Source organism: uncultured Treponema sp., from assembly GCF_945873775.1.
Classification (GTDB): domain Bacteria; phylum Spirochaetota; class Spirochaetia; order Treponematales; family Treponemataceae; genus Treponema_D.
The window spans coordinates 1-52,741 of record NZ_CAMCEC010000016.1; the positions used below are offsets into that span (position 1 = coordinate 1).

General features: G+C 38.9%; 43 protein-coding genes, 2 tRNA genes and 1 pseudogene. 12 read left to right on the forward strand and 34 right to left on the reverse strand.

Annotated features, from left to right (window positions below; all coding sequences use genetic code 11):
* Positions 1 to 48: 48 nt before the first annotated feature.
* From Q0N70_RS08405 to Q0N70_RS08460, 12 genes and pseudogenes are all read right to left on the reverse strand, one after another.
* Positions 49 to 474: a glycosyltransferase gene (locus Q0N70_RS08405; protein ID WP_294015787.1), complete on the reverse strand. Its 426-nt coding sequence runs from the start codon at positions 472 to 474 to the stop codon at positions 49 to 51.
* A complete protein-coding gene (locus Q0N70_RS08410; protein WP_294015789.1) occupies positions 471 to 1,352 on the reverse strand; it encodes a glycosyltransferase in 882 nt (293 codons plus the stop codon). The genes Q0N70_RS08405 and Q0N70_RS08410 overlap by 4 nt, the downstream gene beginning before the upstream one ends.
* The gene (locus tag Q0N70_RS08415) at positions 1,349 to 2,368 is read right to left on the reverse strand and encodes an EpsG family protein (RefSeq protein WP_294015791.1); all 1,020 of its coding nucleotides are present in this window, start codon (positions 2,366 to 2,368) and stop codon (positions 1,349 to 1,351) included. Before Q0N70_RS08415 ends, Q0N70_RS08410 begins: the two co-directional genes overlap by 4 nt.
* Positions 2,365 to 2,658: pseudogene (locus tag Q0N70_RS08420) on the reverse strand (glycosyltransferase); the annotation flags it as partial. The gene Q0N70_RS08415 and the pseudogene Q0N70_RS08420, both read right to left, overlap by 4 nt.
* A gap of 15 nt (positions 2,659 to 2,673) precedes the next feature.
* Positions 2,674 to 3,465 carry a hypothetical protein gene (locus tag Q0N70_RS08425; RefSeq protein ID WP_294015793.1) on the reverse strand — a complete coding sequence of 264 codons (792 nt, stop codon included), beginning with the start codon at positions 3,463 to 3,465 and terminating at the stop codon, positions 2,674 to 2,676.
* On the reverse strand, positions 3,458 to 4,264 hold the full coding sequence (locus tag Q0N70_RS08430) for a hypothetical protein (RefSeq protein ID WP_294015795.1): 807 nt from the start codon (positions 4,262 to 4,264) through the stop codon (positions 3,458 to 3,460). The genes Q0N70_RS08425 and Q0N70_RS08430 overlap by 8 nt, the downstream gene beginning before the upstream one ends.
* A complete protein-coding gene (locus Q0N70_RS08435; RefSeq protein ID WP_294015797.1) occupies positions 4,265 to 5,704 on the reverse strand; it encodes a hypothetical protein in 1,440 nt (479 codons plus the stop codon). It lies immediately after the preceding gene.
* Positions 5,701 to 6,717, reverse strand: coding sequence for a glycosyltransferase family 2 protein (locus Q0N70_RS08440; protein WP_294015799.1), 1,017 nt, complete (start codon positions 6,715 to 6,717; stop codon positions 5,701 to 5,703). Before Q0N70_RS08440 ends, Q0N70_RS08435 begins: the two co-directional genes overlap by 4 nt.
* Positions 6,718 to 6,720: 3 nt before the next feature.
* Positions 6,721 to 8,838, reverse strand: coding sequence for a polysaccharide pyruvyl transferase family protein (locus Q0N70_RS08445; RefSeq protein ID WP_294015801.1), 2,118 nt, complete (start codon positions 8,836 to 8,838; stop codon positions 6,721 to 6,723).
* An 18-nt stretch (positions 8,839 to 8,856) separates the two neighbouring features.
* Entirely contained in the window at positions 8,857 to 9,693 is an 837-nt protein-coding gene (locus tag Q0N70_RS08450; RefSeq protein WP_294015803.1) for a hypothetical protein, read from the reverse strand.
* Positions 9,690 to 11,201, reverse strand: a complete 1,512-nt coding sequence (locus Q0N70_RS08455) for an MATE family efflux transporter (RefSeq protein ID WP_294015805.1) — start codon at positions 11,199 to 11,201, stop codon at positions 9,690 to 9,692. The genes Q0N70_RS08450 and Q0N70_RS08455 overlap by 4 nt, the downstream gene beginning before the upstream one ends.
* 2 nt (positions 11,202 to 11,203) lie before the next feature.
* A complete protein-coding gene (locus Q0N70_RS08460; RefSeq protein WP_294015807.1) occupies positions 11,204 to 11,626 on the reverse strand; it encodes a hypothetical protein in 423 nt (140 codons plus the stop codon).
* Positions 11,627 to 11,715: 89 nt separating this feature from the next.
* Here Q0N70_RS08460 and Q0N70_RS08465 point away from each other — a divergent pair, with 89 nt between their 5' ends.
* From Q0N70_RS08465 to Q0N70_RS08480, 4 genes are all read left to right on the forward strand, one after another.
* Positions 11,716 to 12,030 carry a helix-turn-helix transcriptional regulator gene (locus Q0N70_RS08465; protein WP_294015809.1) on the forward strand — a complete coding sequence of 105 codons (315 nt, stop codon included), beginning with the start codon at positions 11,716 to 11,718 and terminating at the stop codon, positions 12,028 to 12,030.
* Positions 12,031 to 12,429: 399 nt separating this feature from the next.
* Positions 12,430 to 12,786, forward strand: coding sequence for a helix-turn-helix transcriptional regulator (locus Q0N70_RS08470; RefSeq protein ID WP_294015811.1), 357 nt, complete (start codon positions 12,430 to 12,432; stop codon positions 12,784 to 12,786).
* Positions 12,773 to 13,453, forward strand: a complete 681-nt coding sequence (locus Q0N70_RS08475) for an ImmA/IrrE family metallo-endopeptidase (protein WP_294015813.1) — start codon at positions 12,773 to 12,775, stop codon at positions 13,451 to 13,453. The genes Q0N70_RS08470 and Q0N70_RS08475 overlap by 14 nt, the downstream gene beginning before the upstream one ends.
* Positions 13,454 to 13,664: 211 nt before the next feature.
* Positions 13,665 to 14,441, forward strand: a complete 777-nt coding sequence (locus Q0N70_RS08480; protein WP_294015815.1) for a DUF4469 domain-containing protein — start codon at positions 13,665 to 13,667, stop codon at positions 14,439 to 14,441.
* Between the two features lie 174 nt (positions 14,442 to 14,615).
* On the opposite strand, the gene clpB is transcribed toward Q0N70_RS08480, so the two are convergent.
* The 5 genes from clpB to Q0N70_RS08505 form a co-directional block, all read right to left on the reverse strand.
* Positions 14,616 to 17,201, reverse strand: a complete 2,586-nt coding sequence (gene clpB / locus Q0N70_RS08485) for an ATP-dependent chaperone ClpB (protein ID WP_294015818.1) — start codon at positions 17,199 to 17,201, stop codon at positions 14,616 to 14,618.
* A 61-nt stretch (positions 17,202 to 17,262) separates the two neighbouring features.
* Positions 17,263 to 18,444: a hypothetical protein gene (locus Q0N70_RS08490; RefSeq protein WP_294015821.1), complete on the reverse strand. Its 1,182-nt coding sequence runs from the start codon at positions 18,442 to 18,444 to the stop codon at positions 17,263 to 17,265.
* 115 nt (positions 18,445 to 18,559) lie between these two features.
* Positions 18,560 to 18,781: a hypothetical protein gene (locus tag Q0N70_RS08495; protein WP_294015824.1), complete on the reverse strand. Its 222-nt coding sequence runs from the start codon at positions 18,779 to 18,781 to the stop codon at positions 18,560 to 18,562.
* A gap of 40 nt (positions 18,782 to 18,821) precedes the next feature.
* Positions 18,822 to 21,806: an insulinase family protein gene (locus Q0N70_RS08500; RefSeq protein WP_294015825.1), complete on the reverse strand. Its 2,985-nt coding sequence runs from the start codon at positions 21,804 to 21,806 to the stop codon at positions 18,822 to 18,824.
* The gene (locus tag Q0N70_RS08505; protein ID WP_294015827.1) at positions 21,803 to 23,077 is read right to left on the reverse strand and encodes a flagellar motor switch protein FliG; all 1,275 of its coding nucleotides are present in this window, start codon (positions 23,075 to 23,077) and stop codon (positions 21,803 to 21,805) included. Before Q0N70_RS08505 ends, Q0N70_RS08500 begins: the two co-directional genes overlap by 4 nt.
* 152 nt (positions 23,078 to 23,229) lie before the next feature.
* Here Q0N70_RS08505 and Q0N70_RS08510 point away from each other — a divergent pair, with 152 nt between their 5' ends.
* Together Q0N70_RS08510 and Q0N70_RS08515 are read left to right on the forward strand one after the other, a co-directional pair.
* Entirely contained in the window at positions 23,230 to 24,717 is a 1,488-nt protein-coding gene (locus Q0N70_RS08510; RefSeq protein ID WP_294015829.1) for a Do family serine endopeptidase, read from the forward strand.
* A 287-nt stretch (positions 24,718 to 25,004) separates the two neighbouring features.
* Positions 25,005 to 25,577: a manganese efflux pump MntP family protein gene (locus Q0N70_RS08515; protein WP_294015831.1), complete on the forward strand. Its 573-nt coding sequence runs from the start codon at positions 25,005 to 25,007 to the stop codon at positions 25,575 to 25,577.
* A gap of 12 nt (positions 25,578 to 25,589) precedes the next feature.
* Here Q0N70_RS08515 and Q0N70_RS08520 read toward each other — a convergent pair whose 3' ends face one another.
* From Q0N70_RS08520 to galT, 3 genes are all read right to left on the reverse strand, one after another.
* Positions 25,590 to 26,588, reverse strand: coding sequence for a hypothetical protein (locus Q0N70_RS08520; RefSeq protein WP_294015832.1), 999 nt, complete (start codon positions 26,586 to 26,588; stop codon positions 25,590 to 25,592).
* Entirely contained in the window at positions 26,575 to 27,612 is a 1,038-nt protein-coding gene (gene asnA, locus Q0N70_RS08525) for an aspartate--ammonia ligase (RefSeq protein WP_294015834.1), read from the reverse strand. Before asnA ends, Q0N70_RS08520 begins: the two co-directional genes overlap by 14 nt.
* Before the next feature lie 185 nt (positions 27,613 to 27,797).
* Positions 27,798 to 29,306 carry a UDP-glucose--hexose-1-phosphate uridylyltransferase gene (gene galT, locus Q0N70_RS08530; RefSeq protein ID WP_294015836.1) on the reverse strand — a complete coding sequence of 503 codons (1,509 nt, stop codon included), beginning with the start codon at positions 29,304 to 29,306 and terminating at the stop codon, positions 27,798 to 27,800.
* A 425-nt stretch (positions 29,307 to 29,731) separates the two neighbouring features.
* On the opposite strand from galT, the gene Q0N70_RS08535 reads away from it, so the two are divergent.
* The 4 genes from Q0N70_RS08535 (at position 29,732) to Q0N70_RS08550 (ending at position 35,693) form a co-directional block, all read left to right on the forward strand.
* Positions 29,732 to 30,574: a DNA/RNA non-specific endonuclease gene (locus Q0N70_RS08535; protein ID WP_294015838.1), complete on the forward strand. Its 843-nt coding sequence runs from the start codon at positions 29,732 to 29,734 to the stop codon at positions 30,572 to 30,574.
* A gap of 263 nt (positions 30,575 to 30,837) precedes the next feature.
* Positions 30,838 to 32,016, forward strand: coding sequence for a CapA family protein (locus Q0N70_RS08540; protein WP_294015841.1), 1,179 nt, complete (start codon positions 30,838 to 30,840; stop codon positions 32,014 to 32,016).
* Positions 32,007 to 34,589, forward strand: coding sequence for an ATP-dependent RNA helicase (locus Q0N70_RS08545; protein WP_294015843.1), 2,583 nt, complete (start codon positions 32,007 to 32,009; stop codon positions 34,587 to 34,589). Before Q0N70_RS08540 ends, Q0N70_RS08545 begins: the two co-directional genes overlap by 10 nt.
* Before the next feature lie 177 nt (positions 34,590 to 34,766).
* Entirely contained in the window at positions 34,767 to 35,693 is a 927-nt protein-coding gene (locus tag Q0N70_RS08550; RefSeq protein ID WP_294015845.1) for an Rpn family recombination-promoting nuclease/putative transposase, read from the forward strand.
* A 1-nt stretch (position 35,694) separates the two neighbouring features.
* Here the strand turns inward: Q0N70_RS08550 and Q0N70_RS08555 are convergent, their stop codons facing one another.
* The 4 genes from Q0N70_RS08555 to Q0N70_RS08570 form a co-directional block, all read right to left on the reverse strand.
* Positions 35,695 to 37,557 carry a hypothetical protein gene (locus Q0N70_RS08555; RefSeq protein ID WP_294015846.1) on the reverse strand — a complete coding sequence of 621 codons (1,863 nt, stop codon included), beginning with the start codon at positions 37,555 to 37,557 and terminating at the stop codon, positions 35,695 to 35,697.
* 42 nt (positions 37,558 to 37,599) lie between these two features.
* On the reverse strand, positions 37,600 to 38,418 hold the full coding sequence (locus tag Q0N70_RS08560) for a hypothetical protein (protein WP_294015848.1): 819 nt from the start codon (positions 38,416 to 38,418) through the stop codon (positions 37,600 to 37,602).
* A 60-nt stretch (positions 38,419 to 38,478) separates the two neighbouring features.
* Entirely contained in the window at positions 38,479 to 40,032 is a 1,554-nt protein-coding gene (locus tag Q0N70_RS08565; RefSeq protein ID WP_294015850.1) for a hypothetical protein, read from the reverse strand.
* Between the two features lie 322 nt (positions 40,033 to 40,354).
* Positions 40,355 to 41,659, reverse strand: a complete 1,305-nt coding sequence (locus tag Q0N70_RS08570; protein WP_294015852.1) for a hypothetical protein — start codon at positions 41,657 to 41,659, stop codon at positions 40,355 to 40,357.
* A gap of 347 nt (positions 41,660 to 42,006) precedes the next feature.
* Between Q0N70_RS08570 and Q0N70_RS08575 the strand changes: the two genes are divergently transcribed.
* Positions 42,007 to 42,660 carry a hypothetical protein gene (locus Q0N70_RS08575; protein ID WP_013701683.1) on the forward strand — a complete coding sequence of 218 codons (654 nt, stop codon included), beginning with the start codon at positions 42,007 to 42,009 and terminating at the stop codon, positions 42,658 to 42,660.
* On the opposite strand, the gene Q0N70_RS08580 is transcribed toward Q0N70_RS08575, so the two are convergent.
* The 5 genes from Q0N70_RS08580 to Q0N70_RS08600 form a co-directional block, all read right to left on the reverse strand.
* Entirely contained in the window at positions 42,657 to 44,144 is a 1,488-nt protein-coding gene (locus tag Q0N70_RS08580) for a pallilysin-related adhesin (RefSeq protein WP_294015855.1), read from the reverse strand. The two genes, Q0N70_RS08575 and Q0N70_RS08580, sit on opposite strands and share 4 nt — an antisense overlap.
* A gap of 115 nt (positions 44,145 to 44,259) precedes the next feature.
* On the reverse strand, positions 44,260 to 44,892 hold the full coding sequence (locus Q0N70_RS08585; protein WP_013701685.1) for an adenylate kinase: 633 nt from the start codon (positions 44,890 to 44,892) through the stop codon (positions 44,260 to 44,262).
* 77 nt (positions 44,893 to 44,969) lie between these two features.
* Positions 44,970 to 46,202, reverse strand: a complete 1,233-nt coding sequence (gene tyrS / locus Q0N70_RS08590) for a tyrosine--tRNA ligase (RefSeq protein WP_294015857.1) — start codon at positions 46,200 to 46,202, stop codon at positions 44,970 to 44,972.
* 117 nt (positions 46,203 to 46,319) lie between these two features.
* Positions 46,320 to 46,391, reverse strand: a tRNA-Glu gene (locus Q0N70_RS08595).
* Positions 46,392 to 46,427: 36 nt separating this feature from the next.
* Positions 46,428 to 46,498, reverse strand: a tRNA-Gln gene (locus tag Q0N70_RS08600).
* Between the two features lie 147 nt (positions 46,499 to 46,645).
* Between Q0N70_RS08600 and Q0N70_RS08605 the strand changes: the two genes are divergently transcribed.
* Positions 46,646 to 46,879 carry a CopG-like DNA-binding protein gene (locus Q0N70_RS08605; protein ID WP_013701687.1) on the forward strand — a complete coding sequence of 78 codons (234 nt, stop codon included), beginning with the start codon at positions 46,646 to 46,648 and terminating at the stop codon, positions 46,877 to 46,879.
* 30 nt (positions 46,880 to 46,909) lie between these two features.
* Here the strand turns inward: Q0N70_RS08605 and sufU are convergent, their stop codons facing one another.
* From sufU to sufC, 5 genes are read right to left on the reverse strand one after another with little or no spacing between them, the layout of a single operon-like run.
* Positions 46,910 to 47,383, reverse strand: coding sequence for a Fe-S cluster assembly sulfur transfer protein SufU (gene sufU, locus Q0N70_RS08610; RefSeq protein WP_273353599.1), 474 nt, complete (start codon positions 47,381 to 47,383; stop codon positions 46,910 to 46,912).
* A 26-nt stretch (positions 47,384 to 47,409) separates the two neighbouring features.
* Positions 47,410 to 48,654 carry a SufS family cysteine desulfurase gene (locus Q0N70_RS08615; protein WP_294015861.1) on the reverse strand — a complete coding sequence of 415 codons (1,245 nt, stop codon included), beginning with the start codon at positions 48,652 to 48,654 and terminating at the stop codon, positions 47,410 to 47,412.
* 10 nt (positions 48,655 to 48,664) lie between these two features.
* A complete protein-coding gene (locus tag Q0N70_RS08620; RefSeq protein WP_294015863.1) occupies positions 48,665 to 49,717 on the reverse strand; it encodes a SufD family Fe-S cluster assembly protein in 1,053 nt (350 codons plus the stop codon).
* An 11-nt stretch (positions 49,718 to 49,728) separates the two neighbouring features.
* Positions 49,729 to 51,144, reverse strand: a complete 1,416-nt coding sequence (sufB, locus tag Q0N70_RS08625) for a Fe-S cluster assembly protein SufB (protein ID WP_294015865.1) — start codon at positions 51,142 to 51,144, stop codon at positions 49,729 to 49,731.
* 15 nt (positions 51,145 to 51,159) lie between these two features.
* Positions 51,160 to 51,999, reverse strand: a complete 840-nt coding sequence (sufC, locus tag Q0N70_RS08630; RefSeq protein ID WP_294015867.1) for a Fe-S cluster assembly ATPase SufC — start codon at positions 51,997 to 51,999, stop codon at positions 51,160 to 51,162.
* Between the last annotated feature and the right edge of the window lie 742 nt (positions 52,000 to 52,741).

Here is a 52,741-nt window from a genome sequence, read left to right on the forward strand (position 1 = left end):
ATAAAATTCGTTATTTTTCAGACAAAATGTCTGGACAAAGGGCTTAGCTTAAACCTCATTTCCCGACGGAATAACAGATTTTGACATTGAAACAGAAACTGGCTCATTCTGTTTTTTTACTTCATTAAAAAAAGTCGGCGCATAGATTTTATTTTTGCCAAATATTTTTATTTTCTTTTCAAAATTGGAAACATAATTTTCTGGAAAAACTGTATCCTGATCAGAAAGCAAAACCCACTCCGCACCCTCGGCAATCGCTTTTTCAATTCCACGGTTCTGCGCATAAGCAATTCCGAAGTTTTTTTCAAGCTGAATCTGAATAATTTTTTCATTCTGAAATTCTGAAAAATCAAGTTTTTCTGAGCTGTTTTTTACAATTATAATTTTTTCAACCTGCGGCAAAAGTGAAGAAACGCATTTTTGTAGCTGAGAAAGATTCGGATTATAGGTTACGATTATGGCGGAAATGTTCATTTTTTTTCAGCCTCAAATGCGAATATTTTTTTTGAATCCAAAACCGCTTTTTTGTAAAGTCGTAAGTAAGAAACGATTTTTAAAGGATGCAAAAGAATAATCTTTAAAGTTAATTTTATGAGGTTGCATTTATATTTATATTTATATGTGTAAGCAGGATAAACACGGCACATATAAAGCAAATTTCTTATTTGATAGTAAAGCCTAAAATCCGAATGCGCTCCGTAATTTATAAACAAAACTTTTTTCTGTGCTCCAAGATTATGATTCAAAATTACATCGGACAAACAAAGATTCTTGAAACCTCTTTCGGAAAAGCGCGCGCAATAATCAAAATCAACTTCATCAATAAAAAGTTCAGTATTGAATTTTCCAAGTTCTTCCCAAACGTTCAGATTCAATACACTTCCGCTTGTAATCCAACGGTCAGAAAACTGAAAGTCAAAAAACTCTTTTTGTTTTGAGTGGAAAAGTAAATGTTTCAGATTTTCTGTAAAAGAATAAAGTGATGAATATTTCAGTACAGGTGAAAAATTTTGAAATTCATTTTTATTTTCCGAGATTTTTTCGATGTATTTTTTTAGTTCCGTTTCTTCCCAAACAGAGTCTTGATCCATTGTCATGCAAAATTCAAAACCGTCCTTTATTGCCAGTTCACAACCTACATTCAAGGCGTTTGCAATTCCTGTATTTTTTTTAAGCGGAATGTAAACTGCATTTTGAATTTCTTTTGCAATATTTGAATTGTCGCACTCAGAATTATCAACAATATATACCTTATGCAAAAACTTTGAATAGGAATTAACATTTGAAACAGGCTTTTCAAGCGATTGAGGATTGAACCAGACTACAACAGCGCAAAGATTCAGATTTTTCATGCAAACACCGCCTTTAAGTAAGTTTTTACAAAATATGCAACAACAAAAAGCACAAACGGCATAAGCAGAAATTTCTCTTTGAATTTCTTTACAATATTTGGAATCACAATAAAAAGAAATGGAATAAAAAATTCTGAAAATCTGAATGCAACAACAGAAAACCCAAAATTATAAAGCAGATAAAACATAACAGAAGAAAGCGAACTTAGTTGAAAAATTGTAAATTCAACTTTCTTTTCTGGGAAACCGTGATAAACAAAGTAATAAACTGTATTTATAAGCAAAATTATCAAATATCCAATGTTGAAAATCGAAAAACCGTTCATTGAAGAAGGTCCTAATTTTCTTGCAAAAAACATTTTGGCGAATATATTGCCTCCCAAAACTTCAATTAAGGTTCGACCACCAAATACTTTGTTTAAGAAAATACAGAGAAAAAACGAAAGCCATAAAATCTGTAAATAGCGTTTTTGCTTTTTGAAAAAATTGCAGTAAAAATAAACAAGAAACATTATCACGCTCGAATAATGGAAACACATTGCAATAAGAATTCTTGCGGCAAATTTCTTAAAATTTCTGTTTCTAATTTCATCAACAGATAGAAAGCAAATACCAAGCCCGATTGCAGCACGGATTTGTGTGTATTCGTGCAAAAAATAAATTGTTGGAAGATAAAGAAGAATTGAAAGTATAAATGAAGCAGAATATCTTTTGAAAAGCATTCCCTTTAAATACAATCCAGCAAAAGCACAGACAAAATACACAAAAGCAAAAGTTACAGTTCCGCTGTTCACAAAATTATTTATGACTTTTAAAAGCCGGAATGCAGGCTCTGTCGGCTCATCTCCATAAAATATTGCCAAATATCCGTTGTAGTCCGCACCTGTTCCAAAAAATCTTGACGAGGAAAAATATGCGAATAGCAATGAAATTATTCCAAAGTAGACTAAATAATCTAAGAAGAGGCGTTTTTTTATGAAATTCGTTTTTATTCGCGAAGCCAGAAATTTCATCATTTTTCCTCAATTACGTTCACGAATTTTTCGAGTGCAGTTTCCCAGTTGAATTTTTTGATATTCTCATTTCCAGCTTTTGCAAGTTTTATGCGTAAGTCCTTATTTTCAATCAGTTTGATGATATTTTGAGCAAGCACATTCACATCATAAACAGGCGACAATAATCCCGTTTCGCCGTCCGTAACCATTGAGGCAAATCCGCCGTTATTTGTACAGGCAACCGCACAGCCGCAAATCATCGATTCTGCAACAGTAAGACCGAAGCCTTCGCTTTCGCTCGCAGCAACGTAAACAGCAGAATTGTTTTAAATCTGATTATGAAGCTTGCGGTCTGGACTTTTGAAATAAGTAAAATATTCCGGAAAAGTTCCAGGATTTTTGAAAACCCCAAAAACATTAACGTGAAGATTCGGATACTTTTTATGGACAATTTCCAGCGCGGCGGCAGAATCTTCAAAACGCTTTGTGCTTCGTTCATAGTACATCACGCAAATTTCAAGAGGATTTCGCTCCTCAATTTTTTTAGAAAGTGAAAAGTATGAAAAATCCAATCCATTGTAAATTAAAGTTGCATTTTCTCCGCAAGACTGAACTTTTTCCAAAATCCACGGAGTTATAGCAATCTTTTTCATCGGAAATTTATAGCTTTCAAAAACATGGGATTCGAGAAATGGCTTCCAGTTCTCGAAGTCCTGTATCAGATAGATACAGGACTTCGATTCGTCCAAGCCAAGCGAATGCAGATTGAATGCCGTGTCAATGGAAGTGGCAATAAGAACATCAAAACGGCTTAATACTTTCTTGCTGTAACTAAGCCGCAAAATCTCTTTTACGTTTTTCAGCGGAAACCAGCGTATTCTAAGAATGCGTGCTACAAGAAATTTTAGGATTCTGTAAAATCCTGCCGAAGTTCCATAAAGCGAATAGTGACAGTTCTTTGAAAACTGAGGATAGAAAACTGTCATTCTGTATCCACATTCTGCAAGCCGGTTTGCATACTCATATGTTATTTTGTATCCGCCAAGAGCTTTGTAAGAATAGCCCGGCAAGATAAAGCAGATTGATTTATTTGTTGTCATATTAATCTTCTTAACCATTGTTTTCACCATTACTATTTATCAATTTTTCTAACTCAATAATTTTATATGCAGGAAATTCTATTTTTTTATTCTGCGAGAAAATTACAAAAACAAAAATCTTAAAGAAGAAATCATCCATCATTTCATTTTCTTTTATTTTTGAATCAGTATCGTTCAAAAAAGGCTTTGAGAAGCATTTCGTCAGGTCTGAATTTAAAATTAAAAAATCAATGTTTATTGAAATATTTTTGAGTTTATAATCTTTTTGTTTCAAATGAATTGAAGAATTTGATAAATCAAAATTTTTAAATCTATACAACTCATTATATAACTTAGATGGTATAAAAATAGTTTCGCCATCACCACAAGGCAAATCTGAAAAAGTTTCTATTTCTTTTATATTCAATTGTTCTTTATTATTCACATAAATATTTAAAAGCATTTCTTGAAAAATTGGAAAATAATCATTTCTGTAAAATTGCATAGAATTATCATTTATTATTTCTCGCCATGAAATTCCTATCTCAAACTTCAAAGGACTTAAATCTTCAAATTCTTCAGATTTATCTGTAAAATTTGAAAACATATTGATAAAATCTTGTTTTTGTTTATTCAAAGCATTTTTTACTTTTTCGTAGTCAATTTCACTATGTAGTCTTTTTATTCTAGTTTTTTCAAGATTTTTTATTATTTCAGAAAGCATTTGACTAAGTGCAGTCTTTGCTTTTTCAAAATCAGAGACATACTCTGGAAGAATTGCAACAAAATCAGCTTTTATAACGTTATTTAAGCTTGAAAGAATATTTTTATATGCCAATTAATTTTTTTCATCGCGAAAATCTATATATTTAAATTTTTTTATAAGTTTTTCTGCAGAGTACTTTGAAGTAACTTTACAATAAAGTAACAACATTGCAATATAATAATTTCGATTATATATATTGGTATGCCAAACACCAGAATTTATACCCTCGTCATACAGTTCAGAATCTACGTCAAAAATCGTAATACTATCATATTCAAAAATGTCTAGCATACTTGGAATATATGACAGATAAACTTTATCAAGTTTTTTGAATTGTAAAAGATTAAAAATCCATGTTATTAAATCCATGGTATATTTCGTATGTTTGTTTATAATTTTTGATGAAAAATTTTTCAGTTGCAAAGGTAATTTCATTTCTAGAAATGCACTTATTTCTTGATTAACAACATCTGCTTTCCGATGATAAAATGAAACTATAAGTATTTGTTTGAAGTTATTGAGCATAGCATCAACTAAGTCTTCAATTTCTTTTGAAATATTGTTTTTTTCTATGCGATTTTCAATAAAGAGATAAAGTGGCTCTCTTACTTCCAAAAGGTACGCTTTATCTGCATTATCTAGATATGAATATTGTAAAATCAGTCCATATAAAAAATTATAACAATCTTGCACAGAATTAAAATCTATTTCTGTGGAATTTCGAGTTAAAGCAAATAAATCATACAACTCTTGTATTAAAATAGAAATAAATCCTTCTAAATCATGTGCTTTACTATTTTTTATATCAGGAATTTTTTTAGTTAATTCAAGAAAAAGTTTATTTTTATCTTTTCTATAATCAAAAGCATTTAAATAAATAGAAAATTTTTCCTTAGGAAAACTTTTTGCGACAAAATTATTGTAACACTCAAAAAAATCTTTATTGTTTTTATTGTTTAAATAATTTCCAAGAAGTTCTGAAGCCTTTTTCTCATCCTCCATATAAGTCATATTGTAAATGCTAATTGAAAAACTCAATAAAATTTGTAAGATTGCATCTTCTGTATATAATTCAACAAATGGTGAATAATTAAAGACAGGAAAAGAAAATTCTATTAGAAAGAAATTTATAAATAAGATTGTTACATTCCAATGCAAACAGTTAGTTTTTGCAATATATTTCAAACAAGTTTTAAAGCCAAGCTTTTTCTTTCTTCCTAAAAAAATGCTTAAAACTGTAAAATAAGCAGCAATAAATCCAACAAAAAATGCTGTATAAATATTTTGTAAATTCTGTAATTTTTCAGTTTTTAATGAATTTTCTTTTGCTTTTAGAAATTCAACAACATTTTTTGAAAAAGGAAGTTGCAGATAATCACAAACTATAATACCAAGTACCACAATAGTTGATACAAAAAAATAGAAAGTAAATATATATGAACAAAATGAAAAGAAAGAGAAACTATTTTTTTTCTTATTATTTATTTTTTTAACCATATTAAGTAAATTCATAGTCTTATCCCCAGTACTTTCCGCATTTTTCTATATAAATTCGCCGCCACCAAATATGACTCCAATAAAATTCCTGCCAGCTTTTCGCTTTTTCCAGAGACACTTAGAATCGTTTTTATAAAAAAATTTACATTCCCATTCAGTTCTTTCAATTTGCTATTACAATCTTTCCATATGCTTATGTATTTACGTCTGACTTCTTTTGTGCCGCCAAACAAAATGATTAATTTTGTGTAAAGTTTTTCGATTTTAAGAGATTCCAAAAGCTCATTGTCATTTTTGCTTAAAAGGAAGTTCTGAATGAAATCCATTGCCGAAACAAGCTGTTCCGCCTTGTTCAAATCCACTTTAGAATTCATATATGAACCATTGTTCTGCACATAGTGATACAAAGGCTTTTCTATATACGAAATTTTTTGAGCAGAATGGAAAAGCTGGACATCAAAAACTATATCCTCAAGCATATTTATATTGGGAATCCAAGCTACATTGTTCTCTAAAGCAAGTTTCCGCCTGAACATTTTTATCCACAAGTAACCATGTGTCTTGTTCATAAAAATATTTTTGATGCATTCCCCTCCGATTTCAGAAAGGCTTTCATGGCTTATAATTTGCTCTCCATTCGGAAAATCAATGTAAGCATCACAGCCGACAATATCCGCATTTGTTTGAATCGCCAGATTGTACAAATCTGAAAGATAAGTTTTTTCAACCCAGTCATCGCTGTCTACGCAGATTATATAGTCGCCTTTTGCAGCGGAGAATGCAGTAATTCTAGCACAGGCAAGCCCCATATTTTTCTTATGATTTATAAGCTTAATTTTGCAGGACGGATTTTTCCGCATAAAATCTTCTATGACATCAAGAGAATTGTCAGTTGAGCAGTCATTCACAACAATTACTTCACATTTTTCTATAATGTCATTTTCAAACAAAGACGAAAGGCATTTTTCAACTTTGTCCGCAACGTTGTAAACAGGAATCAGGACAGATATAGAAATTTCATTGCTCATAGCTCACCTCAAAGATTCCGCTATCTGATTCCAATAGCTTTCAAACTGTTCAGGAGCATAACTATAAGACGGCTTTGAAAGCATTTTCTGCAAGACATCTTTTGTTATGTCCTTTTCAGATTTCGCAAAGAAAACATTTTCATTATTCTTTAGCCACAAATTGTAAGTTCCGCTTATCTTTTTGCTTATATTATCAAGCGCAATGCATGGAGTTCCTGTAACAACAGAAAGAATCATTCCATGAAGCCTGTTTGTAATTACAAGCCTTGAATGCAAAAACGGCTCTAGTTTTTCTTCCGCAAATTTTTTACGCTCACCGGATTTTATAAAATAAGGAAAAACAGTGTCATACATTGCTACTTTTTCATTTAATTCATCACAAAGATTACTTATGTAAATTTTAAAATCATCACCTGTAATATTTTCCTTGTCATTTCTAAGAACACAGAGAATTCCGTTCCGATTATTGTTCGGATTGGAATAATTCATAGAAAGAGCAATATCAGGAACATTGAATACATTTGCTGGCGTGCTTTTCAAAAGTTCATTTTTCACCCAATTATAGGAATTGTCGCGCACAAAAGCCGTAAGATTTTTGCAATTCTTATAAAGAGCAAGCGTGCTTGGCGGAACATAATTATTTCTGTAATAAATTGTCTGCGGAAATATCACAATTTTTTTGTCCGAAAAATTCTTATAAACTTCGCGTGCAATATTTTCATTTTCTTCCCACAATGAACCTAAAAATCCTCCGCCAGTAATTGCAATCAGTCTGTAGTTGTCAATTATCTGCGAAAGTTTCTTTATGCAGTTCAACGGAAGCCATTTTGTCAGAAGCTCATCAACTTCTGTTTCGGGAAAATATTTTTTTATCAAAAGTTTTTCCGCTTCACAGATAAAAAGGTCGCCGATATTGCCATAGTTTGTAGGCATCAAAAGCAGAATCTTATTTTTCCTGTTGCTAAAAGAAGCGATTGCTTTTTCAAAATCTTTTTCTCCTTTTTGTGTTTCCAGCTTCTCTAAAAATGACCTTTTTATTCTCTTTAGTTTTCTTATAGCTTTATTCAGAGGAAAATCTTGAATTATCTTTTTATGCAAAAATCTCTTTTCTTCTTCTGATGAAAACTGCACGTTGCTGTCGCATGTTTTTGTAGAGAAAAAATCACGGCAGTCCTTGTTAAGCCAATGCTCGCCAGCTTGAGTGGTTCTATCTCGTTCCTCTGCGTAAGTCGGTGTTTTTAAATTTGGAATGTTGCCGTACGCAAGAAAAGCATGACCATTAAAGCAATGCGGAAGCGAGCATTTTCCGATTGGCTCAAAGTTAATCGGTTTTTCAATTTCCGTAATAAATCCAAGCTGTTTTCCGCAGTAGCATTGAGAATAACTTCCGTCGGCAAGATTCACAGAAAGGCTGTTTTGTCCAGCATAGCAAAATTCCTTGCGTTTCTGATTAAAAATATCAAACTTAAAATCAAACAACGCAGAATCAAAAACCCGCCAAGTTTTTTTATAGTCCTTTCTTGAAAGTTTTGAAAGAATCTCAATTTTTTTTGTTGCCTCATTTCTTGCAACTGTAATGTGCGGCAAAGCACCAAAGTTTTTAAGCGAAACATTTTTAATTTCGTCAATATATGGAATAAGCTCGTCATGCGGAGTTATTTCAACTGTAAAAGAAACACCAGCACTCTTTGCTTTGTTTACATTCGAAATAAACGTTTCCAACAAATTTCGTTCTTTTAGCTGAAGATAATGGAACGAAAATTTCAAGAAAAGGCGTTTTCTCTGATTTTCATCAAGTGCAGAAATCAGTTCTTCAATTTTATTTGAGAGCATTCCGTTCGTAATCACATCGCAGTAATGACCTTCTTTTGTAAACTCATAAACAAGTGGAATAAGCTGTGGATGCAAAAAAGTTTCGCCTAATGCGCAAAGATTGAAATAGCAAAGTCCGCCTGTACGTTCTGGCGAGAAAAACTCTGCCACTTCTTTTGGAGAAACAGAAAAATCTTTTACACCGCCTTTATAAGCTCCTTGATGTTGCCCGACATAGCAATATGAACACCGAAAATTGCAGGCAAAAGTTGGAACTCCGCACGTTATAAATCTCTTAATCTTTTCCATGATTTTTCTCCCTTGGCTTCAAAACTCAAAAACATACTCGCAGTTTTTGTCTTTGTAATATTTAAAGAATTTGTCTATGTTGCATTTAATTTTTCTTGAATTCAAAAGCTGAAGAAAATACCTGAGAGCATTTCTCCGCCTTGCAGGCTCCAAGAGCCACTCGTGAGTAAAGACGACAACCTCGCTCTCATCCTTGTTTTCTGAAAACAGTTTCTTGAAATTTTTTATATCGTCAAAGCGAAAGTCTGTCTTTACAAAAGCCAGATTGTCCGCAAAAAGCATCTCGTTTTTGTTAAGCTCTCTTTTTTGAACTGAATCCAGATAATAAGAATCACGGCTGCTGCTGTCTGCGCATAAAAGCTGCCGGATTCCGCATTCTGTGTTTCCATCTGAAATGCTTTCCACGAATCTCTTGTCGCCTGAAAAATAGTCAAGCCGCACCGTCCGCGTTATGCAGTCAAAAGCTCCAGTTATGCGCTCAATCTGGCTCACAAACATCCCGTACCCCCCCCCGTCAAAAGTATTGCCTTTTGCAGATTTTTCTGCATGGAAGCCGAATTTAAGCCAGCCGGAAGATTCCTTGAACTCATCCGCAAATTTTTCTGTGCAGTCCGCAAGCGAAAAGCCTTCTTTTTCGTAAAAGCAGTAGAGCGACACTCTCGCGTTGTATTTTTCGTGGAGCGATTTTATATAGGCTAAAAACGGCTCGTCAAAAGCGGAATCATATCTGTTCTCGTTTCTTGTAAGATTCTCAAAGCAGCCTATTACGTCGTCAACAGAGAAATGAATTTTCTGGAGCGCAAAGAGATTAAAAGAAACGGCAAAAAGGGCTAAAAATAAAATCCGCTTTTTCATTTTCTTCCTCTCCTGAATTTTTCGATGACTATGTTTCTTTCAGCGGCTTTCATTCCGACAAAGAAAATCAGGGTTCCTGAAGCCACGGCAGACACGGCGCAAGTCGCAAAAAACTGGGGGAGGCTTCCTGAAATCAATTTTCCGCAAAGAAAAGTTGCAAAAGCTGAAACCGCCGCTATAAGAACCGGAATCAAAACTGAACCGCGCAAAAACAGGCGGGCTGACAGGGCAAAATATTTTCTTGAAAGCAGGACACGTATCGCGAACGCAAAACAGTTCAAGGCGATTCTTATGTAAAGAATCCAGTACGGGTTTGCTCCAAGACAGAACGCGGCGACCGAGAGCGGCAGGTTCAGAATGTTTATCATGCCGATTATAATCTGATAAGCGCGGATTTTTCCCGTCGCCTGAATAGAAATCCAAAGTGGCCCGTTGAGCGATTCTATAAGCGGAAAAATCAGGACAAGACGGACGAATCCGACCGAATATTGGGGAACGTTCTTTAGCCAAAGCGAAAGCAGAAAATCGCAGTTTGCATAAACCGGAAGAACAATCAGCCAAAGAAGATAAAATGAAAATTTCGCCGAGCGGCTTACAAGCCTCTGAAATTCTTCCTTTTCTCCAGCCGCATAGCTTTTTACCAGCTGCGGATTGAACGCTGTCTGAAAATTGCTGACAAAACTGTAAACGGCGGCATTCACCTGGTTTGCGATTCCCATTGCGGCATTCACGACCACGTTCGTGAAAATATTCAGGACAATATTCGTTCCCTGAGTGTTCGCCACATTCGCGACAGCACCAAAGAGACTCCATCCGCTGAACGAGACAAGCTCTTTTCCCAATCCTTTGTCCTGAACTTTTTTATAATGAGCAATCTCAAAATTTCTGTTGCAGTAAAACTTATACACAGCAAGAATGATGAATGAAACCGCAGCAAGCAGAAACGAGTAAAAGATAAGCTTGTCCAACGGTGTAATTTTTAAAAGAAATACAACAACAAGTTTTAACACAGCCTCAACAATGCTCAATCCTGCAAAAAAACTCATCTTTTCGTAGGCGATAATCACAGCGTTGTACGGCACACGCATTATGTTCGCCAGAGTTGTGATAACCGCAGCCTGATAGCACCAGAAAGCGGCACTGTTCCGTTCAACTGGAATATTCAATTTTGCATTCACAAACCAAAGCCCGAAAGTTTCAGCAAGAGCAACAAAAATCAGGCAGATAATTCCGTGAATCACAAGGCTTGCCGAATAAACATTCCGAGTTTTTTCCGTGTCATTCTTTCCAAGATAGAAATTCAGGAACCTTTGGACACTTGCCGCCATCGCATTGTTCACAAAACTGAACAGAACAACCACGCCGGCAACAACATTGTAAATTCCATAATCATCCGCACCGAGCGTGTTCAGCACGACGCGCACCGTGTACAGCGACACTAGCATTATTAGAATTTGACGGAAATAAAGAGCGAGTGTGTTTTTGGCAATGCGAGAAGTATTTGACATTCTTATAAAGAACCTCTAAAATTTTGAAAAGTCGGCACAAAAACAGACTGGCTTTCCAAATCCCTCTCTTCATCCCTCACCATTTCCCCACCGCAGTCATAAATCACCTGACCGTGCCCATCCTCACAGAACGCCTCAATCAAGCTTTTTCTAATTTCCTCTCCACCAAGCCACACAGATTTATCACTGTCCACAACAGGCGACAAAGTGCATACATATAGAAGAATTTGTTCAGTTTTTTCCGCTTCGAGCCGCTCAAGCACAAAAGAAAGCATCGCCTCGCTCACGCCGCTCGGGAAAATCACAATATCTTTTTCCGCCCAAGAGCCGCCGGCATCACTTGTGAGAAAATCGTACATTCCATTTATTTTTTTCTGTGTGAATCCGTCTGGCGCACAGCCGCAAAGAATGGCGTATCGGGTCAAAACAAAATCTCCTAGTATTGCTATTTTCAATATTATATATTGCTAATGGATAATTTTCAAGTATTGCTGATAGCAACATAATTATTTCAATGACAGACATTCTATTTGTTTTGGGAAGCAACATTAGGAAAATAAGAAAGGAATTCGGCTGGACACAGGCTGATTTGGCGGAAAAATCAGGAATTTCAGTTCCTTTTATGACGCAAATTGAACTTGGAAGAAAATCCGCATCTCTGGAAGTTGTCCAAAACATCGCGGCCGCACTGAATATTTCCTACAATCAGCTTTTTGAAGAAAATGTTGATGCCAGTAATCAAGAAAAAACAAATTTGTCATTATTAGAACAAAATATCACTTCTTCTGTTGTAAAAAAGATTCATGAGGAATTTATTAAAATAAAATAGATTTTTGATAAGCAAAAAAATCAATTTACCTTTTCAATCTTTTTACCATGCTAAAATGCTATAAATTTTTTCAAGAATAAACTCTATTTTAGTCCGCATCACGGACATTCACACATCCGCATAGCGGACACGTACATATCCGTGGCACGGACGTAATCATATCCGTCATGCGGACTTGCACATATCCGCGGCACGGATTTTTTTCTGAAACAAGCAAAACAAAAAAAGTGCAATTATTTTGCACAAAAACATTTTAAAAGCTTGACAAACGTTTTTTTTAGAAGTATATTTATCATATCAAAAATTCTTTTTAATTGCACAAATACAAAAGAATTTTCATAAAGGACTACAGAGTTTTTTAATTAAAGAGCACACATAAAGTGCAAGGGTGAATGGTTAATGGGTAACACTTTTTTCAAAGAAAAAGTAAGAAAGTTAAGGGAGGGAAAAAATCTTACAATGGAGCAGCTTGCAAATGCTGTTGGTGTAACAAAAAGTCGCGTTAACATGTGGGAAAACAACGGCACTGTTCCACGGCAGGATGCACTTTTGAGGCTCGCAAAATTTTTTGAAGTTTCAACTGACGAGCTTTTAGGAAATTTCAACTTTAAGGATGCAAATATGAAATTAAATTCTATTCAGCGAAACCTGAAAAAACTAAATGATTCTGACCTTGAAAAAGCCGATGCTGCAATGAAGCTGCTATTTGGCAAGATTTGGGAAGAAGATGAAAAGGAGGACCATGGCGACTTGTAAACCAGACTTCAAGAAATCTTATATTGCTGCCCACGAAAAACTTGTAAAACTGCCACTTGGAACAACATTTCCACTGAAAACTTCAAAAATTCTTGAAGATTTTTCAGACTTGGAGCTTCATTCATTTGACTGGGCAGAAAAACATGGCTTTCCACGAATATATTTTAAAAGCGAATCAGCAGAATTATATGAACAAAACGGACGCTATACAGTTTTTTATGATGAAACAAAGCCGCCCGCACATTCAAAGTTTTCAATACTTCACGAGCTTTTTCATTATGAAAGCAATCATGATTTAAACACCGGCGAGAAAAATAAAGAGCTTTACAACAAGCAAGAAGTTGAGGCAAATTTCTTTGCCGCAGAAATGCTTATGCCAGAGCCAGTAATAAAAGAGCTTGAAAAACGCGGCAAAAAAATGGATGCCAAAGAAATTCAAAAAGTCTTTGGAATATCTGCAAAGGCAGCGGAAATCCGATTCAAGACACTAAAAAGCTATCCAAGTTTTTTACGCTCAAATGAAGAAAAAGAATTTGATGAACATCTTGTAAACTTTACTTTCAAAAAGTTTATTGATTCAGTTTGCCCAAAGATACGAAAATTAGATCTGCAAGATGAATATGAAATGCAGGCAAAACGAGACAGATGGACAGCAGAAGGATTTTAGCATTAACGATATAGAAGAAAAACAATGAATTTGGAGGCAATTTAAGACTAGTGCGGAAACTTCGGAACTTTCCGCAAAAAAATAGCCGCTTTTCACTGGTACTGAAAAACGGCGGCTAGCACATACTCACGGTACGACTAATAGTATTACTAATGTTACCGTGAAAAGACTGTCCGAGTCAAGAAAATTTTTTAATAAGAGGTAATGCCCTATGGCAGAACTTATTACAGAGCATACTGGCTCTACAAAAACAGTAAATGTAACGGTAAGAAAAAGCCACATAATCGATGGTGAAAAACAATTCGCCACAGTAAACCGCAATACTGCAACTCTTGAAAATATAATTGCAGCAGTTCACAAAAACAATCCATTGATTTCTGAAAATATCATAAGAACGGTAGCAACTGAATTCAAGATAGCAATGCTTGAAAAACTGCAAAACGGAGAAGGATTGAATTTGTTCGACCTTGGAACTTTATATCTTACTTCCAAAGGCAGCATTGAATCAGAAAATCCGACAGCAGAAGATGTCCCTGCATTCGGTGTCGGCTTTACTCCTTCAAAAACTGCAAAGTTCTCTGTTTCTGATATTGAAATCGACTCTCTTGAAAAAGCAGAAACATCACCTTCCATAGCAAGTTTCACTGATCTTTCTACTAATAAAAACGGATTTGAAATAACTGAAGGCGGAGGAATGAAAATTTCCGGTGAAAGATTGAAAATTGCAGGAAACAATGATGCGACAGGAGTCTTTTTTGCTCCTGCCCTTGAATCCGGAAAAATTGATGAAAATGAAGAGAACTGGAAGAAAGTTTCAAGGCTTTTCAGAAATTTTCCAAAGGATTTGTCGTTTTTATTGCCAGAGGATGCAAAAGCAGAATCAAAATGGTTCATTGTAGTTCGAACTGCAAGCAGCTGGGGCTCAAGGACAACTAGCAGTCTAAAAACATCTATAAGCAAGAATCCAATTTCGGTGGTTTCAGCTTAAATGGAAGTGAAAAAAAGCTGAGGATGATGTCCAATAAACTGAAAATGTCATTGTCGTACTTGATACGACAATCTCTAAATAATCGCAATATATATGCAGTTAGATTTTCGGGTCAAGCCCGAAAATGACATTTTTGAAACACCCCCAGCTTTTCCATAACATCGCTATAACAAATTACTTAAACTCAAGTTCACGTCCGTTGCTCGAAACATTTATCGTGCAGCCTTCGGCAAACTTTCCTTCAAGCAGTTCCTTTGAAAGCGGGTTTTCTACCCACGTCTGAACAGCACGCTTTACAGGGCGGGCACCAAACGCAGGGTCGTAGCCTTTTTCTGCAATGAAGTCTACAGCGGAATCATCAAAGCTAATTGCAATTCTTCTGTCTTCAAGGCGTTTTGCAACACGCTCAAGCTGAATCTTTACAATTCCGCCAATACAGCTCTTGTCAAGACGACCGAACATTACAATTTCATCGATTCGGTTCAAGAATTCCGGGCGGAAATGCGTTTTAAGCAAACCGTCAATTTGAGTTCTTGCTTCTTTCATTTTTTCGTCTGTGTCAGCGTCAAGAATCAACTCGCTTCCCAAGTTGCTCGTCATAATGATGATTGTGTTCTTAAAGTCTACAACTCTGCCCTGTCCGTCTGTAAGTCTTCCGTCATCAAGAACCTGAAGAAGAACATTGAAAACATCAGGATGAGCTTTTTCAACTTCATCAAACAAAACTACGCTGTAAGGTCTGCGGCGAACAGCCTCTGTAAGCTGACCGCCTTCATCGTAGCCAACGTATCCCGGAGGCGCTCCAATCAAGCGGCTCACGCTGAATTTTTCCATATACTCGGACATATCGATTCGAGTAAGCGACTTTTCATCGTTGAACAAGAAGTCTGCAAGCGTTTTTGCAAGCTCTGTTTTACCAACGCCAGTCGGTCCAATGAACAAGAAACTTCCAAGCGGACGGTTCGGGTCGCTCAAGCCGGAACGGTTACGGCGGATTGCATCGCTTACAACCTGCACGGCTTCATTCTGACCTATAACACGCTTATGAAGGACTTCCTCAAGCTGCAAGTATTTTTGCTTTTCGCTTGAAAGCATTTTTGCAACAGGAATTCCTGTCCAGTTGCTTACGACACGCGCAATGTCTTCTTCTGTAACTTCCTGACGCAAAAGGGATTCGCGCTCTGGATTCGCCTCAACTTCCTTATCGTGGGCAACAGCCTCTGCAAGCTGCTTTTCAAGGGCAGGAATTGTGCTGTACTTTAATTCAGCGGCTTTTTCAAGGTTGCCTTCGCGGGTGTATTTTTCTTCGTTAAAGCGTGCATCTTCAAGTTCTTCCTTTATTTTGCGGCTCTTGTCGATGCTGTTTTTTTCGTTCTGCCACTGAAGTTTCATGGCATCGCGTTTTGAAGTCAACTCGGAAAGTTCTTTTTCAAGTTTTTCAAGGCGTTCTTTAGAAGCGTTGTCATCTTCCTTGCTCAAAGACTGTTTTTCAATCTGAAGCTGCAAAAGTTTTCGCTCAATCTGGTCAAGCTCAGTAGGCTGGCTTTCAATTTCCATCTTTAAGCGGCTTGCGGCTTCATCAACCAAGTCAATCGCCTTGTCCGGCAAAAAACGGTTTGTAATGTAGCGGTTTGAAAGAACTGCCGCACTGACCAAAGCCTCATCGTTAATTCTAACTCCGTGATGAATTTCGTACTTGTCGCGAAGTCCACGCAAAATTGCGATTGTGTCCTCAACAGTCGGTTCAGCACAGTAAACCTGCTGGAATCGTCGCTCAAGCGCCGCATCTTTTTCGATATATTTTCGATATTCGTTCAAAGTTGTCGCGCCAATCACATGAATTTCACCACGGCTCAAAGCTGGCTTCAACAAATTCGAAGCGTCCATTGAACCTTCGCTTGCTCCAGCCCCTACAATCGTATGAAGCTCATCGATGAAGAGAATTATCTGTCCTTCAGATTTTGTAACTTCTGTGATTACAGCTTTTAGTCGTTCCTCAAATTCACCGCGGAATTTTGCGCCGGCAACAAGACTTCCCATATCAAGCGAAAGTAGCCGTTTGTTTTTCAGACTTTCAGGCACATCTCCGCTTGCGATTCGGCGGGCAAGCCCCTCAACGATTGCGGTTTTACCAACGCCCGGCTCACCAATCAGAACTGGATTATTCTTTGTTCGGCGGCACAAAACCTGCATTACACGGCGGATTTCCTCATCACGGCCGATAACAGGGTCAATTTTATCCTGACGGGCACGCGCTGTTAAATCCGTGCAGTATTTTTCAAGAGAGCGCATCTTGCTTTCCGGGTCTTGGGAATCAACCGTTTGGTTTCCGCGAACGGACTTTAGAGCTTCAAGAACTGTATTCCTGTCGCATCCTGATTTTCTTAAAAGCTCGCCAACATTGTCATCTGCCTGAATCATCGCAAGAAAAACGTGCTCGGTAGAAAGAAACTGATCTTTTAAAGAAGCCATTTCCTTTTCTGCCTTGGCAAGAACTTTCTGCGCGCTGGAAGACAAAGACATTTGCGTCTGGCCTTTCACTACAGGATATTTGTCCAATAAGTTTTCAAGATTTGTTTGCAAAGATGAAGGCTGAAGTCCAATCCGTTCAACTAACGGCGGAATCATTCCGTCTTTCTGGTTAAGCATGGCATACAAAAGATGCTCATTGCCTATTTCGCTGTGGTATCTTTGCTGGGCCAAGCTGCTTGCGCTTTGCAGCGCGTCTTGCATTTTTAATGTCATCTGTTCGTAGTTCATAAATTTCCTCTAAACAAGGAATATACAAATTTCCGAACTAAAAATCAAATTTTTTTAAGAATTATTTTTCAGCAGTTTCAAGATTGCCGTATTCGCAGATGCACTTGGATATGTCGGCCTGCTCCAAAAGCTCAAGATTTTTCTTCATTTTTTTATACAGCTTGAATTTTCCAGTTCCAGAGCCGCTTGCAAGAATCCGCATAACTTTTCTTCCGCCTGCTGGACTTTCAAAATCGCGCAAGGACATTTCTTTTGTGTTGCAGAAAATATCAATATCGATTACATAACGCCTGTCGTGAACGCTAACAGACCAATGCAGTTTAAGACCTTCGTCTTCCGTTCCGTTCATTTCCTGGCAGTCATAGCTTATCTGATTTTTTTTCAGTTTGTTTGCATGAAATTCAATATTTTTTCCTTCAATTGAAACAAGAACTGAAACTTTATTTTTATATTCACCTTGAACCGCAAAAACAGAAGCATCCAAAAGCCGCCCGGAAATTTCGCTTGTAAAATTTGAAGAGCTTAAATGGAAATACGGAGAAGAAAAATCCCTGCCCCAGTTTTTATCATAATATCCAAAAGAATTCCGAGGATTCACATTGTATTCTTCATTGTTGAAAATGATTGTGCCAGAAAAATCAGTCTTGCCGCCAAGCACTGCCCAGTTTATGTCTTTTGTTCTGTAGTCTGAAGAAAATGAAATGCTTCGTGAAAACTTTAAATTCCAAGACATAGAGCCAGTGCTTCCCATATATTCCGGGTGAACGCGCAAGTCCTCATCTGTAACTTTTATTGCGCCAGAAGTATAGTCGTGAGCCAAAATGCAGGCCGGCAATTCTTCTTGCTTGACAGAAATTATATATTCACTTTTTTTTGCTGACAGGATTTCAGGCGGAAAATAAGAATTCATCTGGCTTGTGCTTACAGAAAGAACTCCAGCTTTTATCATAAAAAATGAAGGTGAAACATAAGTTTGAGAACTGAAATTTTTTGCTGTTTCTGAGCCTGCCAAAACATACTGAAAATCTTCCGCAGACTTGTTAAAGCGGTTCTTAAAACCAAGCACACATTCTTTGGGAGACAAGGCAGGATTCACAGCATAGAATTCAATAAAGAAAGTTTTTTCTTCGCCGGAAACAGTGCTTACAGCGTTTGTAACAAGCCTCCAGCGGTCAAAACCGTTTTTTCTAAGGGAACCTTTTAATTGTAGTTTTTCATTACGGCAAATTTTTTTTGCAGCCATATATCTTCCCACCAAAAACAAGACACAGCCAGCACTAAAAAAAGCACGGCATTTTGGCAAACTTAAAATATTTTACAAAGATTGCCTTAGGTTTATTTTCGGCAGAAAGCTATGTTTATTTAAATATTTTCTTTAGAGAATCTTTGAATTCAGAATTGTCTAGCGGAAAGTGCTGCTCCAAAAATTCAAAGCAGTTTTGCGCGCCACGCTGAACGTGCTCATACCAAATTGAATAAAGTTCCGGCTCTATTTTTTCGCTAGGGAAAGGCGCGCCCTGAACATCAGAAACAAGCTGTCTCATTAATCTTGTCAATTCTTCTACACTTTTGTTGGTCATTTTTTTCCTTCATTTTTAAAAACTAAATAATGTCTTACTATTATAGTGAAATCTTTATTATTTTTCCACTTATTTTTTTAATTTTATCAGAAATCATGTCTTTTCCGCAGATTACAACTTTTTTTCCGCAGAACACAGCGTCTTTGTAGCGGCAAGTTGATTTTTCAATATCGCTTTTTTTTAGGCTAAGCAAATTTTTTATCCTGATTTTATCAAGTGAAAGTGAAATTCCATAAAGGCATCTCATAAGTCCAGTTCCGCCTCTCATTGCTGGCGTGTACGGCTCAATTTCATCTGAATAAACTCCGGCAATCGCTTTTTTTATGTCATCAAAAGAAAATTCATTTTTTTCAAGAAGCGGAAGTTTTTCTTCAAAATATCCAAGCGAATCAAAAGGCTTTGGGTCGCGGTATGTGGCAAAGCAAGTTGCGCCGCTTGAACTTTGAACAGAAAGGAAAACACCGTAAGCTCCTCCGCTAGTTCTAATCTGCTTCCATAAGTCGGAAGTTTCAAGCAGATGTGAAAAAACTGTGTCCGCCATGATTTCTTTTCCCTTCTCGCCAGAACTTTTTACAGCGGAAGAAGCAAAGCCAGTGTTTCCCGGCACAACAAAAACTTCATCCACGCAAGGATTTTTCTCGCAGTAAATTTTTCCTGCAAGCTCTGTCTGATTAAAAAATTCCTTGTCAGAAATTTTCTTTTTGGGCTTTGGAAATTCAAGGCAAAGACTTTTTGCAAGAAAAGCAAAACTTTTTTTAGCCTCGGCAATTCCTGAGCTTCCGGCTGTTACATGGAAAAGAGAGCCGCTTGAAATTATCTTTTTATAAATAGATTCAAGCTTTTCAGAAAGCTCAGAAAGCTTCATTTTTTTTATTTCGTTTATTGCAAAAACAGAAGTAAGCCCGTCCTTAATTTCCTGAACAGCGCACGAGCGGTTTAAAAGCCTGCATGACCTAAGCATCGCAAAAAAATGTCCGCCTGGAACAACTGCCGCGTTCAAGCTAGAGCACAAGCCGTTTACAATTGTCTTGAGCCTAGCCTTGTCTGAAAAGTCGATTGAAGAAATAATTTCACTTGCAAAGCCGAAGGCTTCCAAAGATTTTTCTTCTATAAATTTAAAATGAATCACAAGCCACTCGCGCCCAATTATAAGCGGATTTTCTGCGGCAAGATTTTTTGAATACTCTGGAACTTTTGCGCTTCTTATGTAAGCACCAAAATCTCCCATGATTCTGTCAGAATATGAAATTGTTTCTTCCCAGGATCTTTTTTTTGTTCCAAGCCCTGAAATGCAGCTAGAAAGCAAAGGAAGAAATTTGTAGTCCGCAGGATCAAGGCGGTCAACAGGAAAAGAAACAGAAGCATAGACAATTCCATTGCAGGCTTCCTGATTTACATAGAAAGGAATTTTTTCACACAAAGTTTTGCGTGTTTCAATTTTTTCAGCAGGATTTTCAAGTTCTTCAATATTAACAGCAGGAATCAAATTTTCATTTTCTGCGCTGGCTTGAAACGCATGAAGTTTTTCAAGTGAAAGCAAAACATTCTCTTTCCCGATTTTTTTATAAAGACAAGATGCAAGTTTTTTTTCTTTTTCGGCTCTGTCAAGGCTCCATTTTTCAGATGGCGAAACCGTTACTAAAGTTTTGTTTTTATTTTCAACAAAAAATTTTTTTATAAGATTTTTTAGATATTCTGGATTAGATTTTATTTTTTTCTTTATCTGCTCAAATGATTCTATAAAAGCAAGCGCGTCTTTTGGATTCGCTCCGTAAGTCCAGGAACGCAAAACCCGCTTAAGCAGAACAAGAGAGTACGGGCCATGAGACGGAGACCTTTTTACTTCTCTTATTGAAAAATCAAAGCTCATAAAACTGCGCTCAATGTCTTCTTCTTTTATTCCATCTTCAGCAAGCGACTTCATAGCGCCATCAATGCAATTCTGGAATTCCTGCGCCTGCTCCGGCTTAAGTCCGTTCACGCCTATTGCTATGGAAAAAAATCTTGAGCTTATGCTGCATCCAGTTTGCGGCGCAATATCGCAGCCTTTAAACTTATTCAGCAAAAGTTTTATCACTGGCGCAGAATCGTTTCCCAAAAGAAGCTCGGACAAAAAACTTATTTCCATTGGCAATGAAAAAAGATTTTCTTTTTCCGCAGAATCTCCGATTTTCCAAACTACAGCCGTTGTGTTTTTTGAATCTTCTGCAGGACCAAAAGCGTCAATCCGCTTCTTCATTTTTACAAAAGAATTTTCAGAAGCAAACGAATATTTTTTGCCAGAAGACTTTATATTTTTAATTACGTTTTCATCAAGAAAATCAAGCTGCTCTTCTGTCGGAATGTTTCCGTATAAAAACACAAGGCAGTTTGCCGCGCAGTAATATTTTTTGTGAAACTCTTTAAACTGCTCATAAGTTAAAGTTGGAATTTCCAAAGGGTCGCCGCCGGAATCTTTTTCGTACCCAGTGCCAAGAACAGAAGCATTTAAAACCACGTCAGTCGCAACGGAATTAAAAGATGAATAGTTTCCTTTCATCTCATTAAAGACAACTCCCTGAATTATAGGATTTCCGTTTTGGTCAGTTTCGATTCTCCAGCCTTCCTGCAAAAAAGTTTCAGCATTTAAAATCGGAAAAAAAACAGCGTCCGCATAGACAGACATCAAATTAAAATAATCAGTTTTTATAAGCGAGCTTGCAGGAAAAACAGTTCTGTCTTTTGCAGTGTAGGCGTTAAGATATGTGTTTATGCTCTGATTTCTAAGCTGAAGGAACGGATCTTTTATCGGGAATTTTTTTGAGCCGCACAAAACGCTGTGTTCAATAATGTGCGAAACTCCAGTGCTGTCTTTGCAAGGAGTTCTAAAGGCAAATGCAAAAAGATTTTCTTCATCGTTGTTAAGGATATGAAAAACTTCCAAGCCGGATTTTTTGTGGCGCAAGAAAATTCCTTCAGAATCGTAATATGGAATTTTAAAGACATCCAGAACTTCAAAGCCTTTGTAAACATCATTTTTTTTCATACGTAAACCTCGCCTTCATCTCTTCCTGCAACACGCAAATCTCCGTTTTCCCAAGCGCGCCTAAGAACGGAATAAAACGATGAAGTCATTTTTTCACTGTCGGCTTTTGTCAAATGGTGAATCATGCTTTCTTCATCAAGAATAACGCGTCTTCTGTTCTTGGAAACATTTGAAAGAATTTTTTCTCTAAACGCATCATTCTTTCCATAAATTAAAATTGCAATGTCGCGGTCTTCCATGTCATGAAGATAATTCTGAATAAACCTGTCATCCGAACCTATAACATCTTCTTCTGTAAAAAGCCGTTTACGCAAATCTTCGCCAAGCTCTGGGTCTTGCTCGCTCAATGTATTGATAATTGAATTTTCCGCGGAAGGATTCATTCGCTTTAAAATCTGGGCAAGAACTCCGCGGCCGTCCATGTTCTGTGAATTTTCCGTATTTTGAGTAAGAAGCTTTTCGTGCAGGCTCTTGTCAATTTCCGCAAGAACTTCTGGAGCAACAGGCTTCATTTTTGCAAGACGCAGGACAATCTTTTTTTTGTCGTCAACGTCCATTAAGTTTATAACTTTTGCGGCTTTTTTAGGCTCAATCTGCGAAAGAACAAGCGACTTTACAGCATCAGATTCTCCGTCAATCAAAACTTTTATCCGCTCAGCATCCGCATCAGAAAGATAGTCAAAAGGTTTTCCGTCCGGATACTTTACAGATTTTTTGAGCATATCCTCCGCTTTTTCAGAACCGTAAGCCTTTGTCAAAATATTCCGCGCAGTTTCAAGTCCGCCTTCTTCCCTCGCCTTTTCAACAAGAGATTCAAATTCCTCAAGAATTGAAGCTGACTCTTCCGGCGTGATTTTTTGAATTGAAGCGATTTCTGGAATTATTTTTTCTGTCTGCTCTTCTGTCAAATGCGGAAGAATTTTTGCAGCCTCGTCAATTCCGACTATCACAAGAAATTTCGCAACTCTTCTATATATATTGTCTTTTTCTGTTGAAGAAGCCGGAATTTTTACAAGTCCGCCGCTCGTAAGATTTTTTGCCGCGTTTTTTACATCATCTGAAGTCGCTGATTTTTTCTTTTCAAACCAAGTTCCAGTTTTTGCCGCGATTTTTGCCTGCTCTATGTTTTGCCTTTCCGCGTGTTCTTTGTTCTGCTTTTCAATTCGGTCTATTGCTGAATTGACATTTTCAAAAACCGGCTTATGGACAAGTTTTTTATTCTGACCGGCTCCAGCTGAATAAGCGTTAAGCCTGTAATCTTCTAACTTCATAGGAACATTTTAATTTATGATATGATTTTTTTCAATTTGAATGTAATATTTTTTTTTGAAAACTATGTAACTCTTTACAAAATTTGTTTATTATTTTAGTAAAGAAATTTTTAACATAGAAAACTTCAAAAATCAGGAGGTTTTAGTTTAATATGAAAAAATTAGTGAAAAAAATTGCGTACACAGCCGGAGCGCTTTTAATGGCAGCCGGAATATTTTCACTGTCATGCAAAGTAAACAAAGGCTCTGCAAATGTTGCCTTCGCAGAAACTCCAGCCGCGCAAATTCCGCAGGACTCATTGGCAGTCACTCAGGCTTTACAGGACTCGTTCCGCTCAATAACTTCCCAAGTGCTTCCAGCCGTTGTAGAAGTTGATGTAAAGGAAACAACAAAAGTAAAAACATTTTCTCCATTTAAAGATCTTCCATTCTTCTTTGGAATTCCACGTGACGGACAAGAAGGCGACGGAACAAAAGAACTTGAGCAGTCCGCGCTTGGTTCTGGCGTAATTGTAAGAAGAACTGGCAACACAGTTTATGTTCTTACAAACAATCACGTAGTAGGAAACGCCACTTCAATAAAAATCAAGCTTAACGATGAGCGTGAATTTGAAGGAAAACTTGTTGGAAAAGATGAACGCATGGACATAGCACTTGTTTCATTTGAAAGCAGCGACAAGTCAATTGCAATTGCAAAGCTCGGAGACAGCGGCACAATTCATCAGGGAGACATTGTACTTGCACTCGGAAGCCCTCTCGGATATTTTGCTTCTGTAACACAGGGAATTGTAAGCGCAACAGGCAGAAGCGGCGGACAAATCGGTTCAATCAGCGACTTTATCCAGACTGATGCGGCAATCAACCAAGGAAACTCCGGCGGACCTCTCGTAAATATTTTTGGCGAAGTAATAGGAATAAACACTTGGATTGCTTCAAATTCCGGCGGCTCTCAAGGACTTGGATTTTCAATTCCAATCAACAATATAAAGGAATCAATAAACCAGTTCATTGACAAAGGAAAAATAACTTACGGCTGGGTCGGAATCAGCCTCGTTGAAACCACAGACGAATACAAAGAGCAGCTTGGAATAGACAAAAAACAGCAGGGTGCGCTTGCAAGTCAGGTATTCCTCGACGGTCCTGCGTATAAAGGCGGAATTCTTCCGGGCGACTTTATAATCGGACTGAACGGACACGACATAAAATCCGTAGACCAGCTTATCCGTGAAATCGGAGGAATTCCAGCAGGAAAAACAACAACTATAAAAGTTCTGCGCGGAAAAACAACAAAGGAAATTACTGTAAAAATTGATGAGCGCAACGAAGAAGTTACTGCAAACGACACAAAGCTCTGGCCTGGATTTGTAGCCTCTCCGCTTACTCCAGATTTAAGAAAAAGACTCAACATTGAAAAAGAAAAAGTTGAAGGCGTAGTTGTTGCAAGAGTATTTGAAAAATCTCCTGCCGCAGCATTGAGACTTCAGGAAGGCGATATTATCTGCGCTGTAAACGACAAAAAAGTTTCAAATCTTGAAGAATTCTATGCGGCTTTGGACACCAGTTCAAAGAAAGAAATATGGTACGATGTATACAGCAATGGACACGTTGTAACAACAGCAAGATACAAAATCGGAAAGTAAAGAAAAAAATTCTTCTTGCTTAAAAATGCATAAAAATGCCACGCCACTTGACGCGGCATTTTTTGTTTGTATAAAAAACAATTTTCTGAAAAAATTATCTTTTTTTTAGAAATAAATGTAACCAAAAAAAGAGATTTATGTTGTTATTATTGAAAGACAAGAGACCTCCTTTCTTCATAAGAACTCCTTTTTCAAGCTCCAGCGGGTGCTGGGGCTTGTTTTTTTACAGAGCGTTGCAAGATTAAATTACCTTTACACAACTTTTCTTCACAAATATAATATCCGCCATGTCTGTATTGGAATTGTTTATTTTGGCTGTAGGATTAAGCATGGACGCATTTGCAGTTTCAATTTGCAAGGGACTGGCTGCTGCGAAGAAAGTTTCTATCAAGGAAATGTGCATTGCAGGCGTCTGGTTTGGCGGATTTCAGGCTTTAATGCCTTTTTTAGGCTGGATTCTAGGCTCAAGATTTAAATATTATATAGAAAACTTTGACCATTGGATTGCATTTCTTCTTTTGGTTGCAATTGGCGCAAACATGATCCGGGAAGCTTTTTCTGATGAATGTGAAAAAGTTGACAATTCATTCGCGCTAAAAACAATGTTCGTAATGGCAGTCGCCACTAGCATTGACGCGCTTGCAGTCGGAATAACATTCGGGCTCTTGCTTGACAGCTGGAAAGAAATAATCCTTGCAAGCCTTTTTATCTGCTCAATAACATTCTGCTTTTCCGCAGCTGGAGTAAAAATCGGAAGCGTATTTGGAAACAAGTATGAAAAAAAGGCAGAAATTGCAGGCGGAATAATTTTAATTTTAATCGGAATAAAAATACTTTTAAATCACCTTGGAATTTTATAGTTCAATATTGCATTAAAGAATTTTATAGTCATGACCTTCAGCCGACTCAAAAATCTTTACAGAGCAGCTTTCCATCGTAACATTTTCGCAGAAATCCGCAATATTCATTGAGCAAGGAGAAAGCAAATCGTCCGGGTTGTAAGAAGTTTCAACAATGCTTTCTTCATTTTCACTTGCAAGCCGGCTAAAAGCTCCGTTTAGGCTTACAATATCTTTTACTGCGGAAAAAAGATGCATTTTGTTTTTTTCTTCAAACTTTTGCTTTAAGAACAAAAGCTGAAGTTTTTCAATAGCCTTGTGTCCTGCAAGCTCCGGGTCAAAACCAGTTTCAAACGAGCAGTTACTGCAAAGTTGAAATTCCTCAAAATCAGAAAAAAATGAAGAGGCTTCTATTTTAAGCGCGTTTATTACACTACAAAACCAAGGCACTGCCCTTCCCGCGGAATAAAAAGTCTTGCAGGCAAACGCCATTCCTCTTGAAAAATCAAGGTCTTTGGAAGAATAAATTCCAGTTGGCTTTGGCTCGAGATACGGTTTTTCTTCAAGCTGCGGAAAATCAATGTGGTTTGGATAAAGCGAAACTGCAAAATCAAGGCGGCTTCTAAAGTTTTTAAAAGTGTCGCCAGTTTTCATTCCCCAGTCCATATTGAAGCCGAATACAAGTCCAGCTTCATTTAAAAGCCGGGCTTTCTGCGAATAAAATTTCTTGTCAAATAAAAGCGCGCCGTTTTTTTCTGTTCCGCAAAAAGGAATTTCCAAGGAACAGTATATTTCTTGAAATTCCTGAACAAGTGTTTTATCAAGAATTTCAGGAGAAACTAAAATTGAAACAAAAAGTTCCGGGCAGAACTTTTTTATCTGGCTTACAAGGCGAAGAATTCCGTTTTTATCGCGCGAAAACTGCCTGTCGGAAATGGAAAGTTCTGTGATTCCTTGCCTTGAAAATTCCGGGAGAGTTTCAAATATTTTTTTTATCGAAAAGACAGAAAGAGACGCCTTAGAGGATTGCAATTCCGTGCTTCTCACATTCATTTATCATGGAATCCGGCCAAATGCTGACCTGAGTTTCCCCGATATGGGCTTTGCGCAAAAAGTACATGCATAAGCGCGACTGTCCGATTCCGCCGCCCATTGTCTGAACAAGAGAACCGCTCAAAAGCTTTTTATGGAAATCAAGTTCCGCACGCTCCGGGCATCCGCGTTCCTTAAGCTGGGCAACCAAAGATTCCTTGGAAACTCTTATTCCCATGGAAGAAAGTTCCATTGCCTGATTCAAAACAGGATTCCAGACCAAAAGGTCGCCGTTAAGTCCTGTGTGTCCGTCACCGCTTTCTGTAATCCAGTCGTCATAGTCTGGAGCGCGTCCGTCATGGATTGAGCCGTCCGGGAGTTTTCCGCCGATTCCTATTACAAAAATCGCTCCGTGCTTTTTGCAGAATTCGTTTTCACGCTCTTTTGGAGTGAGCTTTGGATAAAGCCTGTACAAATCATCTGAATACACAAAAGTAATTTTCGGCGGAAGAATCGGAGTGATTTCTTCGTATCTGTCATAGACAAAAAATTCAGTCTGCTTAAGAACTCTGTAAATCCGCTCAACAGACTCGCGCAGGAACATTACATTTCTGTCGTTTTCATCGATGTGCATTTCCCAGTCCCACTGGTCAACATAAAGCGAATGAAGATTGTCCAAAGTTTCGTCCGCGCGGATAGCGTTCATGTCTGTGTAGATTCCAAATCCGCAGCCAAGCCCAAGTTCGGAAACTTTCAGACGCTTCCATTTTGCAAGCGAATGGACAATTTCCATCTGGGTATCTTCCATGTCTTTTACAGGGAACTTTACAGGCCGCTCAACTCCGTTCAAGTCATCGTTTATTCCAGTGCCTGATTTTACAAACAAAGGAGCTGTAACTCTTGTAAGCCCAAGCTCCGTGGAAAGCGCAAGCTGAAAAAAATCCTTCAGCAAAACAATAGCTTTTTCAGTTTCCTTTACGCTAAGCAAAGGCTTGTAATTTTCTGGAATATACAAATCAGGCATTTTAGTCTCCGTACATGAACTTATTTACCCTAAACTTCGAGCTTTGATAAAAATAACTGTTTAAATGTCATTCACGTGCTTGACACGGGAATCGGTTGTAAATTTTCAACAGATTATCGGGTCTAGCCCGATAATGACATTAAATTACCAAACTCGAATTTCAAGTTATTTAGAATCTCCACATACTACAACGATTTTATAAATTTTTCAAATGCTTTTTTGCCTGTTGGATTCCTTTTGTAAACGCCGGCGTCTTCAAGAACTTTTGCAAACACAATTCCAACTTCGTCCTGAAGGATTTTTCCAACATTGTCTTTTGTTATGCTGCTGTACTTTGGAACAAATGATTTTACCCAGTCGTAATGCTTTCCAAGAACTTCATCCGCGCTAAAGTCTGTTCCGCTCAAAACAGCATCTTCCAAGCCCGCAAGTTCCTTTTTAAGCCTTGATGGAAGAACCGCAAGCCCCATAACTTCAATAAGCCCGATGTTTTCCTTTTTTATGTGGTGAAGCTCTGCGTGCGGATGGAACACACCAAGCGGATGTTCGGCAGTGGTTATGTTGTTGCGCAAAACCAAGTCCAGCTCGAATTTTCCGTTTTTCATGCGGGCAATCGGCGTGATTGTGTTGTGCTTTTCGCCGTCAGTTTCAGCAAAGATAAATGCGTCCTCGTCTGAATACGCCCTCCACTTTTCAAGAATCTTGTCAGCAAGAAGGCAGACTTTTTCAGCGTCGTTTCCGTCCAGGCGGATTACGCTCATCGGCCACTTTACGATTCCGCATTCAACGTCCTCAAAGCCTGCGACAGTGAATTTTTCTTCAACTGGAGCCTTTGCCATAGGGAACTCGTAGTTTCCGCCCTGAAAATGGTTGTGTGAAAGAATTGAGCCGCCAACAATCGGCAAGTCGGCATTGCTTCCGATTATATAGTGCGGAAAAAGCTTTATAAAGTCAAAAAGATAGCGGAACGTTTGCGGGCAGATTTTCATTGGCTCGTGCTCGTAGCTAAAGACAATGCAGTGCTCGTTGTAATAGACATAAGGCGAATACTGAAGCCCGAACATTCTTCCGTTCAGCTCAACAGGAATAATTCTGTGTGTCTGGCGCGCGGCATGGTTTACGCGTCCTGCATAGCCTTCATTTTCCTTGCACAAAAGACAGGCTGGATAACCGCCCTGCTTTGCGTTGCGTGCTGCTGCGATTGCCTTTGGGTCTTTTTCAGGCTTTGAAAGGTTGATTGTAATGTCGATGTCGCCGTATTCTGTGCTTGCCTTCCATTTTAAGTCCTTGCAGACTCTGTAGCGGCGTATATAGTCAGTGTCCTGGCTGAATTTATAATACCAGTCTGTCGCTTCCTTTGCGGATTTCTTATAAAGAGAGTTGAATTCAGCCTGAACTTCTGAAGGGCGTGCAACAAGGCAAGACATAATCTTTGTGTCGAACAAGTCGCGGTAAACAATGCTGTCTTCTATGAACTTTTTTTCAACAGCGTAGTCCAAAAGGGTTTTTAGAATATTTTCAAGCTCGCAAACTTCTACGGAAGGAACAAATTCCGCCTGCTTCTCGTTTTCAAATCCATCGAGCGCAAAAAGCTCAAGCAAACGGTTCTTTGTATAAACAACATCATCTTTTTTGATGAGACCAGTTGCAAGACCATAGCCTGCAAGGGAATTAATAGATTCGTAAATATTCATACCGCAATTTTAAAATGATTTTCCCCAGCTGTCAAACAGACTTTCACCAATGCGCGCAATCAGTTGCTCAAAAGACATTATTGCTTCACCTGTCATTATCCGGCTTGACCGGATAATCCATGAAAATTTGCAGCGAAATAGATTGCCGGGTCTATCCCCGGCAATGACAAAAAAGCTTGGCATTCAGGCTAAATAAATGCCGGAACGGAAGCGAAAAAGCAGAATTGGCGTAATTTGCTGTTTTTTTTTGCCGCATGGCATACAAGGAAATAACAAAGAGTTTCGAATAGAAAATCTTTGTTATTTCTTCCAACAAAAAAAATTGCAACCCTAGCCAATTATGATTTTCCGCTGAAAGTGCAGGCATTTATTTACTTTGAAAATGGTTGACATACACGCTTTTAGAATTAAAATAGCTTTTCTGTATGAACTTTAAGCATAAAATAATCCTTGTTTCCCTGCACATTTTGCTTGCGGCATCAGTTTTTCCGCAAGAAATATCAGAACTGGAAATTCCGCGCTGCCCTGCAACTATTTGCGGTGAAAATGGAGGCGACCATGAAGTCCACAAATATTCGGGGTTTTCACTGTGCTTTAGAAACAGATACAAGGACGCAGAATGGGTAAGCTACACGCTCACACAGGAAAAGCTCATAAAAAACGCCCGGCGGACAAACAAATTCATTGAAGACAAGAATATTTCAACAGGAAGCGCGAAACTTTCAGACTACAAGGCAAGCGGATACGACAGAGGGCATCTTGCTCCGGCAGCAGACATGGCTTGGAGCGAGCAAAGTGAAAACGAAAGCTTTTTGATGAGCAACATGACGCCGCAAGTTCCGCAGTTCAACAGGGGAATCTGGAAAGAGCTTGAAGCCCAAGTCAGAAAATACGCGCAAAGCCTTGACTTTCTGATTGTAGCGACAGGCCCGGTTCTTGAAAAACAGCCTGAAGAATACAGCTCCATAGGGCAAAGCAAAGTCTGTGTTCCAGAATACTTTTACAAAGTCCTTCTTTCAAAAGACAAAGACGGAAACTGGCAGTCAATAGGCTTTATACTTCCCAACGAAAAGAGCGAGCAGGATATTTTCTCGTACAAAGTCTGCGTAAACGAAGTGGAAGAAAGATGTGGCATAGACTTTTTCAGCGCGCTAGACGATTCCATTGAAGAAGAAGTTGAAAGCCAGACAGAAAATATATTTACACAAGATTACCCAGTCAAGCCGGATAATGGCAATATGAACAAGCAGGAGCAAACCAGGCAATAACAAGTCTTGACTAAACTGTTATTTTCATATTTGACACTCTAACATTGCCGTATTGGACTCCATAACACGTCCATATTGGACTGTCCAATACGTCCATACTGGACACCCTAATATGCTCTTATTTGACAGGTTAATATTCCTAAAATTTATACACCCGCAATTTTTGACTAAACTGTCATTCCCGCACTTGATGCGGGAATCCGTAAGCTGATGATAATGATAAAAATTGCAATTTTCAGAAGTTGACTATATAATTTCTATTAATGAAAAGAGTGTTTATTAGTGCGATTTTTCTAGCCGGACTGCTGCTTGCTTCGTGCGAATCTTCCAAAGTAGAAGAGCCTGCCGTAAATGAATTTGAAATAAAAGAAGACGAGCTTGTTACATCTCAAAATTTTCTGGACGGAAAGCTTCTGCTTACTTTTGCAGGCGACATAATGGCGCATTCCGAAAACACAAGGGGAAACTTTCACGACATTTACACGGAAATTGAAGACATTGTAAGGCAAGCAGACTTTTCATTTGCTAACTTGGAAACTTCCGTGGACAACAAAAAAGACTATTCTTCATACCCGCGGTTCAGCGTAAAGGAAAGCTATGCAGATGCCGCAATCGAAGCCGGATTCAACGTGTTCAGCCTTGTAAACAACCACTGCAATGACTATGGGAAAGCCGGGCTTGAGTCCACGCGCAAATACTTTGAAAAAAAGCAGAGCCAGCTCAACGCGCAGAACAAGGAGCTTTATTTTGCCGGAATCAAGAAAAACAAGGGAGAGCAAATAGAGTTCATTCCGATTGAAAAAGACGGCTGGAAAATTCTTTTTGCCGCGGTAACAGAGCTTGCAAACCAATGGCTAGACACTGAGTACTTTGACTTTCTTAAGCCGACACAAAAAGAGCGAGAGAAATTCCTTGAGCTTATAAAGCAGAAAAAAGCCGAATGCGACTTGCTGATTTTAAGCTTTCACTGCGCGGAAGAAGAATATGTTTTGACCATTGCTGAAAATCAAAAAAAATTTTATCATGCACTTATTGATTCTGGCGTTGACGTTCTTTGGATAAACCATCCGCACGTTGCAAAAGACTGGGAGCTTATAACTTTTGATGGAGTTCCTAGAAAAATTATTTTCTATGCAATGGGAAACACAATCAGCGGGCAAAGAAGAAATCCTGAATTTTCAAATCCAGCCAACAGACGGGAATACACCGGGGACGGCTACATTTCGCAAGTTGCCTTTGAAAAAGATTCCGGCGGAGCAAAAATTACCTGGGTGAATCCAGTTCTTGTTACAACGCTGATTACAGATGAGAAATATTTCGTCATAAAAAAGCTGAATGATGAATTTCTAAATACACTGGAAGAAACTTCAAAATGGAAACCGTATCTTTCAGAAAGAAAAAAACTTATGGAACAAATAAAAGGAAAAACTAGATGTCAATAAACTACAAAAATCTTCCTGTCTATGAGCAGAAAGAAAGAATCCTTGAAGCGTTAAAAAACAATCAGGTTATAATAGTGCAAAGTCCGACCGGCTCTGGAAAAACCACGCAGCTTCCCGTTATCTTGCACGAGGCAGGATACTCGCAGACAGGAACAATCGCCGTAACCCAGCCAAGAAGAATTGCGGCTTTAAGTGTAAGCGAGTTCATTGCAAAGCAGCTAAAGACAAAATATCCGGGGCTTGTAGGATACAAAGTTCGCTTTGAAGACAAGACTGACCCGACAACAAAAATCAAAATAATGACAGACGGAATTCTTTTGCAGGAAATGAAGCTTGATCCATACATGAGCAAGTATTCCATTATCATGGTGGATGAAGCGCATGAACGCAGTTTGAACATAGACTTTGCGCTTGGACTTTTAAAAAGAATTCTTGCAGTGCGCCACGACTTTAAAGTAATAGTAAGCTCTGCCACAATGAACGCGGAAAACTTCAGCAGATATTTTGGCAACTGCCCTATCATAAATATTGAAACACAGACATTCCCGGTAGCGATGGTTTATGATCCGCCTGAATCCAAGCCGACCACAACAACAGAAGCCGGAGTTGAAGCAATCCTTGGAAAAATAGAAAAAACAATTGACCGGGTGCTGGACAACAAGGAAACTGGCGACATTCTCGTTTTCCTTCCGGGCGAAAAAATAATAAAGGACTGCATGCAGCGGCTGTACAATGCTACTTTCAGAAACAAAATCCACATTGTTCCGCTTTACGGCAGGCTTCCAAAAGAAGAGCAGGAACGGGTTTTTGACAATGCTCCGTTCGGAAAAAAGAAAGTTGTCCTTAGCACGAACATTGCAGAAACTTCTATTACAATAAACGGAATTACAACAGTAATAGACTCAGGACTTGCGAAGCTGAATTTTTACAGTCCAAAGACATTCACTTCAAGCCTCGTGGAAACTCCGGTAAGCCGCGCAAGCTGCAGCCAGAGAAGAGGAAGAGCCGGACGCACCTGTGAAGGAACTTGCTACAGGCTTTATTCACGCAAGGATTTTGAAAGCCGCCAGGAATACACAACTGAAGAGATTTACAGAACAGATTTGAGCGAAGTTGTTTTGCGCATGGCGGAGCTTGGAATAACTGAATTTGAAAAGTTTGATTTTATTTCGCCGCCCGGACACGAAGGACTTGTTGGAGCTGTCAACACATTGAATATGCTGGGCGCGCTTGAAAAAGACGGCTCGCTTTCCAGCATCGGAAAACTCATGGTTCAGTTCCCGCTTGAGCCTCGCATAAGCCGAATAATTGTAGAAAGCATAATGCGCTATCCGAATGTAATGGAAGAAGTTCTGATTGCGTCTTCGTTCTTAAGCGCGCAGTCTCCATTCGTGCTTCCTGTTGGAGAAGAAATGGATGCCCGTCAAGCCCACCATTCATTCAGAGATATGCAGGGAGACTTTGTTGCCTACGTAAAAATGTTCAGGACTTATTCAGAAATGAAAAACAAGGAAGCGTTCTGCAAAAAGAATTATCTTGATGAGCGCGTCATGGCTGAAATCCAGAACATAAAAATTCAGCTTGAAGAAATCGTGTCGCAAAAGCTTCAGCTTCCGATTTTAAATAACGGAAACATGGAAGACTACCTTTGCTGCATTGGCTGCGGAATGATTCAGTTTGTGTGCGTGCGCGAAGGAAGAGAAAACTACAGAAGCCTTACGCAGGATCACATTTCAATTCATCCAGGCTCATCTATGTTCAAGACGAATCCAGTTTACATTGTAGCCGGAGAAATTGTTCGCACAAGCAGAATGTTTGCAATGAGTGTTTCGCCTCTTACAAAAAAAATCCTTGAGCAGATAAGTCCAGGGCTTGAAGAAAAACTCAACAAAATCCGCGCGGAAAAAGAAAAGGACAGAGCAGAAAAAGCTCAAGCCCCAAAAGAATCAAAGAAAAAAGAAAAGCAAGAAAACAAAAAGGGCGCAAAAAAAGAAGACAAGAAAAAGGATGAAAATACAGTTTCGTTCGGCGGAGAGTCATTTGAATGCAAAAAAATCAAAGGCAAAAAGACATTGCTTCTTCCGTGGAATGAATTCAAAAGCGCAGCCTCAAAGGAAACAAACGAAAGCCTCTTGAACAACATTGCAGGAATGAAAGGCACAATTCTTATGAAGGGCGGATTCAAGCTGCTTTCCGGCGAAAAAATGGAAGCCATAATGAAAATTGCAAAGACGCTCAACTTGAATCCAATTGATGAAAAATCCTGGCCGCGCAAACTGAACATAAATATTTTTGAAAACGGCGGACTTGAACAGCTTGTAAAAAACATTGAATTTGTAATGCGCATAACGGTCGCAAAAGCCGCTTCAAAAGAGCTTGGTTTTGTCTGCCTATTTACAGACGGAAACGGAACTTACTGGTTCAAGGTTTCAAGAGGATTTACAACCGCGCTTAATGAAAGCCTTGCATCTCTTGAAAAACTTATTGACGACACAAAGGACTCAGAGCTTGATATTTCGCGAAAAGAAAAAATAAATATGCTCTACAGACTTTTGGACGGAATGTATAAGTAAATATTGAAAATTTTACTCCATACCAATCCCATGAAACATCATGGGATTATTTTTTCTAATCTTAAAACCAGCAAAAATCCCCGCTGCTTATAAAAAACTCTTCAAAACCATGCATTTTCTGCATTTTTGCGGCAATGAATAAGTATAGAAATTTTCAAGCACAAACAGGAAGAAAAAATGCAAAGACATGAACTTACACCGGCTCAGAAATGGGAGCGGCTCACACTCGCAGACAACTTCATATTCTGCAAAGTCCTTGAGGACAACCCGGAAATCTGCAGGCATCTTATCGAGATTCTCCTCAACATAAAAATCGACAGAATCGAAAAGCCAGCCGCAGAAAAATCTCTGAAAACTGACTTCACATCGCACGGAATAAGATTCGACGTATATGTAAAGGACGGAAACGGCCGCTCGTTCGACATAGAGATTCAGACAACGCGCAGCACTTCCCTCGCAAAACGCGCCCGGTATTATCAAGGGCTGATGGATGTTGACAATGTGCAGCACGGAGCAGGCTATGACGTGCTTAATGAAAGCTATGTTATTTTTTTGTGCATGGGAGACGCATTCGGAAAAGGATTCCCAGTCTACACATTCCGCTACCGCGCCGATGAGGACAACGAGCTTGCAATGGATGACGGAACAGTAAACATCTTTTTCAATGCTAAAAAGTATGATACAATGAAGTCCGAGGAACTGAAATCATTTTTCAAGTATCTCTGCGGAAAAGAGCCGACTTCCGGTTTCACAGACAGGCTCTCCGCGCTGGTTGAGCGTGTAAAAACAAACGCGCAGTGGAGGCACAGGTTTATGACATGGGAACAGGAAATGGCTATTCAGGCAGAGGAAAGAGCCAAAGAACTTGCTCAAGACATAGCTCAAGATATTGCAAAAGAAAGAGCCAAGGAAATTGCTCAAGATATGGCTAGAGACATGGTCAAAGATGCTGCACAAAGCATAGCCAATGATATTGCAAATCAAAAAATTATTGAAACTGCGCAAAAAATGCTTCAGGAAAATATAGGAACGCCAGAGCAAGTTTCGATGGTTACAAATCTTCCGCTTGAAAAAGTGCTAGAACTTCAAAAGGAAATTAAATAGCTTACAATTTTATTCCTGCGCTTAATGTGAATGATGTTCCAGGCGCAGGATAGCCGTCAACATGGACATACTGAAAGTCAAAAACATTTTGCCACAAAAACTGCGCATAAAATTTTTTTCCTGTCCAGGAAAGGCTTGTATCCAAATTAAAATAATCAGGCACATAAAGAATATTGCTATTGCTTGTATATTTTTTTGAATTATAAGAAAAAACTGTTGTCCAAATAAAATCATTAAAAAACGAATATTTTTCAGTCAAAGAAAAAGTATGCACAGGTGTGTACATTATCTGATTTCCATCCGTGCTTCCACCTGAAGTCAAGACAGCCTTGCAAAAAGTATAGCTTGCAGAAAATTCAAGATTGCCAAAAAGCTCTTTGGTGGAAAAATAAAAGTCCGCGCCCCAATTCACGGATGAGCCCCAGTTGTCCGGCGACCAAGAGCCGCTTGTATCGCTCACCCACCCGATTTTGTCCTTATAAAAAATCAAAAAAGGCTTTACAGAAACTTCGAATTTTTGCGAGTACAAAAGTCCTGTGTAAAACGAATATGCGCTTTCGCTCTTTAAATCTGGATTTCCGGTTCCGCCATCACCTGAATAATAAAGCTGCTGAAAAACTGGATTCGTTATGTTTTTTGAAGCCTTAAAGAAAAAAGCAAAATTTTCTAAGTTCCGTTCTGCTGAAAAACTGTAGAGCAAACTCAAAGTATTTGAAAGCTCAAAATAATCGAGTGGAAGCGACATAGAAAAGTTCCAGCCCAAAATTTCAAACTTTACAGACGGAGAAAAGAACGCAGAAAAAAGCGAATGTGAATAATTTGCATTTTCTTTGCCAGAAGAAATTTCATCAGAAAAATCATAAGAACAAAGCGCGTAAAATTCCAAAAAGTCCAAGACAGAACTTTCCGCCTGAAAAGAAAAATTACTTACTTTGTATTCGTTTCCCAAATCTGAAAAACGGGCGTGCTTTGTGTAGTCAAGGTCTGAATATTTGTACGATGGCAAAACTTTTAAGTTCCATTTTTCAAACGGAAGAAACACAGGAAGCGCAAAAACAAGCGAAAGGTCTTTTTGATTTTCTTCTGTAAAATACGCGCCTCCAGTTTTTCCGCAGTTGGCATCGGAATAGATTGCATAGCTTGAAAATCCAAACGAAGCGCCAGGAAATTTTTGCGTGGCAAATTCTGCAAAAAGTGAATTGTTAAAAAGCGTGCGCTCATAGCCTGAATATTTTTTCTTGTAACCTGAATACGAATCGCTAAAATCCGGCTTGTAAGTTGCATCCAGCGAACGGTAGCCAAAATGATTTTTCTTGTGCGAAACATTGAAAGCTTCGTGCACAAAAAGAGATGAGCCGTTTTCAAAAATAAGTGGAACAGAAAATTCAGTTCTTGCCGCAGGACTGTCGTTCACGGATGAAAGATAACTTTGAGTTTTTAGCTCCGCGCCTGCATGAATCTTGCTAAAGTCGCAGGAAACCGTAGTTATGTAAATTGCAACAGAGCCGTTTACCGCGGCAGGATTTACTTTTATAGATTTTACAGTGGAAAAGTCCAAAGTAGAAAAATCAAACTTGCCGGTATTGGGATCGTTCACAAGCACATTGTTTATGTAAATTTTTATTGAAGAATTCCAATAGCCATGAAATGTAAGCTCATTGTTTCCTTTTTTAAATGCAAAGCCCGCGCTTTCCAAAGCCTGTTCTGCACAAGAAAAAGAAGACAAAGCATCTTCGTCCAGAACGATAAGCTCTGGATTTTTTGCGCGGTGAATTGTTGTTGTAATGCCCGGAAGCTCCAGTTCCTGAGAAAAGGAATACAAAGAAGCAGACAAAGCAAAGAGAAAAGCAAACAGATTTTTCATATCAATGACATCTTCGGGATTTGCCCCCGAAGATGAAAAAAATTATTCTACTTTAGAAAAAACATTTTTAGTTGGAACAATAGAAGAAGAAACTGTGCGGCCAGTTTTGTCTGCACCAGATGAAGAAGAAGTCCAATAAGTTGTGTTAAAACAATCCGCATTATTAAATGCAAATTTTTCAACGGCCTCATCAAGAGTTGTTATATTTTTATAAGCATCTCCTGCAGCACCTTCAATATAAATCTTTGTGTCACTAAATACAGAATCTTTATTTAAAGAAGTTGGAATTTCACCATTCTTTGTAAGGAACTGAAATTTTACGCCATACCAGCAACCAACGCTTGGAGTACCATACGGCGAATATTTTGCCTGAAAAAGAATTACACCAGAATGCTTATCCAATTCACTATCAGAAATTCCATCAGAAGAATCTGCACCAGAGAGAAGATTGTAAACAACATAAACTTTGTTTGAACCTTTTAAGTTAAGATATTTCACTTCCGAATCATAGGTATTAGGATTTTTAATATAATCAGAATTTTCAGTTAAACCATCAATAGAATTAAGAGCTGCACATGAACTTGCTGTAGCGTAAGCAATTGAAGGACGCAAAATAAAAGCAATCTCAGCCCCATAATTACTATATGCAGTTGTGGAATACACTCCGCTGACGGGGTCGTCAGCGGAAAGCTCGACGGGGTCGTCAGCGGAAAGCTCGACGGGGTAAAGAGAATAATGAATGCTATCATCATCGTCGTCATCTGATTTACAGCTTGTAAAAGAAACTGCAACAAATGCAGACATCAAAAGCGCGGTCAATACCAACCAAGCGCGGTTAAAAGAAAATTTTGTGTTTTTCATAAAAAACTCCATTGCGTTTAAATTTTACAGCTCACTATGCTAGGAGCTGTGTAAGATGAATTATTGCTTTGTAAAATCTCTAATCTGAGAATTCATAATGCTCCAATCATATGTATCAGGCAAACTGCTTTCAGTATATACCTTTGGTGGTCTCACATGAAAATACTGATTACCATAATAATGCATCAAATAAGCTGCATAATTAGATGAACCATCTGTAAGCAATATCGCATAACCATTATAAGTACTACCAGATAACCATAACTTAACTTGTATACAAGTATATTCTGTAGAATCATAATTAAAACTTGAACCATTCATTTTCAAAGTATGTCCATTAGACTTTTTAGTTACAAAAGTTCCATTGTCAGGTAAATTTTCAGTTTCAAATTTTAATTTGTCCTTTAATGCAAGATAAATATCATAACTTTCCAAAGACAATTCAGCAGAATCTGACTTCAATTCATGAACATAGGAATCTTTGTTAAGATAAAATGAATTAGGCAGTCCATACCACCAATAATCCTCAATTTTGTCTTCTGGAATTGTGTAGCTAGGAATGTGTTTTTTTATTTCAGCCCATGTCCAAGTTTTTGAAGTATATGAATCTTCTGTGTATGTTCCTATCGAATCACCTTTTTTCACTGTCCAATATTCCAAGCTACTGTCTTTTGACTGAACAGGTTCTCCAAAGTAGAAGTTAAAGACATAGTGAATCAATGTTTCAGAAGGACCATTAAATGTGTCATCCATATCCAGAGTGGAATCCATAGCTTCCGCAGGGCTGTCGTACCAATCCGAAGACCATTGGATTCTCCACTCGCCCCCCCCATTGTTTTTTAGGGTACAGTGATTCCAAAACAGACCTTGCTTTGTTATAAAAGGCTCGTTTCCAGTTATGCCAGGACTAGTTGAGCCTGCCGCACCTTTTTGGGAAGTGTGAGCCAAAAGCAAATCATAAGTTTTTGTGTTCTCGTCATATTCTGTGGCAAGAACATTTGCAAACCAGTAATGGCTTACATCTTTAGAAATGCTGAGCTTTGCGCCAATTTGCAGCTCCCAGCCTTTATTATTCAATTTATATTTTCCATCAAAATTTGAAAGATAGTCAGATTTTAATGCAGGAACTTTTTCATAGTCAAAAAACGAAGCACTGTTATCTGTGGCAATCTGCATACCTGTTGCAGAAAGAAAATCGCATTTAAAGTAAACATTGCCATTGCTTTCTTTATAAAAAGAAACTTCAGAAGTTTTTCCTATTTCGCGTATATTTGTAGAATAAATAATCTTCGCTTTTGTTATGCCGTTTTCTTCTGCGGTAAGCTGAATCCATCGTTCCGTATTAATACCGTCCGGCATATAATTTAAATAAACAATCTTTTTATCTTTATCTTCTGGAAAATCGAATCTATATTCATTTGAAGCAAACCACACAGTATTTGCAACGTCATCATAAAGCAAAACTCTTGCATTGTTTTGATTTGCATTGCTTGAGCCTGAAGAAGAATTTGAACCGATAATTCCGCTGTTATCAGAATCGCCTACATTGTCCATGCACGAGGCAAAAAGAAAGGAAATTAAAAAGAAGGCAGAGCACGCCTTTATAAACTTCATTTAGATGTCCCCCTAAACGAAAAAAAGAGTTAAGAGAAGTCCGGATTTTACGGTGGTGGGTCCTCAGCTGAATTCCACAGCATATTCTCTGCATTTATATAGAAATAAATGCGCTTACACAGATAGGGATGTCTAATATGTTCCAAATGTCATTGCCGTACTTGATACTGCGATGTTTCTGAAAGAAACTCGGTTAACAATCTCTAACTATACATTAGATTTTCGGGTCAAGCCCGAAAATGACATAAAAGGTACTTTTGAGACATCCCCATGACAGGATTGTAATACTGTCATCTTCGGGCATTGACCCGAAGATCTTTTTTTACAGAATGTGGCTTACATAGAAACCGCAAGACCAAGCGTTGCGTGTTTTTCCGTCGAATGCCTTTCTGTTTTCCAAGTTCAGGTTAAGATCAAAGTCAGTCTTTTTAGAGAACTTGTATTTTACAGAAGGACGGATTGTAAAGATGTGTCCGCCGTTCCAGTCGTCATCATCCCAGTCTTTGTCCTTAGAACCAAATGCAAGCGAACCATAAGCATTGAACTGGAAGTCCTTGTTAATAGGAACAATAAGAGCAGCTCCAGCGTACCAGGCGAATGTGTAATCATCGTTTTCAAATAAGTTCAAGCCGGCTTCCGGACGCAAAGAAAGTTTTGAGTTTGGAAGAGAGAATGTAATTGCTCCTCCAATTCCATAAGCCTCGTCATCCTTTTCTTTTGTGAACAAAGAATCCATTGCAAGGTAAACATCAAGAACAAAGTTTTTTGCGCCGATTGTTGAGCCTGCATAGAAGTTTGCGGCATCTTCAAACGCGCCTTCCATTACAGCGCCAATGCTAACCCAGTTTACAGGAGCGAATTTCACACCAAAGTTTACAGCAGGATCATCTGTGTTGAATCCGTTAGGAAGAACAGCGCCAGCTTCAAAATTCATTTTTCCTTTTGAAACATATCTTACGCCAAGACCTCTTCTTGCATAGGAATTTGAATAAGGAATGAATCCAACAACATCAGCAGTGCCCGGTCTGTCAACTGTAAACTTGTAGTAGCCTGCGCAGTCTGATGAAGTTGAGCTAGGGGCAAATGAGCCTGAGCGGTCATCGTAAGCTGTGCTGAATCCGCCCTGTCTTACGTGAGCATTAGGTCCCCAAACCCAGTCGCCGTATCCCGGAGCAGGACCAACTTTCCAGTTAAGTTTTGTTCCCATTCCAAAATCAAAGTTGCGGTTAATATGGTAAACAAAGTTCAAATAAAAAGCGTCTGTAATTGTATTGTTTGAATTAACAGCATTGTTGTAATTTTCTTCATTCGTGTTACGAGTATTGCGTCCGTAGTGAAGAGCAAGCGGATTCAAGTTTGTTGTTCCAATTTCAAAGTTGTCAACATCGCCGCCGTTTTCATAGTTGGCCAATGCGCCCATGTTGAGCATTCCGTCCATCGTGAACTTGCCCTGATCAAATCTTGCCTGAAAAATATCAGTAAAACCATAGAACATTGTGTCGCCGTCAAACGGATTTCCAAATCCAGTCCACAAAGTGTTCTTAATCTGCGCTCTTTCCAAAACCTGCGCGCTAGCAGCTGCTCCAACAAAAAGCGCAGCGGCAATTCCCAAAACAACCTTTTTCACTTAAAGCCTCCAAAAGTTAAAAAAGAAAAGTACTATAAACAAAGTAGCATAATATTAGTTACTGATTCTACAGAGAAAACACAAAAAAATCAAATGGCACAGCTGATTATTTCGGAAGCCTTGCAGTTTTTGAAAAAAAGCGTATATATAGTTAATATCCTGAATGTCAAGTTTTATAATTAAATGTCATTATCGGGCTTGACCCTGCGATGTTTCTGAAAGAAACTCGGTTGATAATCTATTAAATTTTTTCAACAGATTCCCGTGTCATAGCACGGGAATGACACTTAAATAAACTCGACTTTCAGGTTAATATTAAAATTCAATCATTTTTATACGGAGGAATTATGAAAAAAACAGTCCAAGCAATGCTTCTTTTTATACCGGCGGCTTTTTTAGTGTCGTGCGCTTCCATGCCAAGCAAACCGGACACAGAAATCAATACGGAAAAAAACACAGTGGCAAAAATCATTCCTATAAATAATCCGCTTCCAAAAGGAACTCTTGAGCTTATAGACGGATTTGAAGAAGAAAACTTCTGGTATGCCCTAGGCGAAACAAAAAGCGACGATTATTCCACAGACACGGACACCACGGAAGAATGGAACTCACAAGGAGATTTCTGCGCGCAATGGAGCTTTGCAAAAATTCCAGAAAACTCAAAAGCTTCGTTTGCAATAGAAAATCTTGTTCAAAAAGACTGGACAGACGCAAAAGCCTTGATTGCAGACATAAACAACACTTGCCAAAATCCGCTTGCAATTCTTTTGGAAACTCAAGGCGGACCGCATCACATAGTTTCAAGGACACAAGAAATTCTTCTTGGCATAGGCGAAAACATAAATGTCTACTTTGACTTGCTTCACGAAATAACAGACGAAAACGGCAATCAAATTTCTGGCTTAATTGAAAAAGACGACATAAGAACCATTTCTTTCCAAATAAAAGGCAAAAGTTTTTCAGGCTCAGTTTTTGTTGACAACATAAATCTTGTTTATTAACTGTCAGACGGAATCATAAGGACAACTGGGCGTGACTCCTGCGGAACTATTCCGTAGCCAGTCGCCCTGCACGGATGCAAAACATATTTCTTTTGCGGCGTATTGTTTTCTTCCATAGTCACTTTATAAATTCCAGAAAAACGCGCATTGTTTTCAGAATCAGGCCGAAACTGGATAAACGAAACGCCTTCATTCACAAAGCAAGTGTAAATGCCAGTTTCCAAAAAGCCTTCAGATTCCATTGAATATTTTCCGCCCTGAAGCTTCACTGTAGAGCCATCTGGAATTTTCCAAGTGCTGTCTTTTTCAAAAACTGCCGAAACACTGCCTGAGTTTGATGAAGCGTTTTTCAAAAACATATTTTTTCCATTTTTTTTGTAGTTTCCGTCCCACACAGCATTTTCACTTATAAGCATCCGCACATCATCTTGAATTCTTATATGAATTTCTTCTGTGCTTTTAAGGCTTATGTCAATTCTGCGCTGAAGATTTTCAATTTCCTGATTTATAGTGGAAAGATAAATTCCATTGCGCCGGATATTGCTGTGCGCCCACTTGTAAACTTCTTCCGTATCGTCCTTGAAAAAAATAATTTCGCGGGAATCATAGTCAAAAAAAACATACCGCAAGTTGCCGTTGGATTCAGGCATATACCAAAGTCCGTTCAAAAAGCCTGCAAATGTGGCAACAGTTCCGTCCTGAATTTTCGCAAGTTCCTTTGCCGTAATTCTGCTTCCTGCAACACGGACAGTTCTTGTTTTTACATAGCTGTTTTCTGAATGCCTCCATTCGTACTGAATTTGAAGCTGATCTGCGCTGCCCGGCCGTTCTGTGTCCGAAGTATAAACCCAGATTGGAAAACTTGCGCCGTTTGCCTTTGAGCGTTCGTAGGCATCGTACCGGTCAAGCTGCTGAATAAAAATTGTTCCGTCACCACGCAAATCGGCAATCTTTAAAAGCGAAAAGCTTCCGCCTGAATTCGAAATAAAAAACGCCTGCAGAATGGAATCTCCGTTATCTGCAAATCCCTGATAAACCAAAGCGGTTCTGTGCTCGCCGGTCAAATCCATGCCGGTATAAGAAAAAGTCTGCGCCTGGGAAATTTCCGTGGCAATGACAGCTTTTCTTTCGTAAACAGTTCTCTGCGGATTATAAAGCCCCACCAAAATCGCAAGGTACGGACTGTCCATTGTCCTGATTACATTCACTTGGTCATCAAAACCGTCGCCGTCAAAATCCATGCTCACAATGCTTATCAAAGTCTCGTTGGGATTAAGCGGAACAAGAGAAACAAGCGCGTTATCCTCTTCCATTGAAGAAAATGCTGAATTCTTTTTTTCTTCCGCGGAACTCGACATCGGCACAACAACAAAAGCTGATGCTTTATTTTTATCTGGCTTATAGAAATAATTCTTTGCAATAAACGCGACAGCTCCTGCCGCCACAATCACAATAAAAAGAGCAAGTGTAACTTTTTTCTGCATAGAAAAATAATACAAGAGTTGGAAATGATTTTCAAGGCGAAACAAATTTCAGTAGCAAAGAAAAAAAAGGCTGCCCGATTGCCGAACAGCCAATAAAAGCTAAATGCTTAAAATCTTATTTCTTTGGAAAAAGCTTTTTAAAGTCAACAAGAACAAGGCTTGAATCTCTTGCGCTGTCGATGTCTGTGATTTTTCCAAGCTTCTTGTAGAATTCAATAAGAGGCTCAGTTTCTTTTCTGTAAACTTCAAGACGGTGAGTTATAGACTCAAGCTTGTCATCTTCGCGTGTAAAGAGCTCTCCGCCGCATTTGTCGCACTTGCCTTCAACTTTTGGAGGCATAAATTTAACATTGTAGTTTGCCTTGCAGTTTTTGCATACACGGCGATTTGAAAGGCGCGCAATAATCAAGTCGTTGTCAACTTCAAAGTTAACTACTTTTACATCGATTCCAAGTTTTTCAAATGCTTCTGCCTGTGGAATTGTGCGAGGAAATCCGTCCAAGATAAAGCCGTTCTTGCAGTCATCTTTCTTGAGCCTGTCTTCTACAATTTCAAGAACAACTTCATCGCTTACAAGTCCGCCGGAATCAAGAATTGCCTTGACTTTTTTTCCAAGCTCTGTCTGGTTCTTGATGTTCTCGCGGAAAATATCTCCTGTTGAAATCTGAGGAATTCCGTACTCTTCAGCAACCTGCGCCGCCAAAGTTCCTTTTCCTGCTCCCGGTGGTCCTAAAAAAATAAAATTCATTTGTTTTGCTCCCATAAAATTTTAGCGTGCCATTATAAAAACACCGCATGATATTATAAATCAGAATTTGCAAATTCTCAACCAAATTTAACAATGTAGTTTTTCTTTTTTCCGCGGCGCAAAACAATCACTTTTCCTTCGATTGCAAGCTGGCTTGTTACAGGCATATTTTCGTCCGTGAACTTTTCGCCATTCAAAGTTATTGAGCCTGCCGCAAGAAATTCCCTTGCCTCGCGTTTGCTTGAAGCGATTTTATTGTTTACAAGCACGTCAATCAGTTTTTCGCCTTCTGAAATCGAGACGGTCGGAACATCCTTAAATCCAATTTCAATGTCCTTTAAGCTAAGAGATTTCACGTTGCCTGAAAAAAGAGAACTGCTTATATTCACGGCTTTTTCAAACTCTGCCGCTCCGTGCAAATCAGTGATAATTTCACGCGCCAAAGCCTTATGCGCCTCGCGAAGCTCTGGATGCTCCTTGTTTTTTGCCTCAAGCTCTTCAATCTGTTCTTTTGAAAGGAAAGTAAAAATCTTAAGGTAGTCAACAACCATTGAGTCGTCAACATTCACAAGGTATTGATAAAGCTCATAGCTTGAAGTTTTGTTCAAGTCAAGCCACAATGCGTTTCCTGCGCTTTTTCCGAATTTATTTCCGTACTTGTCCAAAACAAGCGGCATTGTGAATCCGTAAGCTTCCTTGCCTTCAATCTTGCGGATAAGCTCAAGGCCTGTTGTTATGTTTCCCCACTGGTCTGCGCCTTCAGCCTGAAGAATGCAGTTTTTATTTCTGTAAAGCCACAAAAAGTCATAGCCCTGCAAAAGCGTGTATGAAAATTCCGCAAAAGTAATTCCAGTGTCAAGGCGGCGCGAAATTATTTCCTTTGAAAGCATATAGTTTACGTTTATGTATTTTCCAATGTCGCGCAAAAATTCAAGGAAAGTATAGTCTTTTGTCCAGTCGTAGTTGTTTACAATTTCAGCCTTTCCTTCAAAAATCCTGTCAACCTGGCTTTTTATTCCCGCAAGATTTTTTTCAAGCGTTTCGTGGCTGATTATTTCACGCTCTGCTGTAGGACGCGGATCTCCAATAAGACCTGTAGAGCCGCCAACCAAAAGAATCGGGTGATGTCCTGCCCGCGCAAGACGTTTTGCCGTCACCAAAGACGAATAATGTCCCAAATGAAGGCTATCTGCTGTAGGGTCAGTTCCCCAGTAAAATGTGATTTTTTCATTGTTAAGCTTGTCCGCAATGTCTTCTCCGGCAACATCCTTAACAAGTCCGCGCCACTGAAGCTCATCAAAAAATGTCATTTCCTACTCCAAGTTAAATGAATACTGATTTTTATATGTTCCAAAAGACTATCATTTTTTCCTATGAGTTTCTAGTAAAAATGCATAAAAAAAGCCCCTGCGCAAAACAGGAGCAAACGGTTCCTACGGGAATCGAACCCGTCTTTCGACCTTGAGAGGGTCACGTCCTAGCCGATAGACGAAGGAACCTAAACAAAAAAAGCCAGACTAGCAGTCCAGCTTATATTCCCCAAGGAGGATTCGAACCCCCACAGTGAGAACCAGAATCTCAAGTGCTACCATTACACAATCGGGGAATGCAATGTGCATATAAAATACAAGGTCATAAAAAAAAAGTCAATAGCAAATCATTGTTTTTATTGAAAAATTTTGGTTATTGCACTTTTTGTTTATTTGACAAATTGTAATACATCGATTACGTTGTATTACAAAGAGGTAGAATTATGGCAATGACCGCAACAGTAACATTCAGAACAACACCAGAACTTAAAAGCAGAATGGACTTTCTTGCAAAAGAAACACACAGGCCAACAAGTTTCTATTATAACCTTTTGCTTGAAGATTATCTTGAAGATTTAGAAGACATCTATCTTTCTGAAAAAATCCTCGAGGATATAAAAAGCGGAAAAGAAAAACCAATTCCAGCTGAAGAAGTATTTGCTAAGGCTGGATTATAAATAAAGAAATCTACAAAGGCTAAGCAAAATTTATTCTGTTGTGCAGTGCTCCACGCTTCCTTGACCGGCAGTTTTTCCGTTTTTAAGCATTTCTTCCATTGTGTGCCAACCAAGAACTGCGCATTTTACGCGTGCAGGCATTTTGCTGATATTTTTTAAGCTTGCAGCTTCATCAAGCTCTTCCAAAGCGTCGTCGTCTTCAACCTTGCCGTAAATCATGTCCATAAAAAGGGAGGCAAGCCGCAATGCTTCATCCTTTGGCTTTCCAATTATGTCATCAAGCATCATGTCTACAGAAGCCTGGCTTACAGCGCATCCAGAGCCGTTAAAGCTTCCTTCCGAAATTACTCCGTTATCATCAATTTTAAGCTGAAGATAAATATTGTCTCCACAGCTAGGATTCACGCCCTGCAATGTAAATGTAGGATTCTCCATAACACCCTTGTGGGTCGGGTTCAAATTATGCTCGTTAAGAATTTCCTGATAAAGCGATTTCAAATCCATGTTAATACCTCAGTTTTTAATTGCCTTTATTCTTTGAATCCCATCCAGCGGCGGACAAGCTTTAGCTTTTCAATAAAAACTTCAACTTCCTGCTGAGTGTTGTAAAAGTAGCAGCTTGCGCGCGCAGTTGAACCTACGCCAAGTTTCTGCATCAAAGGCTGGGCGCAATGATGTCCTGCCCGAACCGCAATCTTTTCTGTATCAAGAATTGAAGCAATATCATGCGGATGCACACCGTCAATCGTAAAAGTAACAATTCCGCAGTGTTTTTTGTAGTCGTCGTTTCCGATTATATGAAGATAAGGGATTTTTTTCATTCCCTCAATCATGGTCTGGGCAAGAGAGTCGTCATTTTTTTCTATATTATCAAGCCCGACTCCCTGAATATATTCAATCGCCCTTGCAAGCGCAACTGCACCGCCGGCATTTACAGTTCCAGCTTCAAATTTATGCGGAACTTCAGCAAAAGTCGCAGTTTCGCGTGTAACATATTCAATCATTTCTCCACCACGTAAAAAAGGCGGAATTTTTTCAAGCAACTGTTTTTTACCATAAAGAGCGCCAATTCCCATAGGAGCGCAAAGCTTATGCCCCGAAAAAGCAAAAAAGTCCGCACCCAATGCCTGCACATCGATTCTTTTATGAGGCGCGCTCTGAGCTCCATCCACAACAACGTAAGCTCCCTTTCCGCCGTTTCCAACTTCATGAGCATAGCTTGCGATTTTTTCTATAGGATTTGTTATTCCAAAGACATTGCTAACCTGCGCAACCGCAACAATCTTTGTCTTGGAATTTATTTTCGCCTTTATTTCCTGCTCCGAAATTTCCGCGGAAGAATCGCAATCAAGCCACACAAGTTTTGCGCCTTTTGCATTGCAGACCATCTGCCACGGAAGAATATTCGAATGATGCTCCATGCAGCTTACAACAACTTCGTCCCCTGCCTGAACTTCAGAAAGTCCAAGAGTGTACGCAACAAGATTCAGGCTTTCAGAAGCATTGCGTGTAAAAATAATTTCCGCAGGCTCGGCGGCATTAAGGAATTTTGCAACAGAAGCCCTTGCGTTTTCATAGTCATCAGTCGCCCTTATGCTCAAAGCGTAAAGTCCGCGCAAAGGATTGGCATTGTTGCTTCTATAAAAATCAGCTTCCGCCTGAATCACACATTCCGGTCGATGAGTTGTAGCCGCGCTGTCCAAGTAAATAAGCCCTTCATTTTCCGGCCGGCTGAATATCTTAAAATCGCTGCGTATTTCTTCTGCACTGAACATAGTTTCCTCGTTATATAATCGCTTCAACAAAAGAATTGATTTCTTCCACAAGGCTTTCATCTGGAATAAACCGTGAAACCTTTGAAACCTTTGCCTTTGTCAAAAGCTCTCTCGCAGTCTTTTCGTCAACTCCGCGGCTCTGCATATAGAAAAGTTTTTCCATATCAACTTTGCCAATTGAGCACCCATGGCGGCCTTCAACAGCTTCCTCATCGCAAAGAATAACAGGAAGGCTTTTGTTCACAACGTCCGGGCTAAGTAAAAGAACATCCTCCTGCTCATCTCCCACTGAATCCGCGCAGCCTTTCTTAAAGTCGATTGTGCCTCGCCAAGTTTTTTTCGCCTTTTCAAGCAAAACTCCGTCTACAGAAAAACGGCTTTCACTGCTTTTGCCTGTCTGCAGCGCAACCTGGTTCATGTCAAGGAAAGAGTCACCTTTTACAACGTAGGCTGCTCTTCCCAAGAAACGGCTCTTGTATCCTTCAAGGGTATTGAAAGTTCCGCTGAACGTTTTTTTTCCGCCAAGTTCAAGCTCCGTTATTTCTATAGTCGCATTGTCCTTGCAGTTTGAGCCAACTGAATTAAAATGCACGGCGTTTTTTCCAAGCAAGTTCACACAGCAAATATGCACGTGCGAATTCTCTTGTGCAAGCACACGGATTCTAACTCCAAGCTGAGCATTTAAAAGTTCCGGTTCACTTTTATAGACAAAAATATAAGAAGCCTGCGCATTTTCCTTTGCCTGGATTACAATGTCGCAAACAGAAGCTTCATTTTCCTGCGCAAAAAGTTCAATTTTCTGAACCTGATTTTTGGATTCCGCTGTAAAAAGCAAAGTCTTTATTCCGTTTTTCTGCAAAAGAGAATCAAACTTCTTGTCAAAGTTTTCACCAAGCCCGGTTTTTATTGAATCATAGCAAGCTGAATTTTCAATTTCCTTTGCGCCAGAAACTGCATCGCAAGCTTTAAATTCACTGCTGAACTCAAGGCGTGTTCTGTTTATATTCAAAAAATTCCAAGTGAGGCTTGGAAACTGGTTTACGTCTATTTCAAAATTTTCCATTCGCTAGCCCCTTACATGCTGCCTTTCATTTCAAGCTGAATCAAGTTGTTCATTTCAACAGCGTACTCAAGCGGAAGCTCCTTGCTCACAGGATTTGCAAAGCCGGAAACAATCATAGCCCTTGCGTCCTCCTCGCTGATTCCGCGGCTCATAAGATAAAAAATCGCCTTGTTTGAAATGCGGCCAATCTTTGCCTCGTGTCCAATGTCGCAGTCATCTGTCATTACGTTCATTGCAGGAACTGTATCGCTGCGGCTTTCGTCATCAAGCATAAGTGAAGAGCAGTCCACGCTCGCCTTTGAGTTTTTTGCGTCTTTGTTCACGACAATGGAACTTCTGTAAGTGCAAGCTCCGCCGCCTTTTGAAATTGACTTGGTGTTTATTACAGTTGAAGTGTTTTTTCCAATGTGAACCATCTTTGCGCCAGTATCAAGATTCTGGCCTTTTCCTGCGAAAGTGATTCCAGTAAATTCAACGCTTGAATTGTCGCCCTTTAAAATTGTAGTCGGATACAAATATGAAATGTGGCTTCCAAAACTGCCGGAAACCCATTCCATGCGTCCGTTTTCTTCAACAATGGCGCGCTTTGTATTCAGGTTGTACATATTCTTTGACCAGTTTTCAATTGTTGAATAACGCAGCCGGGCATTTTTCTTTACATAAAGCTCAACACAGCCGGCATGAAGATTCGCCACATTGTACTTTGGAGCGGAACAGCCTTCAATAAAGTGCAAGTCCGCGCCTTCGTCCACAATAATCAGCGTATGCTCAAACTGTCCTGCTCCAGCCGCATTCAGCCTGAAATATGACTGCAAAGGAATCTTTACCTTTACATTTTTTGGAACATAGACAAAGCTTCCGCCGCTCCAAACAGCACCGTGGAGAGCCGCAAATTTATGGTCAGACGGAGGAACAAGGTGCATAAAATATTCCTTTACCATTCCGCCCCATTCATCGCTTTTTAACGCCGACTCAAAGTCCGTGTAGATTACGCCCTGTTCCGCAACTTCTTTTATAACATTGTGGTAGACAACTTCGCTGTCATACTGCGCTCCAACTCCGGCAAGGCTTTCACGCTCGGCTTCTGGAATTCCAAGCTTTTCAAAAGTGTCCTTTATGTCTTTTGGAACATCTGCCCACTTTGCAGCCATTTCAGTTTTAGGCTTTACATAAGTTACGATTTTCTGAATGTCCAAGTCGCGGATGTCAGGTCCCCAGTCAGGCTCATTTATCTCGTTAAACAAATGAAGGCTTTTTAAGCGGAATTCTTTCATCCATTCAGGGTCGTTTTTTTCCTCGCTTAGCTTTTGGACAATTGAATCGTCAAGACCTGCGCGGATTTTATAAAAGTCCCTGTCGCTTTCCTCGTAGCGGAAATCATAAAGAGAACGGTCAATATCTGAAACTTTTGTTTTTTCTTCGCCCATAAACAAATTTCCTGATTAAAGTCCGCCATTGGCAGCGTTCATCTTTACAGCGTCCATTGCAGCTTTTGCAGCGGCGGCAAGCTGTTCCTTGCGCTCGGCATCTTTTATTTCCTGCGGAATAAAGCCGTCAAATCCTTCCTCGTTTATCTTCTGAACAAGGCTTCCGTCCCCGGTATGAACAAGCCGGCCTTTTACAATTATATGGGTTTTATCCACGGAAAGATTTTCAAGAATTCTAGTTGAATGGGTTATTACAATAAGAGAACCGCCGGAAGCTTCCATGTATTTTTTGATTCCCTCGGAAACAATGCGGCAGGCGTCAACATCAAGCCCTGAATCCGTTTCGTCAAGAATGGCAAGCTTAGGCTTAAGCATCAAAAGCTGAAGGATTTCACTCTTCTTTTTTTCTCCTCCGCTGAATCCAACATTTAAATCGCGGGAAGCATAGCTGTGGTCCATTTTAAGAAGATCCATGTTTTTTTCAAGCTCGCGGCTGAACTGCATGAGCTTTACTTTCTGGCCTGTAACCTGCTGCATGGACGAGCGGATAAACGACTCAAGCGAAACGCCCGGAACTTCAAGCGGCTCCTGAAAGCTAAGAAAAATGCCTGCCTTTGCCCTTTTGTCCGCGGAATCAGAAGTGATGTCCTGACCGTTAAAGACAATTTTTCCGCCGGTTACAGAATATTCGGGACTTCCCATCAAAGTATAGCCCAAAGTTGATTTTCCAGCTCCGTTCGGTCCCATAAGAACATGGATTTCTCCAGGAGCAACGTCCAATGAAATATTTTTAAGAATCTGTTTTTCGCCAACAGATGTGCACAAATCTTGAATTGAAAGCAGCGGTTCTGCCATAGGATTCCTCATTTTAAATGTAGTAGGCTTTTTTAAACCGAAGTTCTAAAAAGTTCCCATGTATGACTAAAATATACTGATATTATAGGAAAATTGCAATGTTTAGGAATCAAGTCCCCAGGGCAAACGCATTATAAATGTATTCAGCATAAAACTGGCTTTCAGGCACGGTTTCCTGGTTCAAAATCGCGCAATAATGCGCTACACGCTGATTGTTGCAAAGTAACTATAGAATTGCCCGCTCACGCGGTCGCAACAATCAGAGTGTTTTTGCCCCAGGAACCGTTTCTTCGCGCAAACTTTACTTAAATTATTTATAATGCGTTTGCCCTGATCAAGTCCCAGAGCTTCAGCATGAAAAATAAAAACGATAATATTTTACGTCAAATACTATTAAAAAATCAAATGAAAAATAACTTATTTTGTACAGTTATAACGAAGATTTATTTAAAGGGGGACAGATCTTATTTCGTGTAAAGTGGGAACAGACCTTATTTCGTGAGGAAAAAAAGTAATTTAATTATTCTTGGCAAAAATCGAGATAGAATAGACTGTTTTTGTAGATTTGATTTAACACAAGTTAATACAATTAATTTTCTTAAGGAATGAATAAATCCATTGTATTTTGAAAAAAAATGTGATAAATTTTTATAAAAAATTGCAAGAATTTAAAATTAGCAAAAACATGATAAATATGGAAAAATTTAAGCTCATTTCAACTTTATTTATTTCAATTCTTCTA

Bases quoted from the DNA above. Each gene is read 5' to 3' on its own strand.
- Q0N70_RS08405 (WP_294015787.1), bottom strand. From the start codon at position 474: ATGAACATTTCCGCCATAATCGTAACCTATAATCCGAATCTTTCTCAG.
- Q0N70_RS08410 (WP_294015789.1), bottom strand. From the start codon at position 1,352: ATGAAAAATCTGAATCTTTGCGCTGTTGTAGTCTGGTTCAATCCTCAA.
- Q0N70_RS08415 (WP_294015791.1), bottom strand. From the start codon at position 2,368: ATGATGAAATTTCTGGCTTCGCGAATAAAAACGAATTTCATAAAAAAA.
- Q0N70_RS08425 (WP_294015793.1), bottom strand. From the start codon at position 3,465: ATGGTTAAGAAGATTAATATGACAACAAATAAATCAATCTGCTTTATC.
- Q0N70_RS08435 (WP_294015797.1), bottom strand. From the start codon at position 5,704: ATGAATTTACTTAATATGGTTAAAAAAATAAATAATAAGAAAAAAAAT.
- Q0N70_RS08440 (WP_294015799.1), bottom strand. From the start codon at position 6,717: ATGAGCAATGAAATTTCTATATCTGTCCTGATTCCTGTTTACAACGTT.
- Q0N70_RS08445 (WP_294015801.1), bottom strand. From the start codon at position 8,838: ATGGAAAAGATTAAGAGATTTATAACGTGCGGAGTTCCAACTTTTGCC.
- Q0N70_RS08450 (WP_294015803.1), bottom strand. From the start codon at position 9,693: ATGAAAAAGCGGATTTTATTTTTAGCCCTTTTTGCCGTTTCTTTTAAT.
- Q0N70_RS08455 (WP_294015805.1), bottom strand. From the start codon at position 11,201: ATGTCAAATACTTCTCGCATTGCCAAAAACACACTCGCTCTTTATTTC.
- Q0N70_RS08465 (WP_294015809.1), top strand. From the start codon at position 11,716: ATGACAGACATTCTATTTGTTTTGGGAAGCAACATTAGGAAAATAAGA.
- Q0N70_RS08470 (WP_294015811.1), top strand. From the start codon at position 12,430: ATGGGTAACACTTTTTTCAAAGAAAAAGTAAGAAAGTTAAGGGAGGGA.
- Q0N70_RS08475 (WP_294015813.1), top strand. From the start codon at position 12,773: ATGGCGACTTGTAAACCAGACTTCAAGAAATCTTATATTGCTGCCCAC.
- Q0N70_RS08480 (WP_294015815.1), top strand. From the start codon at position 13,665: ATGGCAGAACTTATTACAGAGCATACTGGCTCTACAAAAACAGTAAAT.
- clpB (WP_294015818.1), bottom strand. From the start codon at position 17,201: ATGAACTACGAACAGATGACATTAAAAATGCAAGACGCGCTGCAAAGC.
- Q0N70_RS08490 (WP_294015821.1), bottom strand. From the start codon at position 18,444: ATGGCTGCAAAAAAAATTTGCCGTAATGAAAAACTACAATTAAAAGGT.
- Q0N70_RS08495 (WP_294015824.1), bottom strand. From the start codon at position 18,781: ATGACCAACAAAAGTGTAGAAGAATTGACAAGATTAATGAGACAGCTT.
- Q0N70_RS08500 (WP_294015825.1), bottom strand. From the start codon at position 21,806: ATGAAAAAAAATGATGTTTACAAAGGCTTTGAAGTTCTGGATGTCTTT.
- Q0N70_RS08505 (WP_294015827.1), bottom strand. From the start codon at position 23,077: ATGAAGTTAGAAGATTACAGGCTTAACGCTTATTCAGCTGGAGCCGGT.
- Q0N70_RS08510 (WP_294015829.1), top strand. From the start codon at position 23,230: ATGAAAAAATTAGTGAAAAAAATTGCGTACACAGCCGGAGCGCTTTTA.
- Q0N70_RS08515 (WP_294015831.1), top strand. From the start codon at position 25,005: ATGTCTGTATTGGAATTGTTTATTTTGGCTGTAGGATTAAGCATGGAC.
- asnA (WP_294015834.1), bottom strand. From the start codon at position 27,612: ATGCCTGATTTGTATATTCCAGAAAATTACAAGCCTTTGCTTAGCGTA.
- galT (WP_294015836.1), bottom strand. From the start codon at position 29,306: ATGAATATTTACGAATCTATTAATTCCCTTGCAGGCTATGGTCTTGCA.
- Q0N70_RS08535 (WP_294015838.1), top strand. From the start codon at position 29,732: ATGAACTTTAAGCATAAAATAATCCTTGTTTCCCTGCACATTTTGCTT.
- Q0N70_RS08540 (WP_294015841.1), top strand. From the start codon at position 30,838: ATGAAAAGAGTGTTTATTAGTGCGATTTTTCTAGCCGGACTGCTGCTT.
- Q0N70_RS08545 (WP_294015843.1), top strand. From the start codon at position 32,007: ATGTCAATAAACTACAAAAATCTTCCTGTCTATGAGCAGAAAGAAAGA.
- Q0N70_RS08550 (WP_294015845.1), top strand. From the start codon at position 34,767: ATGCAAAGACATGAACTTACACCGGCTCAGAAATGGGAGCGGCTCACA.
- Q0N70_RS08555 (WP_294015846.1), bottom strand. From the start codon at position 37,557: ATGAAAAATCTGTTTGCTTTTCTCTTTGCTTTGTCTGCTTCTTTGTAT.
- Q0N70_RS08560 (WP_294015848.1), bottom strand. From the start codon at position 38,418: ATGAAAAACACAAAATTTTCTTTTAACCGCGCTTGGTTGGTATTGACC.
- Q0N70_RS08565 (WP_294015850.1), bottom strand. From the start codon at position 40,032: ATGAAGTTTATAAAGGCGTGCTCTGCCTTCTTTTTAATTTCCTTTCTT.
- Q0N70_RS08575 (WP_013701683.1), top strand. From the start codon at position 42,007: ATGAAAAAAACAGTCCAAGCAATGCTTCTTTTTATACCGGCGGCTTTT.
- Q0N70_RS08580 (WP_294015855.1), bottom strand. From the start codon at position 44,144: ATGCAGAAAAAAGTTACACTTGCTCTTTTTATTGTGATTGTGGCGGCA.
- Q0N70_RS08585 (WP_013701685.1), bottom strand. From the start codon at position 44,892: ATGAATTTTATTTTTTTAGGACCACCGGGAGCAGGAAAAGGAACTTTG.
- tyrS (WP_294015857.1), bottom strand. From the start codon at position 46,202: ATGACATTTTTTGATGAGCTTCAGTGGCGCGGACTTGTTAAGGATGTT.
- Q0N70_RS08605 (WP_013701687.1), top strand. From the start codon at position 46,646: ATGGCAATGACCGCAACAGTAACATTCAGAACAACACCAGAACTTAAA.
- sufU (WP_273353599.1), bottom strand. From the start codon at position 47,383: ATGGATTTGAAATCGCTTTATCAGGAAATTCTTAACGAGCATAATTTG.
- Q0N70_RS08615 (WP_294015861.1), bottom strand. From the start codon at position 48,654: ATGTTCAGTGCAGAAGAAATACGCAGCGATTTTAAGATATTCAGCCGG.
- Q0N70_RS08620 (WP_294015863.1), bottom strand. From the start codon at position 49,717: ATGGAAAATTTTGAAATAGACGTAAACCAGTTTCCAAGCCTCACTTGG.
- sufB (WP_294015865.1), bottom strand. From the start codon at position 51,144: ATGGGCGAAGAAAAAACAAAAGTTTCAGATATTGACCGTTCTCTTTAT.
- sufC (WP_294015867.1), bottom strand. From the start codon at position 51,999: ATGGCAGAACCGCTGCTTTCAATTCAAGATTTGTGCACATCTGTTGGC.